The 57671-nt window shown below is 45.8% G+C and carries 53 protein-coding genes (1 of these 53 cut by a window edge); 29 read left to right on the top strand and 24 right to left on the bottom strand.

Annotated elements, in window-relative coordinates; translation table 11 throughout:
• The first annotated feature begins 142 nt into the window (after positions 1-142).
• Positions 143-361, top strand: a complete 219-nt coding sequence (locus KOD92_RS12655; protein WP_215233933.1) for a hypothetical protein — start codon at positions 143-145, stop codon at positions 359-361.
• An 11-nt stretch (positions 362-372) separates the two neighbouring features.
• Here the strand turns inward: KOD92_RS12655 and KOD92_RS12650 are convergent, their stop codons facing one another.
• The 4 genes from KOD92_RS12650 to KOD92_RS12635 form a co-directional block, all read right to left on the bottom strand.
• Positions 373-1815, bottom strand: a complete 1443-nt coding sequence (locus KOD92_RS12650) for an efflux transporter outer membrane subunit (protein ID WP_215233932.1) — start codon at positions 1813-1815, stop codon at positions 373-375.
• 61 nt (positions 1816-1876) lie between these two features.
• Entirely contained in the window at positions 1877-5032 is a 3156-nt protein-coding gene (locus KOD92_RS12645; RefSeq protein WP_215233931.1) for an efflux RND transporter permease subunit, read from the bottom strand.
• Between the two features lie 30 nt (positions 5033-5062).
• Positions 5063-6214 (bottom strand): efflux RND transporter periplasmic adaptor subunit, encoded by a 1152-nt coding sequence (locus KOD92_RS12640; protein ID WP_215233930.1) that lies wholly within the window; start codon positions 6212-6214, stop codon positions 5063-5065.
• Between the two features lie 173 nt (positions 6215-6387).
• A complete protein-coding gene (locus KOD92_RS12635) occupies positions 6388-6804 on the bottom strand; it encodes a hypothetical protein (protein WP_215233929.1) in 417 nt (138 codons plus the stop codon).
• Between the two features lie 287 nt (positions 6805-7091).
• Here KOD92_RS12635 and KOD92_RS12630 point away from each other — a divergent pair, with 287 nt between their 5' ends.
• Entirely contained in the window at positions 7092-7655 is a 564-nt protein-coding gene (locus KOD92_RS12630) for a GNAT family N-acetyltransferase (RefSeq protein ID WP_215233928.1), read from the top strand.
• 13 nt (positions 7656-7668) lie between these two features.
• On the opposite strand, the gene KOD92_RS12625 is transcribed toward KOD92_RS12630, so the two are convergent.
• The 7 genes from KOD92_RS12625 to KOD92_RS12595 form a co-directional block, all read right to left on the bottom strand.
• The gene (locus KOD92_RS12625; protein WP_229254654.1) at positions 7669-8241 is read right to left on the bottom strand and encodes an HmuY family protein; all 573 of its coding nucleotides are present in this window, start codon (positions 8239-8241) and stop codon (positions 7669-7671) included.
• 66 nt (positions 8242-8307) lie between these two features.
• Positions 8308-9702, bottom strand: coding sequence for an HmuY family protein (locus tag KOD92_RS12620; protein WP_215233927.1), 1395 nt, complete (start codon positions 9700-9702; stop codon positions 8308-8310).
• A gap of 31 nt (positions 9703-9733) precedes the next feature.
• Entirely contained in the window at positions 9734-11794 is a 2061-nt protein-coding gene (locus KOD92_RS12615; protein WP_229254653.1) for a TonB-dependent receptor plug domain-containing protein, read from the bottom strand.
• Positions 11795-11932: 138 nt separating this feature from the next.
• Positions 11933-12469, bottom strand: coding sequence for a YceI family protein (locus KOD92_RS12610; RefSeq protein WP_215233926.1), 537 nt, complete (start codon positions 12467-12469; stop codon positions 11933-11935).
• 24 nt (positions 12470-12493) lie between these two features.
• The gene (locus KOD92_RS12605) at positions 12494-12832 is read right to left on the bottom strand and encodes a n-acetylglutamate synthase (protein WP_215233925.1); all 339 of its coding nucleotides are present in this window, start codon (positions 12830-12832) and stop codon (positions 12494-12496) included.
• Between the two features lie 55 nt (positions 12833-12887).
• Positions 12888-13274 carry a VOC family protein gene (locus KOD92_RS12600; RefSeq protein ID WP_215233924.1) on the bottom strand — a complete coding sequence of 129 codons (387 nt, stop codon included), beginning with the start codon at positions 13272-13274 and terminating at the stop codon, positions 12888-12890.
• Positions 13275-13343: 69 nt separating this feature from the next.
• Entirely contained in the window at positions 13344-14153 is an 810-nt protein-coding gene (locus tag KOD92_RS12595; protein WP_215233923.1) for a helix-turn-helix domain-containing protein, read from the bottom strand.
• Positions 14154-14360: 207 nt separating this feature from the next.
• Here KOD92_RS12595 and KOD92_RS12590 point away from each other — a divergent pair, with 207 nt between their 5' ends.
• Both KOD92_RS12590 and uvrB read left to right on the top strand, forming a co-directional pair.
• The gene (locus tag KOD92_RS12590; RefSeq protein WP_215233922.1) at positions 14361-15215 is read left to right on the top strand and encodes a cupin-like domain-containing protein; all 855 of its coding nucleotides are present in this window, start codon (positions 14361-14363) and stop codon (positions 15213-15215) included.
• Between the two features lie 77 nt (positions 15216-15292).
• The gene (gene uvrB, locus KOD92_RS12585) at positions 15293-17311 is read left to right on the top strand and encodes an excinuclease ABC subunit UvrB (RefSeq protein ID WP_215233921.1); all 2019 of its coding nucleotides are present in this window, start codon (positions 15293-15295) and stop codon (positions 17309-17311) included.
• Position 17312: 1 nt separating this feature from the next.
• On the opposite strand, the gene KOD92_RS27715 is transcribed toward uvrB, so the two are convergent.
• The 3 genes from KOD92_RS27715 to KOD92_RS12570 all read right to left on the bottom strand — a co-directional run bounded on the left by KOD92_RS27715 (position 17313) and on the right by KOD92_RS12570 (position 18462).
• Complete coding sequence (locus KOD92_RS27715) at positions 17313-17624, bottom strand: type II toxin-antitoxin system RelE/ParE family toxin (RefSeq protein ID WP_215233920.1); 312 nt, start codon at positions 17622-17624, stop codon at positions 17313-17315.
• Positions 17611-17826 carry an addiction module protein gene (locus KOD92_RS12575; RefSeq protein ID WP_215233919.1) on the bottom strand — a complete coding sequence of 72 codons (216 nt, stop codon included), beginning with the start codon at positions 17824-17826 and terminating at the stop codon, positions 17611-17613. Before KOD92_RS12575 ends, KOD92_RS27715 begins: the two co-directional genes overlap by 14 nt.
• Positions 17827-17913: 87 nt before the next feature.
• The gene (locus tag KOD92_RS12570; protein ID WP_215233918.1) at positions 17914-18462 is read right to left on the bottom strand and encodes a 5' nucleotidase, NT5C type; all 549 of its coding nucleotides are present in this window, start codon (positions 18460-18462) and stop codon (positions 17914-17916) included.
• Between the two features lie 101 nt (positions 18463-18563).
• Between KOD92_RS12570 and KOD92_RS12565 the strand changes: the two genes are divergently transcribed.
• A complete protein-coding gene (locus KOD92_RS12565; RefSeq protein ID WP_215233917.1) occupies positions 18564-19313 on the top strand; it encodes a DeoR/GlpR family DNA-binding transcription regulator in 750 nt (249 codons plus the stop codon).
• Positions 19314-19322: 9 nt separating this feature from the next.
• On the opposite strand, the gene KOD92_RS12560 is transcribed toward KOD92_RS12565, so the two are convergent.
• From KOD92_RS12560 to ileS, 6 genes are all read right to left on the bottom strand, one after another.
• Positions 19323-19481 carry a hypothetical protein gene (locus KOD92_RS12560; RefSeq protein WP_215233916.1) on the bottom strand — a complete coding sequence of 53 codons (159 nt, stop codon included), beginning with the start codon at positions 19479-19481 and terminating at the stop codon, positions 19323-19325.
• 109 nt (positions 19482-19590) lie between these two features.
• Positions 19591-19983: a hypothetical protein gene (locus KOD92_RS12555; RefSeq protein ID WP_215233915.1), complete on the bottom strand. Its 393-nt coding sequence runs from the start codon at positions 19981-19983 to the stop codon at positions 19591-19593.
• Positions 19983-20762, bottom strand: a complete 780-nt coding sequence (locus KOD92_RS12550; protein WP_215233914.1) for a 3-hydroxyacyl-CoA dehydrogenase — start codon at positions 20760-20762, stop codon at positions 19983-19985. Before KOD92_RS12550 ends, KOD92_RS12555 begins: the two co-directional genes overlap by 1 nt.
• Before the next feature lie 4 nt (positions 20763-20766).
• Positions 20767-20931, bottom strand: a complete 165-nt coding sequence (locus KOD92_RS12545; RefSeq protein ID WP_215233913.1) for a hypothetical protein — start codon at positions 20929-20931, stop codon at positions 20767-20769.
• Positions 20932-20955: 24 nt separating this feature from the next.
• Positions 20956-21396, bottom strand: a complete 441-nt coding sequence (locus KOD92_RS12540; protein WP_215233912.1) for a DUF6934 family protein — start codon at positions 21394-21396, stop codon at positions 20956-20958.
• A complete protein-coding gene (ileS, locus tag KOD92_RS12535) occupies positions 21396-24833 on the bottom strand; it encodes an isoleucine--tRNA ligase (RefSeq protein ID WP_215233911.1) in 3438 nt (1145 codons plus the stop codon). The genes KOD92_RS12540 and ileS overlap by 1 nt, the downstream gene beginning before the upstream one ends.
• 351 nt (positions 24834-25184) lie before the next feature.
• On the opposite strand from ileS, the gene KOD92_RS12530 reads away from it, so the two are divergent.
• Positions 25185-26351 carry a PepSY-associated TM helix domain-containing protein gene (locus KOD92_RS12530; RefSeq protein ID WP_215233910.1) on the top strand — a complete coding sequence of 389 codons (1167 nt, stop codon included), beginning with the start codon at positions 25185-25187 and terminating at the stop codon, positions 26349-26351.
• A 5-nt stretch (positions 26352-26356) separates the two neighbouring features.
• On the opposite strand, the gene KOD92_RS12525 is transcribed toward KOD92_RS12530, so the two are convergent.
• A complete protein-coding gene (locus tag KOD92_RS12525; protein WP_215233909.1) occupies positions 26357-27172 on the bottom strand; it encodes a glycoside hydrolase family 16 protein in 816 nt (271 codons plus the stop codon).
• 147 nt (positions 27173-27319) lie between these two features.
• On the opposite strand from KOD92_RS12525, the gene KOD92_RS12520 reads away from it, so the two are divergent.
• From KOD92_RS12520 to KOD92_RS12485, 8 genes are all read left to right on the top strand, one after another.
• The gene (locus tag KOD92_RS12520; RefSeq protein WP_215233908.1) at positions 27320-28321 is read left to right on the top strand and encodes a bile acid:sodium symporter family protein; all 1002 of its coding nucleotides are present in this window, start codon (positions 27320-27322) and stop codon (positions 28319-28321) included.
• A 16-nt stretch (positions 28322-28337) separates the two neighbouring features.
• The gene (locus tag KOD92_RS12515; RefSeq protein ID WP_215233907.1) at positions 28338-28961 is read left to right on the top strand and encodes a DUF4230 domain-containing protein; all 624 of its coding nucleotides are present in this window, start codon (positions 28338-28340) and stop codon (positions 28959-28961) included.
• Positions 28962-28985: 24 nt separating this feature from the next.
• Positions 28986-30362: a glutamine synthetase family protein gene (locus tag KOD92_RS12510; RefSeq protein ID WP_215233906.1), complete on the top strand. Its 1377-nt coding sequence runs from the start codon at positions 28986-28988 to the stop codon at positions 30360-30362.
• A gap of 33 nt (positions 30363-30395) precedes the next feature.
• Positions 30396-30857, top strand: coding sequence for an IS200/IS605 family transposase (gene tnpA, locus KOD92_RS12505; RefSeq protein WP_215233905.1), 462 nt, complete (start codon positions 30396-30398; stop codon positions 30855-30857).
• A 907-nt stretch (positions 30858-31764) separates the two neighbouring features.
• A complete protein-coding gene (locus KOD92_RS12500; protein ID WP_215233904.1) occupies positions 31765-32538 on the top strand; it encodes a glucose 1-dehydrogenase in 774 nt (257 codons plus the stop codon).
• 137 nt (positions 32539-32675) lie between these two features.
• Positions 32676-34067, top strand: a complete 1392-nt coding sequence (locus KOD92_RS12495; RefSeq protein ID WP_215233903.1) for an aldehyde dehydrogenase family protein — start codon at positions 32676-32678, stop codon at positions 34065-34067.
• A gap of 6 nt (positions 34068-34073) precedes the next feature.
• Positions 34074-34775, top strand: a complete 702-nt coding sequence (locus tag KOD92_RS12490) for a glutamine amidotransferase-related protein (RefSeq protein ID WP_215233902.1) — start codon at positions 34074-34076, stop codon at positions 34773-34775.
• Between the two features lie 58 nt (positions 34776-34833).
• A complete protein-coding gene (locus tag KOD92_RS12485) occupies positions 34834-35349 on the top strand; it encodes a phosphoribosyltransferase family protein (RefSeq protein WP_215233901.1) in 516 nt (171 codons plus the stop codon).
• Positions 35350-35352: 3 nt separating this feature from the next.
• On the opposite strand, the gene KOD92_RS12480 is transcribed toward KOD92_RS12485, so the two are convergent.
• On the bottom strand, positions 35353-37299 hold the full coding sequence (locus KOD92_RS12480) for a KUP/HAK/KT family potassium transporter (RefSeq protein WP_215233900.1): 1947 nt from the start codon (positions 37297-37299) through the stop codon (positions 35353-35355).
• A 261-nt stretch (positions 37300-37560) separates the two neighbouring features.
• On the opposite strand from KOD92_RS12480, the gene KOD92_RS12475 reads away from it, so the two are divergent.
• A complete protein-coding gene (locus KOD92_RS12475; RefSeq protein ID WP_215233899.1) occupies positions 37561-38994 on the top strand; it encodes a hypothetical protein in 1434 nt (477 codons plus the stop codon).
• An 80-nt stretch (positions 38995-39074) separates the two neighbouring features.
• Positions 39075-40916 carry a sialate O-acetylesterase gene (locus tag KOD92_RS12470; protein WP_215233898.1) on the top strand — a complete coding sequence of 614 codons (1842 nt, stop codon included), beginning with the start codon at positions 39075-39077 and terminating at the stop codon, positions 40914-40916.
• Here the strand turns inward: KOD92_RS12470 and KOD92_RS12465 are convergent.
• The gene (locus KOD92_RS12465; protein WP_229254675.1) at positions 40909-42213 is read right to left on the bottom strand and encodes an Nramp family divalent metal transporter; all 1305 of its coding nucleotides are present in this window, start codon (positions 42211-42213) and stop codon (positions 40909-40911) included. The two genes, KOD92_RS12470 and KOD92_RS12465, sit on opposite strands and share 8 nt — an antisense overlap.
• Positions 42214-42406: 193 nt before the next feature.
• Between KOD92_RS12465 and KOD92_RS12460 the strand changes: the two genes are divergently transcribed.
• The 10 genes from KOD92_RS12460 (at position 42407) to KOD92_RS12415 (ending at position 53333) form a co-directional block, all read left to right on the top strand.
• Positions 42407-43069: a metal-dependent transcriptional regulator gene (locus tag KOD92_RS12460; protein ID WP_215233896.1), complete on the top strand. Its 663-nt coding sequence runs from the start codon at positions 42407-42409 to the stop codon at positions 43067-43069.
• A gap of 19 nt (positions 43070-43088) precedes the next feature.
• Positions 43089-44165: an LptF/LptG family permease gene (locus tag KOD92_RS12455; RefSeq protein ID WP_215234306.1), complete on the top strand. Its 1077-nt coding sequence runs from the start codon at positions 43089-43091 to the stop codon at positions 44163-44165.
• A 1-nt stretch (position 44166) separates the two neighbouring features.
• Complete coding sequence (locus KOD92_RS12450) at positions 44167-45096, top strand: DMT family transporter (protein ID WP_215233895.1); 930 nt, start codon at positions 44167-44169, stop codon at positions 45094-45096.
• Between the two features lie 78 nt (positions 45097-45174).
• Positions 45175-46125: a glycosyltransferase family 2 protein gene (locus KOD92_RS12445; RefSeq protein WP_215233894.1), complete on the top strand. Its 951-nt coding sequence runs from the start codon at positions 45175-45177 to the stop codon at positions 46123-46125.
• Positions 46118-47542, top strand: a complete 1425-nt coding sequence (locus tag KOD92_RS12440) for a DUF6056 family protein (RefSeq protein ID WP_215233893.1) — start codon at positions 46118-46120, stop codon at positions 47540-47542. The genes KOD92_RS12445 and KOD92_RS12440 overlap by 8 nt, the downstream gene beginning before the upstream one ends.
• Positions 47535-49232, top strand: a complete 1698-nt coding sequence (locus tag KOD92_RS12435; protein WP_215233892.1) for a hypothetical protein — start codon at positions 47535-47537, stop codon at positions 49230-49232. Before KOD92_RS12440 ends, KOD92_RS12435 begins: the two co-directional genes overlap by 8 nt.
• A gap of 81 nt (positions 49233-49313) precedes the next feature.
• Complete coding sequence (locus KOD92_RS12430; RefSeq protein ID WP_215233891.1) at positions 49314-50273, top strand: glycosyltransferase family 2 protein; 960 nt, start codon at positions 49314-49316, stop codon at positions 50271-50273.
• Complete coding sequence (locus KOD92_RS12425) at positions 50263-51723, top strand: MBOAT family O-acyltransferase (RefSeq protein WP_215233890.1); 1461 nt, start codon at positions 50263-50265, stop codon at positions 51721-51723. Before KOD92_RS12430 ends, KOD92_RS12425 begins: the two co-directional genes overlap by 11 nt.
• 92 nt (positions 51724-51815) lie before the next feature.
• Positions 51816-52196 carry a co-chaperone GroES gene (locus KOD92_RS12420; RefSeq protein WP_215234305.1) on the top strand — a complete coding sequence of 127 codons (381 nt, stop codon included), beginning with the start codon at positions 51816-51818 and terminating at the stop codon, positions 52194-52196.
• Between the two features lie 114 nt (positions 52197-52310).
• Complete coding sequence (locus tag KOD92_RS12415; protein ID WP_215233889.1) at positions 52311-53333, top strand: aldo/keto reductase; 1023 nt, start codon at positions 52311-52313, stop codon at positions 53331-53333.
• Positions 53334-53405: 72 nt separating this feature from the next.
• On the opposite strand, the gene KOD92_RS12410 is transcribed toward KOD92_RS12415, so the two are convergent.
• The gene (locus tag KOD92_RS12410) at positions 53406-53597 is read right to left on the bottom strand and encodes a cold-shock protein (protein ID WP_031526203.1); all 192 of its coding nucleotides are present in this window, start codon (positions 53595-53597) and stop codon (positions 53406-53408) included.
• 111 nt (positions 53598-53708) lie between these two features.
• Between KOD92_RS12410 and KOD92_RS12405 the strand changes: the two genes are divergently transcribed.
• The 3 genes from KOD92_RS12405 to KOD92_RS12395 all read left to right on the top strand — a co-directional run.
• Positions 53709-54680 (top strand): YheT family hydrolase, encoded by a 972-nt coding sequence (locus KOD92_RS12405; RefSeq protein WP_215233888.1) that lies wholly within the window; start codon positions 53709-53711, stop codon positions 54678-54680.
• 175 nt (positions 54681-54855) lie between these two features.
• Positions 54856-56763 (top strand): phosphoglycerate dehydrogenase, encoded by a 1908-nt coding sequence (serA, locus tag KOD92_RS12400; RefSeq protein ID WP_215233887.1) that lies wholly within the window; start codon positions 54856-54858, stop codon positions 56761-56763.
• Between the two features lie 29 nt (positions 56764-56792).
• Positions 56793-57671, top strand: the 5' portion of a protein-coding gene (locus KOD92_RS12395) for an aminotransferase class V-fold PLP-dependent enzyme (RefSeq protein ID WP_215233886.1). Its footprint extends 195 nt past the window's final position; the window shows 879 of its 1074 coding nt (coding positions 1-879); it begins with the start codon at positions 56793-56795; its stop codon lies off the right edge, out of view.

Below are 57671 nucleotides of genomic sequence, written 5' to 3'. Positions count from 1 at the left end.
TGTTGAAACCATATATTTTAATACAGAAAAGCGAGAAGCCTGGCAGAGCCAGGCTATCGGGAAGTTTTATGAACACTATTCCAACTCAGACAAGTCGAAGGAATATTATTAAGTAGCGGCCAGGAAGCCGGGAAATTACATCTTGAATTACTACCCCTCCGGCAAGTTGCTGACAGTTTGTGAAGATCCCGGCAGCGGTTGGAGTGGGCAATATACTAATGTCGACGAAGCAGCATTACAGAATTTGGCTCAGTTGAAAATCAGTCTGGACAGCATGCAGCTTTATGTAATTAAGGATAGCATTATCGGAAATAGCGCTTCTCCGTACGTTCAGGTGAAAAGTAATGTTTATCCTTACTGATTTCACTGAACTTACTCCCAGCCACCGCCAAGCGATCTGTACAGTTCAATTAGCCCTAAAAATTGCTGTTTCTGTACTTCAGTCAGATTAAGCTCGGCTTCGAGTACGCTTCGCTGGGCTGTGATAACTTCCAGGTAAGATGCGTAGCCGGTCAGGAAAAGGTCTTTTGAGGTCGCGACAGCTTGCTGTAAAACTTCCACTTCCTGCGTTTTGAAGTCATTGATCCTTTTTGTGTTCTCAATCTTTTTCAAACTTGTGCTAACTTCCTGAAAACCGTTAAGAACCGACTTGTTATAAGCATACAACGCTTCCAGACTGGCTGCCTCAGATCTTTTTTGTCCCGCCTTTAAAGCCTTGCGATTTACAAGCGGCCCGACCAAACCTCCCAGTGCATTGTAGGCGATCGAACCCGGAGAAAACAACAGATTGCTCTTAAAAGCATTGAAACCAAGAAACGCAGTGATATTAAGCGATGGCAAAAACGCCAGTTGAGCTGCCTGTTGCTCAGAATAGTTAGCGAGCAGATCGAGCTGTGCCTGCTGAATATCCGGCCTTCTTTTTAGCATATTGGCTGGAATACCCGTCACGACGGTTTGCGGGAAAGTTTGCTGCTGCGCGGTCCCGCGGGCTATTGGTTGGGGAAAACGTCCGAGCAGCAGGTTCAGGTTATTTTCCGTTTCAGTGATCTTTTGCTGGATCTCGAATTCAAGACTCTGCGTATTCAGCAGCTGTGCTGTCAGTTGTCGTACACCCAACTCGTTTGCCCGTCCGCCTTCCTTTTGAATCTTCACAGTTTCGACCGCGGATTGTTGCAAGATGATGTTTTTACGGATAATATTCAATTCAGCATCCAATGCTATCAACTCATAATAAGAAGACGCTATTTGCGCGATCAGCCCCGTCACAATTGCCTGGCGGGCTTTTTCAGATGCTAAAAACCGAGTGTATGCAGCTTTTTTCTGCGTTTTTAATTTTCCCCAGATATCGATCTCCCAGGAGCTTCTCAAACCCACAAAATAGTCGGGAAGGAACGGTGCCGGCAATCTTCTGTCTGCATCTATGTTATCGGAAAAATTAGTATCATAGTTACCAACTCCGTCCATTGTGTAATCTCCGAACTTCCTGCCTCCACCTGAAATCTCGCCGGTAACAGCGGGCAGCATTGCACCCTGCGCGATCAGAATGTTCGTTCTGGCTTGCTCAATCCTTTGAGCCGCCATTCTCAAATCCAGGTTTTGCTGTAAAGCAGTGTCTATCAGCGCTACCAGTTGCTGATCCTGGAAAAATGATCTCCACTGAATAGAGCCTATTCCTGTTGAATCGGATTGGTCTGCGAATGCAGGAGGTGTTTTTATCCCGGAAGCCTGCTCGACAGGCCGCATTAGTTTGCAACCTGAAAGAAAAAGCAGCGCGCCCACTACTAGCAGCGAATATCGCCTTTGATAAGTTTTCATTAAATAAGATTTTATGTAAGAAGGCAGCCGGAATATGTCCGACTGCCTGAAAGTCTGACCATTAACCCAGAATAGGTTCTTCGTGCTCGGCTTTTGCCTTTTTCGCAACCTTCGGACGGATCATACTGGCAAACAGCACATACAGACCCGGAATGATAATAATTCCGAACAATGTTCCGATGAGCATACCACCCGCAGCCGCTGTACCGATTGACCGGTTACCGATCGCACCTGCACCCGATGCCATTACCAGCGGGATCAGTCCGGCTACGAATGCGAGAGAGGTCATTAAGATTGGACGTAACCTTTCCGTAGCCCCTTCGAGCACGGCGTCGATCACGGACCTGCCCTCTTTCTGCCTGATAATCGCGTATTCCACGATCAGGATCGCATTTTTACCTAACAACCCAATCAGCATGACGAGCGAAACCTGTGCGTAAATGTTGTTTTCCAACCCCATTAATTTCAATGCAAGAAATGCACCGAAAACACCGGTTGGAAGAGACAAGATAACCGGAAGTGGGAGCAGGAAGCTCTCATATTGGGCCGCCAGCAGCAGGTACACAAATATCAGACAGACACCAAAAATGTAAATCGCCTGGTTTCCCGACAATATCTCCTCGCGCGTCATACCCGACCAATCGTAGGTAAATCCTTTCGGAAGGCTCGTAGCCGCAATTCGTTCCACGGCCTTAATAGCATCACCACTACTGTAACCCGGCGCGGCGTCACCATTGATCATCGCGGAAGTGTACATATTATATCGCGTCAATAGCTCGGGTCCGTACACTCTTTCGAGTCTGATGAATGTCGAGAATGGTACCATTTCGCCGCGGTTGTTTTTCACATAGAGTTTCAAAAGATCCTCCGGAGTGCGACGGTAGCTCGGGTCAGCCTGCACCATCACCTTATACATCTGACCAAAACGAATGAAATTGGAAGCATACAAACTACCTATCATCGTTTGCAGCGTACTCATAGCTGCGTCCACCGAAACGCCTTTTTTCGAAGCAATATCCGCATCAACATGGATCATATATTGCGGGAAACTTGCGTCAAAGCTGCTGAATGCGGATGCGATCTCCGGCGAAGCCATTAAATCCTTCACAAACTGGTTGGTTACTTCTGCCGTTTTTTGCAAATCCTCGCTTCCCGTACGGTCCTGAACCCGAAGCTCAAAACCACTTGAGTTACCAAAACCAGGCACGGTAGGAGGCGGGAAAAACTGAATATCGGCATCAGTAATATGCTTCGTTTTCTGCTCCATTTCTTTGATAATATCCTGAACAGAAGCAGTCCGCTGATCCCAGGGTTTCAGGTTGATCATCGCCATACCGTAGGAAGAGCCCGCAGATTCGGTGATCAAACTATATCCTGAAAGCGACGAAACGGATTCCACTGGTTCCAGCGACTGGGCTACTTTCTGGATTTCATCGAGTACAGCTTCCGTCCTTTCCACGGTAGCCGCCACGGGGGTAGTCACGTTTACGTTGATAACTCCCTGATCTTCTGTGGGAATAAAGCCCGTCGGGAGCACCGTATTAATGCCGTAAGTGCCAATGCAAAATGCCGCCAGCAAGCCGATAGTGACCATTCTTCTGCCTACTATCACGGAAAGCAGCTTTCTGTATTTATTGGAAATGCCATTATAACCATTGTTAAAACCTCTGAAAAAGCGATCGAGCAAGGTATTTTTCGAAGGCTGCCCGTGCGTGTTTTTCAGCATCAATGCGCAGAGTGCAGGTGTCAGCGTCAATGCGTTGATCCCTGATATTACGATGGAAATCGCCAGCGTGATAGAGAATTGCCGGTAGAAAATCCCTACCGGGCCGGACATAAATGCGACCGGAACGAATACCGCCGACATGACCAGCGTGATTGCAATGATCGCGCCGCTCATTTCTTTCATCGATTCAATCGTCGCTTCCCGGGCGTCGAGGTGCTTTTCCGCCATCTTGGCGTGCACGGCCTCGACGACGACAATCGCATTATCGACCACAATACCGATCGCAAGTACCAATGCAAACAAGGTTAGCAAGTTGATTGAAAACCCGAAAAGCTGCATGAAAGCAAATGTTCCGATCAAAGCGACAGGCACGGCGAGCGCCGGGATAACCGTAGAACGGAAATCCTGCAAAAAGAGGTAAACGATGATGATTACAAGGATAAATGCCTCGATCAGCGTACGCACAACCTCGTCAATAGACGCATCAAGGAAGCGGGAAACGTCATAGGAAACGAAATAGTCCATTCCCGGAGGAAAAGTAGTGCCTTTCAGCTCGGCAACTTTCGCCTTGATATTTTTGATTACTTCCTGCGCATTGGAGCCCGGCCGCTGCTTGATCATAATAGAAGCAGAAGGCTTTCCATTGGATTTCGAGGCCATATCATATTCCAGCGTACCGAATTCAATATCCGCTACGTCTTTCAGTTTCAGCATGGAACCGTCAGGATTCGATCTCAGGACAATATTTTCGTATTGAACCGGTTCGAAAAGCTTTCCTGTATATTTCAATACATACTGCAAAACCTGCGTTTCACGTCCCGACGCAACCCCCGTTTTTCCCGGAGCCGCAACCACGTTCTGGTCACGAATCGCCTGGACAACTTCGTCGGCGGACACATTATAGCTGTTCATTCGGTCGGGTTTCAGCCACACGCGCATCGAGTAATCCTTACTACCCATAATTTGCGCGCGACCTACGCCGTCGATCCTTTTGAGCTCTTTCAGGATATTAATATCCGCAAAATTGTACACGAAATCCTCAGCCACGGAGGTATCGGAACTCATGATATCGAGGTACATCAACATACTGTTTACCTCTTTTTCAGTGGTAACACCCGCTTTGATAACCTCTTCCGGCAATTCGTCAATCACCGTTTGCACACGGTTTTGAACGTTCACCGCCGCCAGATCCGGGTCTACGCCCACATTAAATGAAATCGTGATCGTAGTAACCCCGTCGTTTCCGGAGACCGACGTCATATAGGTCATTCCCGGCACCCCGTTGATCGCCTTTTCAAGCGGAACGGCCACCGCATCCACACACACTTCTGAGTTTGCGCCTGTATACGTGGCAGTTACGACAACTGAGGGCGGTACAATGTCAGGAAACTGCGAAACGGGCAGTCCTGTAAATGCCAAAATCCCGAGCAGGGTTATAAAGATTGAGATAACCAGTGACAGCACTGGCCGCTCTATAAATTTTTGAAACATGATTTTAAATTCAGGTGAGAAAAAAAGGTCTTATCGTGCGGTCAGCTCGATTTTGCTTCCCGGCACATTCAGACTGTCTTGTGAAACTGCTTTCGGGTTAATGGTCGCACCATCTTTCAAACCCTGCAATCCCTCACAAACAATCGTTTCCCCTGATTCTAATCCTGATTTTATTACATAATAACCTGATAATCTTGATCTTGGCACAAAACTGCGCGTTTTGATCTTATTATCTTTACCCAGCACGTACACAAAGTTTTTATCCTGAATTTCAAAAGCAGCTTTTTGCGGAATAAGGATCGCATTCTCAACTGTATTCGTCAGCCGGATCGTACCTGTCGAACCGTGTTTCAGCAACTTTTCGGGATTTGAAAAGCGCGCACGGAATGCGATCGAGCCGGTACCTTCGTCGAATGCGCCTTCCATGGTTTCAATAGTTCCCTTGTGTTTGAAGAAAGAACCGTCGGCAAGTTCCAGTTCTACGATCGCTTCCTCGTTCGAAGCTTTGCCTCTTGCCCGGATATATTCCAGGTATTCATTCTCAGATACATTGAAATATGCGAATACATTTTTGGTGTCGGAAAGCGTCGTGAGCAGCGTTCCTTCGTCGATCAGACTTCCCATTTTATGCGGAATACGGTCGATAACCCCGTCGAAAGGCGCTTTGATCTCGGTTCGGGCAAGCTGAATCGCTGCATTGGATTTTTCTGACCTGGCTTCTTCAATTTTTGCATTCGCTGCTGCAAGCTTGGCGTCGGCTACATCGATCTCAGTTTTGGAGATGACATTTTTATCGACGAGCATTTTGACCCTTTTCAGTTCAAGTTCAGCGCCTTTCGCTTCTGCTATTGCACTTTGAAGGTTAGCCTTCGCTTTGGCCAGCTGCGCCTCATATTCTTCGTTATTGATCCTGAAAAGTGTTTGTCCTTTACGCACTTCTTTACCCTCGTCCACATATACTTCTTCCAGGTAGCCTTTCACCCGGGCGTATATTTCTACGTTTCTGACGGCATGTATATCTCCCACATATTCGCGGTGGAGTTTGGTATTCTGAGGTTTCAGTTCGGTAACTGGTATGGTACGGATGCTGTCGGCAGCTCCGGAAGTGGTTTCACTCCTGGAAGCGCACCCGTAAGCAAAAACGCTTACCAGCAAAAGGAGAGACCATTTGAAATTTTTCATAATGAGTAGTTGAATGGATGATTATGGAGCTTCGGGGTGAAAAGGAATAGTCCTGCGGCCGGTTAGGGCACAGTATAAATGAATATCCTGGGCGCAATGTGCAGTTGTAAATGCACACTGATCCTGGTGGTCAATCAATTATAGAAAATGAATGAAGGAAAACAGCGATGCTGTTAGAATGGGCACAGACGGTGCAAAAAGCTGTAATAGCCGGGAAGCACGAAAGTACTTCTTGAAATAATAGGCAGAGTAACCGATTCCCGGACGGTTTTAGGGAATATGGTAATGTTGTATTCAGGAGAAGCCTGATCTACGATTGTGAGAAACCGGAAACTTGAATGCCGGTGACGAAGCAGGTCGTTCAGACTTTCCTGCCACTCAAATTCATCGGCACGAACGATCGTTAAGTTCTTCCGGATCGTATCGTCTTCAAGCACGATATCCTTCTCCTTGGTATCCTGATTCTCGTGTATCGAGAAGGTTCCGGCACCCGCTTCCAATTTGCACGACGATACCGTTCGTTCCGCAAAAACGGGAGAAACGAGAACGTGCACAAGGCAGAAAAACAATACAAAAGTTCTTTTTATCATGATGCTGATTGAGATCAGTACATTAAAAAATTCATACTTTTATAATGAATTCAAGAATGATTGGAACTATTAATGCGGAATGTTAATATCATTACCTGATAGTCCAAATGTAACAATTCAAATGTAGAATCCAAATTTAAAGTTCTGTTAACGAGTGTTAACAAATTCAGATTTAAAAGAAAATGAATGCCAAACTGGTTTTCTCCAAAAAAATCATCAACTTTTAATGATTTCACCATAGAAGTTATGGGTAGGAGAAAAAGGTGATAAAGTATAAAGTCCGTGCCATGAAAATAAAGCCGATCCGCATCGGGCGGTTTTTACTAACTAAAATGACAGCCTCCGACGGGGAAAAGTACCATCAGCTGAGCGATGACGAGGAAGTGATGAAGTACGTAACCGGCTACGCACTCAACCGCGAGGAGTCGGACAAAATGCTGAGCGTAATGCTGGCAGAGCATGGTGACGATACTTATCTGGGCAGGTATTTTATTGAGGAGGTCGTAACCGGCGAACTGATCGGAGCGGCGAAACTCGACCAGGTCGGTTCGGAAATTGAGATCGGGTACCGGATACAAAAAGCGCATTGGCACAAAGGTATCGCGACGGAGATTGCAGAAGGATTGATCAGGTTCTCGAGAGGAACTTTGAATGCAAAAACAGTGATCGCTTTTGTGAATATTGATAATGCGCCTTCTATCCGCGTGCTTGAAAAGGCGGGAATGAAAAATGTGCAGACCATTGAAGATATTGATGAGGTCAAATACAAATTTATTCATTCAACCCAACCACAATCTGCGATTGGAAAAGCGTTTCACGGCTTTTTCAGGTGGTTCAACTCTAAAAATTAGGTAGTTACTAATATTAATACTTCCCTTCAGCGTCTGCCATGGAATACCTGAAAGTGTAGTAGCTGGATTCTTCGGTCGGAACATCTTCCGGCGCTCCTTTGTAGTAGCTGATAATTTCAACCTTGACAAATTTACCTTCCGCTGTCTTCAACAAAATAGTTCTTCCCAGAATCGGCAGAATTGCATGCACGCTCATATCGTATTTGTACCACGAATTTCCGCTTCCGCCCTGAATAGCAAATCCTGCATCGCTGTCAGATTTATAACCATCTTTGGGTGCTTCTGTAACCGATGCGAAAGGTTTTTCAACAACGATTGCGCCAGCCTGGCCTGGGCCGCTGGTGCCGCTATTTATCGCAATAGTCGTTTTGCTGAATGCAATATCCCATTTTGTCGATTTAGCCTCACTTGCCGGTACCTCTTTGCCGGTAACAAAACTGAAATAGCTGTAAGGCGTCGCATTTGCATTGAGATCTTTTACTACTATAATTTCCGCAGCAGCATTATGATCAGGAGCATGCAGGTTTGAGTCGGGCATATACAAGGCAGAAGTGAGAAGTGAAATGGACAATATCAGAATCTTCATAGAAAACGATTTTTGAATTTATAAAAAAAGAGGGGCGCACGCAAAGTAACGCCCCTATTGAATGTTTTAAACGCCTTTTTTAATCAGCTTATATTCGAGTTTCGGCTTGCCGCGCTCGCCGCCGTCGCCTGGATGGAAGCTTACAAAACGCAGCTTATAAATGTTGCCCGCAGGATCTTTGATCAGGTAAAAACGATCCGTTTTCACACCCACAGTCCCACCCGAAGTTACCCGCCATTTCGAACCGATCGCATCCGCATCTTTTGAGAAAGTGATGCCAGTCAGATTGGTTTCTGCGAATGCATCATAAGTAGCAGTAGTAGTCAAAACTTCCGCAGTTTCTACATTAGCCTGTTTGTTGGTAAAAACCAGGTCGGAGAATCCGTAAGGAATCAGGCCGGTGCCGAAATTGGTGTAATACATACTATATCCCCATTGCAGGTCCCAGCGATCTTTGGCAGGCTCCACATCCACGGTAGCGCCTTTTTCAAGCGATACATATTCAAAATTCAAAGTTGCATCTTTCGTCACATCAAGCGTTTTGAATGTGGTTTCATTCAACTTCGCATATTGGACCGAGTACCCTGTTCCTCTACGTAAAACGCGGATTTTGTAAAGCTGATCAGCAGGCAAAACCGTAGCTGAACCTCCTTTGCGGTTCAATACATATACTTTATTGTCTGCGTCAGTTGCGGAAATTTCTTTAATAACCGTTTTGGTTAAATCGCCTTTTGCATCATCAACCAGTGCCAGCTTCCCCATTCCCTGGCCCACTGCAAGTGAGTCGGCGACCAGATCTTTGTCGGTAACTGTATTAATATCCGTTTTGTTGATCAGCAATGCAGAAGCGCCATTTGTTCCGTTGATCGTCACACGGAAATCGGCGCCGCTGTAAAATCCGAGGTCCCAGCTGTCGCGGAAAACGGCGGTTTGCACATTAGAACTCAGATCAAGAAAAACTGAATTGGCTGCACTGCTGCCGGGCTCTGCGCCCGCGATTCCATTCAATTGAATACTGGTACCTTCGGAAATGATCGCCTTAAAGCTCAGTTTCAGATCCGTAGCAGTCCCTACCGCTGCAGGCGCGCCCACCGAAGTGACTTTGAATGTAATGCTTTCGTCACCATCAAGCAATACACCCGCTTTCTTGGCCACTTTAAAAGATACAGAAGACTGGCCCGCCGGTACTGATAATGCAATCGCATTGTTGACCACAGCCGGCGTGGTGGTAAATTCGGTATTGTAAGTCAGTTGCGTAGGCGTCACCGAAACGGTAATAGGAGTAACCACATCCACGGCCCGCGAAAGGATAATTTTCACTTCCGTTTCTTCCCCTTCAAAACCTTTTTCGGCACTTTCAAACCCGGCTACGTTGTCAGGAAGCGGCGGTTCTTCATCGGTACACGCATTAAAACTTCCCAGAAATGCAATCAGCAACAACGATTTGGCTATTTTCTTCATCTTGATTTGATTTATGTAAAAAGGGTATTTGTTAATTTTTTGACCACTGGATATTTAACCCGAGAAACCACGACCGGCCGTAGGACATCGGTACTGCGCCGCCGGTACTGTGTGCCCCGCCGGTATCGGTTGAAGTATTATTAAGGGTAGTAACATTGAAGAGGTTTCGCGCGCCGGCGAGCAGGTTCACGTATTTACCGAAAGACTTATTAACCGTCAGATCTGCGGTGTGAAAGCCCTCTGTCTCAGCCAGGTTTACGTTGATCAGGTCCGCAGATTCGTAATTGGGCCGCTTGCCGGAATATTTGTAAAAAAGGTTAACCCCTGCACGGATTTTGGTGAAAGTATAAAGCAAGTATGCATTGATTTCCGGCGACCATTGAAATTGCGGCAGCTCGCCGTATAGCTCCGGATCGGCAGAAAACTGATTGTATCTTCCAATATAACTTCCCCCTAGACTTGCCTGAATGTGTTTGGTAAACAGCTTATTATCAATCGTGAAACCCGTGGTTTTGAATAAATGCACATTGAGGTAAGTTGTCCTGCTGGCATTTTGCGGGTCCAGCGCCAGGTCGATCAGGTCATTGAAAATGTTGTAAAAACCGCCGAGCGTAGAAGTAAGGCGGAAATGCGGCCGAGTAGCTGCCTGCCACGCGAGGAATGAATTAAAGCTATTCGAGTATTCCGCTTTGAGATTCGTATTACCGTGAATCGAATGGGATGCGTCCACAAAGTCGAAATACAGCTCACGCAATGCCGGCGAGCGAAAACCACGGGCATAGCCGAAACGGAAGTCCAGGGTTTTGGAAATTGTCAGTTTACCATTCAATGAAGGAATTGCCGGCGGCGCGTCGTAAACTGAATTTTTGAGAAAACGTAGTCCCGGAGTAAGTCGCAACACATCGCCCACCTTGATTTCGGGAGCTATAAACACAGCATATTCGGCAATTCCAGGAGTTCCGGAAATCCGCGCGCCCGAGCTTCCATTGTCTGAAAAATCGATCCCCGACATAATGGAAAATGCATTCGACACTTTATAAAAAGCAGTTCCCCTGAGAAAAGTGGTTGTAAAAATGGACTTATCCTGCGAGCCGGGTTCAAGCGACAAAGTGCGGCGGTCGTTTGCATCAACGTTCGTGCTGAGCGTTCTTCGCGAGTAGTCGGTGTAGGAAAGTACGCCATTCAGGTTCAGCTTTTCATTCACCTTCAACTCAGACTGTACCTGGTGAAACCATCGCTTGGAAGTGTAATCCTTATCGCCTGCGATCTGTGTATAAATATTCCTTTTGCCGAAGTACCGGATCGTTTCGTCGGCTCCATTGAAACGGTACCAGATATTCCATCTGCTGCCCTGGTAGCGCGCGCCGGCGGTATAAAGCATTTGTTCTTTGGGCATCCAGTCCTTTTCGCGCCCGACGGATTTCCCTTGCCAGCCGCCAAAATTATTTCTGGAAACATTCCCTGAAAATTGCAGACGCTGATTCTGCCAGGTTAAGGCGAGACTCTGATTATGAATACCTTTTTTGTCAAATGCATTGTATTCTTTTCCCGCAGTTTCTTCCTGCATCCGCGCACTCAGGATCAGATTAGATCCGGAATGCCCTTTTTTAGTAATAATATTGATTACCCCGGCCAGCGCGTCTGTACCGTACATCACCGACATGGGCCCTTCGACGATCTCTATACGTTCAATGCTATTGATATCGATCTGCCCCAAACTCTCCCGCGTACTGCCGCGATCTACCATCGGAATTCCGTCCAGCAGGATCTTGACATTTCGCCCGGACATGCCCATTAACTGAATATCGCTGGTACCTAATGTGAGGTCATTGGAAAAGCGGATGCCCAATTCGGTGTTCAAAACCGTTTGCAGATTAGTCGCGCCCCGCATCCGGATCCGCTCGCTGTCGATCGTGCGAACCTGATAAACGGAGTTTCTAAGTGATTGAGGTTCAGATTGCCCGGTAACCACCATTTCCATTAGCTGAATAGGGTTCTCGGCTGTTTTCTCTTCAATGACACCTTCTTCTGTTTGCGCGCAAACGCTTGCTGTACAGATCACCAGACATACCAAGGTAAAGATTGATCTCATTGAAAGATTATTTAGACTAATTATGAATACAAAGTAAATGTATTATTTAGACTAAATACAAATTAACATACAAGAAATAAATTCGGACCTTTAAAAGGTCTAAAATGACGGGTAGTGATTAGAAAATCGGGTAGAAGGTTATTTAATGGTAGCTTCGAGATTCACGGTCACGATATCTTTCAGTTTCCAGTCTTTCTCACCGATCTTGTAATCAAGCCGGTTGACCTCGAAAGTACTTGCGAGCAGGTAGCTGCCATCTGCATTCTTTTTTGCTTCAAAAGGCAGGGTAACGGTCTTGGAAACGTCGCGGATGGAAAGGGTGCCGGTAGCCTGGTATTTCGCTCCACGCTTCTCGACTTTGGAAGATTTGAAATGGATATTAGGATACTTTTCGACATAAAAATACTTGTCGCTTTTCATGTCCTTATCCCGCGTGTTGCTCTTGGTATCGAAGGTATTTGCCGCAATTTTAATATCGAATGAAGCATTCTCGGGGTTCTTTTCATTAAAAACGGCAGTCCCCGTCGGCGCGGCGAAAGTACCGTTACAGGTTCCCATGATAAACTTCACACTGAATTTCGTAGAGCCGGAAATGATTTTGGAAGTCTGTGCCGACACAAGACTGGAAACAAGAAAGAATGCAAGTAAGAAAAGTCCGTTTTTGAGCGAGCGCATGCAAGTGTTGTTGATGTTGTGCGACTATTTTTCTTCCAGCAAAGATTCTCCAAAAGACTGGTCTCCCGAAGTCCATTGCCATTTTTCATGCATACGTAATTTTCCATTCGGAAGTTGCTCGGGAGTAGATTTACAGATGCCCGTTGTGATCTCGCCTTTGTCGTTCACCTGGTGATAGCGCATATCCAGCTTTCCCTGTTCATCCACAATTGCAATCAAATGCCCGCTTTTGATCCGCCCGCCCGAATAGGTTGACGTCACAATATTTCCGGTTTGCTTATAAATGAAATGCATTTCCAGATCCACTTCCCCATTTTCAGAATTAGATAACGGGAAGAAAACCTTATTGTCGTAATTGATCATATTTCAAAAAATGGTCTTTATCATCCCTAATATAGCGATAAAGACCATTTTCAGATCATATAACCGCAGTAATCCACCACACATTTCCGCAAGGATCAGCTACGCCGCAGCTCCGGCCATAATCCTGGTCTGCCGGTTCCATTACACTTTCGCCGCCCGATTCGAGTGCTTTATTGTAGGTATCGTCCGCATTTTCAACGTACACAAACATATGTGCAGGTTTGGGAGCCCATTCCGCGCGGCTGTCACAAAACATAATCGTACTCTCGCCGATTGAAACTTCGGAATGCTTGATCAGGCTCGGATCGTCGTCCTGGAAATGGACTGAAGAAACCGTCGCGCCAAATACAGTTTCGGTGAAATCCTTGAACCTGGATGCCTTTTCCAGCATTAAATAAGGCATTACGGTCTGGTGGCCATTTGGAATTTTGATCGTGCTCATGCTATTTTTATGGTTAGTTTGAGACAAATGTAAAATGGCTGTTAAAGCTGAAATTGGAAAAACACGACATCATACATCACGATATTCAGTCGCCTCCGAATTGCCTGAAAAATACCTGTCCGGGTGCTCGCCGGAGAAGGTTTTGAAGTCGTGGATAAAATGCGATTGATCATAATAACCAGCTTCGTAGGCAATCTCGGTCAGCGACTTTTCTTTATCTCCGTACGCATTCATAGCGGCGTGAAACCTGATAATGCGGGAAAAAAGCTTGGGACTGAACCCTGAAAAAGCCTTAAATTTCCTTTCAAACTGCCTCGTAGACAATGCATTCCGCTGCGCAAGTTCGGTAACACTCGTCAGTCCGTTACTTTGGATAATCTGGCTGATCATAGCAAATGCGGCGGGCTCCGGCTGCGCGTTTCTGGTCAGGCACCCTCGCATAAACTGGCACATGATCGCAATCCTGACCTGATTATTTTCCGCCAGCATTATTTTTTCTTCCAGCTCTAAGCCCTTCTTTCCCAGCATACTATGCAGATCAGGCATTTCATTGACGGTTTCAATTGTTGGCATTCCAAATAACGCCGGCACTGCAAAAGGGTAGAGGTACACACCAAAAATGCCAAAATCCTCGCTGATACGAAACCGCCGGTAAAGCGAGGTTGGGCCAGTCAAGCCGGCAATGAAAGATAATTCTGCATTCCCGGCCCGGTCAATTTCGTCGAACCTGCCTTTGTAATGGAATACCAGCTCAGGAAATCCGTCAGCCAGTGTTTTGTGGAAATAGGGTTTTTCTGCGGATACCTCATGTTCCAGCACCCAGAAACACTTCACGAACGGAGCTAGGTCTGGCGGGGGCAAAATGGTGTAGTATTGCATGGGAGCTGCTGCAATTTTATGTTAATCTACTATTCCTATATATTTAAGAGAATATCATTATTAAATGATTTGAAATTTATATTTTTGAAATCTCTTTAATACATTTGATCAGTAATTTGCCACTTGGAAATGATCGGCAATGCCACTGAAAACGTTGAGTTTATCAGTATTATAGTCTAATTGATTACCTATATACTCAGTTTCTGTATGAAATTAGTGCCAATAGAAAAGCGTAGCGGTTTGACCCGTGAAGAGTTTATTGAAAATTATCTGAAACCAAGCCGGCCGGTCGTTTTTACCGATCTGGCGAAAGATTGGCCTGCGGTTCAGAAATGGACATTTGAGTGGTTGAGGGAAAATCACGGCGATCTGGATGTACCCCTGGTTGACAAGCACCTGCACGACGCCGATAAATATTTTCAGATTGCGAAAACCATGAAGTTCGGCGAGTATCTGTCGCTGATTGAGAAAGGCCCTACCGACCTGCGTATCTTTCTTTTTGATATTTTTAAGAAGATCCCTGAGCTTGCAAACGACATCCGTTTTCCGACGATTATGGATGGATTTTTGAAATCTTACAAGTTTGTATTCTTCGGAGGTCAGGATTCGATTACCAGCCTCCACTACGATATGGATTGCTCCAATGTGTTCCTGACGCAGTTTCAGACGCGCAAGCAGGTAATCCTGTTTTCTCCCGAAGAAAGCCGCAGGTTATATCATCACCCGTTTACGGTGATGAGCAAAGTGGATCCTTTGAACCCAGATTACGAACGTTTCCCTGCTTTGAAAGGCGCAACAGGACATGAAACCACGTTGCTTCACGGCGAGACGATCTTTATTCCTTCTCTGTGGTGGCACCATATCCGCTATGTCGACGGCGGTTTCAGCCTTGCTTTGAGAGCGAATAACTCGATTTTCACAGCGGTAAGAGGTGGAATGAACCTGGTTCGCCACGCCTTTGTAGACAGAAGCATGACCAAGTTGCTCGGTCTCGACTGGCAGCACTGGAAAGAGAAAAAAGCAGTTGAAAATGCGCAAAGTGTGCTGAGACAACAGGCATAAGGCAGTCCCGGACGCATTTCAAGGAAACTAATCTATCTTTGAAATGCGTTATTTCCGGTACGGCCTTATTTGTTGTTATGAATTTCGAACTCACTTCCGAATACCAACCTACGGGCGATCAGCCCGTTGCAATCGATCAACTTGTTCAGGGAATAGAAGCGGGCGAACCGGCCCAGACACTGCTCGGTGTGACCGGCTCGGGTAAAACCTTTACCATTGCCAACGTAGTCAACCGCGTTCACAAACCTACCCTGGTATTGAGCCACAACAAAACACTGGCTGCACAGCTTTACGGCGAATTCAAGCAATTTTTTCCAAGTAATGCGGTAGAGTATTTTATCAGCTACTACGATTACTACCAGCCGGAAGCATTCATTTCCACCACCAATACATATATTGAAAAGGACCTGATGATCAATCAGGAAATTGAAAAACTGCGACTGCATACCGTGTCTTCGCTCATGAGCGGGCGGCGGGACGTAATCGTGGTGGCTTCTGTTTCCTGTATTTACGGCGCAGGAAACCCGCACGAATACAAAAAAAGCATTGTCAGCGCCAAGCTAGGCGATATTGTAAGTCGAAACCAGTTCCTTTTTCGGTTGGTAGAAATATTGTATAGCCGCACCGAGCTTGAATTTAACCGCGGAACGTTCCGGGTGAAAGGTGATACCGTAGATGTGTATCCCGGTTACGCCGATTTCGCTTACCGGTTTATATTTTTTGGCGATGAAATTGAGGCAATCCAGCGCATAGAACCGGAATCCGGAAAGAAAATTTCATCTGAGAAAGCGGTTGCCATTTTCCCTGCTAACCTTTTCGTGACGGGCCGCGATGTACTTAACCAATCAATAAAAGAGATTCAGGATGACCTGGTGACGCAGATCAAGTATTTCACTGCGGAGGGGAGATTGGCCGAGGCCGAGCGTGTGAAGGAGCGGACGGAATTTGATATGGAAATGATGCGGGAACTGGGTTATTGCTCAGGGATCGAAAATTACTCCCGCTACTTCGATCGCCGCCTGCCGGGCCAGCGGCCTTTCTGTCTGCTGGATTATTTCCCGGACGATTTTTTAATGGTAGTGGATGAAAGTCACGTGACGATGCCGCAGATCCGCGCGATGTGGGGCGGTGACCGTTCGAGAAAAGAGTCGCTTGTTGAATATGGTTTCAGGCTTCCTTCTGCATTGGATAACCGGCCGCTTACTTTCCAGGAATTCGAAGATATGACGCCGCAAACGATTTTTGTGAGTGCGACGCCTGCTGAATATGAGTTGAGAAAATCGGAAGGTGTTGTTGTTGAGCAGATTATCCGACCAACCGGACTTTTGGACCCGGAGATTGAAGTAAGGCCAAGCCTCAACCAGATTGACGACCTTTTGGAAGAAACAAACAAAAGGATCGCGATGGGTGACCGTGTACTGATCACCACTTTGACCAAAAGAATGGCCGAAGAGCTAAGCAAATACCTTGACCGCGTCGGAGTCAAATGCCGCTACATTCACTCGGAAGTGAAGGCTTTGGACCGCGTGGAGATATTGCGGGAGCTTCGGTTGGGTGTATTTGATGTATTGGTAGGTGTGAACCTGCTGCGCGAGGGGCTCGATTTACCCGAAGTGTCGCTTGTGGCCATTATGGATGCTGATAAAGAAGGATTTTTGAGAGATACCCGCTCGATGATCCAGACAATAGGCCGCGCCGCGCGTAATGATCGTGGGAAAGTAATCATGTACGCCGATGTCATGACGGGCTCCATGCAGCTCGCGATCGACGAGACGAATCGTCGCCGCAGCATTCAAATGGAGTATAATATTGAAAACGGTATTGTGCCGAGAACGATCCTGAAATCGAAAGAAGCGATCATGGAACAAACTTCCGTCGCTGACTCGAAAGTGCGTAAAGTGTACGTGGAACCGAGTGAAATCCGAATCGCTGCCGATCCTGTTGTGCAGTATATGGGTAAAAACGACCTGCAAAAACTCATCGCCGAAACGCAACGGAAAATGGAATCCGCCGCGAAAGATATGGACTTCCTAGAAGCAGCGAGACTACGCGACGAGCTGCTGCAATTGAAGGATCGGGCGAAGCAGGAGGCGTAATTTAGAATCTTAAATCTTCAAATTTCTTCGGATTTCTGCTTGTGTGAAATATGGAAGCAACATAAATAGTGTTGTCTTCTGTATCTAGCCAGTAGGCAATAAGATAGGGAAAGATTTTGAGTGGGGCGAATCGGAAGGGATTCTTGTACTTCATTGCGTATTTAAATGGATTGTCTGCTATCGAGTCCAAATAGTGCGCAAGCTCTTTTACGAATCTTTGTCCCAGTCCACTCTGCTGGGCATCGTAATATTCAAATGTCTCTGACAATTCTATCTCGGCACTTTCTAGAAACTCAAGGTTATAAAGACCCATACTTGCCTTTGATATCGTTCCAGGAGCGGGAAGTTATCTTACCATCTTCATATGCTTTTTTACGGCGAAGCAATTCCTCGTTTGTTTGATCGGAGACATCGACTTCATTTTCAAGCGCACTTCGGACTTGTATCTTTTCAAGTTCATTAAGCGACTTGATGACTTCCAGCAGTTGATTTAATGAGATATTTAGCGAAACCATTATTTGTTTCTTTTTTTACATAGATTGATTTCTATTCTACTAATATACAAAGTTTCACTTTTTATGATGCCAAATTCGCATTAGATCTTAGGATGGAAATTTGACCATTTCTGTATAAAACAATTTCAGCACTTCTTCCCAATTATTAACCCTCCGATATTTCTCGATCCCTGCATTGTGACCGGCCGAGAATAGAATCGGCGTTCCCTGGCAGTAATCAAGGTTTTTCAGGTGGTCGTCGATCAGGTAGTCAGTGTTGATCACGCGTTTATCTCCGCAAAAAACGATGTTTTTCCAGTGGATTGAGGGGAAATGTTCGTTTAGCCAATCGTGTTTTTCCAGAAGCGAATTGGGGAATTCCATTGCGGCAGAAACGATGAAAATATCAAAATGCTCCTGCAACTTCAGGATCGCCTCCTGTGCGCCGGCTATCACCGGTGCGTCACGAAAAAAGCCGGGTTTATATAACAGGCTTCTGGCTGCATCAGGATCCGGAAATGCCTGATCCTCAGGTATTCCGAGCATTGCCTCGCGCGCTACTTTTACTCCGAATGCTTTTTCATAAGCATTGATCCAATTGACTTCAATGTCCACAATGACATTGTCCATATCCACCGCTATTGATTTTCTATTCATCTTAATTTGCGTTTTATTGCAACAAAAGTAGAATATTGATGCAATATTTTGCAATGTTTGTTTTAAATAAATATTAAGTTTGCAGAAAGTTCGATGATGCTATGTTAAAGGAAGAGCGATTTAAAGTTATTCTCGATCGTCTTGTCAATGATCAAAAGGTATATCTGGCCGGACTAAGTGCACTGTTGAATGTATCTGAGGATACTGTCCGGCGGGATATTAAAGAGCTGGCAGACCAGGGACTACTAAAATCTGTTCGGGGAGGTGCAGTACCGCATGCTCCGGGACCGCACCATTTTCGTGACCGGATTTCCCACGATAAGGACCAGAAGCAGATCATTGCAAACAAAGCATTATCGTTTCTAAAAGACGGGCAGGTTGTCATTTTTGATGGAGGGACTTCTGCTATGCTTATCGCACAAGCATTGCCTAAGGATTTGAGGATCACCGTTGTTACGAACAGTTTTCCAATCGCTTCCTTGTTAGAGGAACATGAATTTGTTGAAGTACTCTTTGCCGGTGGGCGACTTTTGAAAAACTCCTTTGTTACAATCGGAAGCGATACCATTCAATTTTTGAAAAAGTTCAGGGCTGATATTTGCTTGCTTGGAATTTGCAGTATTCACAAAGAGTTGGGAGTAACCGGGCCGGATTATGAAGAAAGTGAAGTGAAAAGGACGATGATCCAGTCTTCACGCGAGATAATTGCACTCGCTACCGCAGAAAAACTCGAAACGGCCGAAGCCTTTTATATTTGCCCGACTGAGCGGTTGTCTGTCATTATCACCGATCAGCCGGGCGGGCAGGAAGCATTTAAAACGTATTCTGAGCTTGGAATTCAAATGGTTTGACCAGCCAGTCTATTCTTCTTTATCCGGCAAAACCTGTTCCGTTTTAAAGAAAGTATCGTCTATCGTTTTGGTTTCCTGATAGATAACATTGGAAAAGCCCAGCATAAAAGCGATAACAAATCGTCGCAGCCACTTGATGAGGCTGCGGAATATTATACCAATATCCATTTCCTGATTTTTTAAAATGAATAATTGCGTTTCCTGAAACAGAAACAGCATAAAAGTTGACTACAAGCATTACGCTCGCAGTATTTTGGGACAAAGCAGTTGCCCCGAATCAGGAAAATGAAGAATCAGACTGGTAAGAAGAACTTGTGCCTCCTTGTAACCTATTCATTTTCAGTAACTCAAATGAATAGGAAGCGAATTGTCGCGAGGCTGTATTAAAACGGGTCTCATTGAGGTTTGCAAAGCTGCGCTGCCTCGCAAGATGGATCTCAGCAGATTCTTTGAAGTCTTCAATTGTGGCCTTACTGTTCGATGCAGGCTGCTTGAACGCGACAATTGTACCGGCATTTCTGCTTCGGTGAGAATTAAAAAACTGCTCTGTCTGGCAAGCCGCGGCCCGATTATATCCCTGAAAGAAGCCGGATCCGGTTGATAAAATAACCAGGAATAACCACCTTAAAATGGTTCTGTTTGCGGGCAATATGTTTGAATGTGAATGCATTATCTCGGTCCCATTCTGATTGCCCCGTCGAGGCGGATCACCTCACCGTTCAGCATTGGATTTTCTACAATGGATTTGGCCAGCAACGCATATTCGGAAGGTCTTCCAAGGCGGGAGGGGAATGGTATCTGCTGCCCTAGTGACACGCGCGCCTCTTCGGGTAATCCCATCATTAACGGCGTTTCAAACAAGCCGGGGGCTATTGCCATAACCCGAATGCCAGATTTGGCAAGATCACGGGCGACAGGCAAAGTCATGCTAACAATCCCACCCTTACTAGCCGCATAAGCGACCTGCCCCATTTGTCCATCGTAAGCAGCTACGGAGGCTGTATTAATAATCACGCCGCGCTCTCCTTCCTCATTTGGCGAATTTTGTTCCATTGCAAAAGCCGCCAGGCGCATGACGTTAAAAGTGCCGATCAGGTTTGTGCGGATGGTTTTTTCGAATAATTCAAAAGAATGCGGGCCGTAAATGCCCTCTGATTTACCGACTATTTTCCGGGCAGGTGCAACGCCAGCGCAGTTCACAACAATATCAATTTTCCCAAACTGAGCAATTGCAAAGTCGACGGCGGTTTTTACCTCAGTTTCACTGGAAACATCGGTTTTAATGAATTTGATTTTTCCATCAAACGATTCTTCCAATGCAGTGCCCGCCGCTTCATTCAGATCTAGGATCACCGCATTTGCGCCAGCCTCCACAAACAAACGGGCGGTAGCCTCTCCCAATCCGGAGGCTCCGCCCGTTATGAATGCAATAGCATTTTTTAATTGCATGATGTTATCTTTTCAAAATATGTTCTGGAATAGGATGTTCTTCCAGGAACTTGCGGGCGCGCGCTGCTTTCTCGACAGCCGCTTTGGGAAGAGGTAAGTTATCCAATGAAGGATCATATGTGATTTTCCCCCGAAATAAACCCTGCTTTTCTTTTTCACTCGTCCTCATAACATGACTTTTTATTTGTCGAATTTAAGCGTTTTTCCTAATTAAAAAACCGGTGTATCTGCCCGACCTTGTAAAAGGAAACCATTCATCATCTTGCCTTCCATAAATAACGAATTCTTTGCTGCCCATATCGAGGCAGTTATTAATCACAGCCTGATATAATCGCGTTTTCGCGGGAGTGTTTCCGGCAAAATAGATCGTTGCGACTGGATTCATTTCAAAAAATTCGTAGATCGCATTGATGACAGTCGCCATAACACGTTCCATATCTCCATTATCGGTAACTGGCAGATCGCTATAATCCGAAATATTCGGATCATAGTCGAGTAAAGCAAGGTTATATGATGTCCGTCCGATTGGCACAAATGCAATCTGTTTTTGAAAACATCCTCTTTTTCCAACACTCTCAAAATAAAAGCGCTTCGCATCAGCACTGACAATCAGATCATAACCGTCTTTATTCATCAGCTCACTACCTCGATCTTCACCTTCAACAAAAACTCATCCATTTCAATTTCACTCGCTTCTCCATTTAGATCACTGACCAAATTGAGATCCAGCGCCTGTACTTCCTGGCAGATGTATTCTTTGTTGGCAGTCACGGCGCTTGCGAGCAGGCTGTCGTTATTTTGTAAGGTAATGCGGATCTTGTCAGTAACCTCAAAGCCGCTGTCTTTTCGCAGATTCTGAACACGGTTGACAAAATCGCGCGCTATTCCTTCGAGACGAAGTTCGTCGGTGACGGTAATATCCAGCGCGACGGTCAAGCCGCCTTCGCTCGCTACAAGCCAGCCCGGAACGTCTTCGGCGATGATCTCGACGTCGGTCAACGCAATAGCGATCGGGCCGCTTGCTGCTTGCAGATTAATGGTCGAGTTTTTCTCAATATCCTTGATCTGAGCTTCATCCATAGCGGAAATAGCAGCTGCTACTTCCTTCATTTTTGGCCCAAACTTCGGTCCCAAAGTTTTGAAATTCGGTTTGATCTTCTTTTTCAGGATACCACTGTCATCGTGCACGAATTCAACGGTTTTCACATTGACTTCCGTCAGGATAATGCCAGTTACCTGCTCGATCTGGCGTTTTGTGTTGTCACTCAAAACAGGGATCAATATCTTGGAAAGCGGCTGACGAACTTTCAGCTTATGTCCCTTGCGGATCGAATGCACCAGCGAACTGATTGATTGTGCCAGTTCCATCGACTGTTCCAGATCGGTATCCACATATTCCGTCTCGATTTTCGGCCAGTAGGTCAGGTGCACCGATTCGTATTTGTAATCAGTACCGTGCTGAACAGCCAGCTCGCGGTCGCCATCGGTCAGGTTTTTATACAACCATTCCGCGAAAAACGGCGCGATAGGTGACATTAGCTGGGATACCGTAACCAAACAATGCTGCAAAGTTTCGTAAGCAGCTCTTTTATCGTCGGTTAAGCCGGTACCCTGGTCCTGCGAAGGATTCCAGAAACGACGACGGTTTAACCGGATATACCAGTTGGAAAGCTGATCAGTCACAAAATCCTGAACCAAACGGCCGGCTTTTGTCGGGTTATAATCGTCAAATTGCTCGCCTACTTCCTTGATCAGTGTATTCAGTTTGGACAAGATCCACCGGTCCAGCTCCGTACGTTTTTCAATAGGAACAGAGGTTGCTTCGTGGAATTCATAACCATCCAGATTCGCATAGAGCGCGAAGAAATTATAGGTATTGACCAGCGTTCCGAAAAATTTGCGCTGTACTTCACCAATACCATCAATATTGAACTTCAAATTATCCCACGGTTCCGCATTGGTGATCATGTACCAGCGTGTCGCGTCGGGGCCGTAGTGCGCCAGGGTCGAGAACGGATCCACCGCATTGCCCAGGCGTTTCGACATTTTATTGCCGTTTTTATCCAAAACCAAACCCGTCGAAACTACATTTTTGAATGCAACAGAATCGAACAGCATTCCGGCGATCGCGTGCAATGTAAAGAACCAGCCGCGCGTCTGATCCACACCTTCGGAAATGAAATCGGCCGGATAACTTTTGTCAAATATCTCCTGATTTTCAAAAGGATAGTGCCACTGCGCGTAAGGCATTGCGCCGGAATCAAACCACACATCGATCAGGTCCGGCTCACGGTGCATGACGTGACCTTTTTTGGAAACCAATACAATATCGTCTACATAAGGTCTGTGCAGATCGTATTCTCCGTGTTCCAGTTTTTGCAGATATTCAGAATTGTGAAACGCCTGCTCACGTGTCAGATGCCCTGAAATGATCGCCTCTTCGAGCAGGTCTTTCAACTCTTCAATCGAGCCTACGCAAACTTCGTCGCCATAATCATTGCGCCAGATCGGCAGCGGGGTACCCCAATAGCGCGAGCGCGACAGGTTCCAGTCAACCAGATTTTCGAGCCAGTTACCAAAGCGGCCTGTTCCCGTACTTTCCGGTTTCCAGTTAATAGTTTTGTTGAGTTCTACCAGCCTGTCTTTCATGGCAGTAGTTTTGATAAACCAGCTGTCGAGCGGGTAGTAAAGCACAGGTTTATCTGTCCGCCAGCAATGTGGGTACGGGTGTTCGTATTTCTCAACCTTAAATGCTTTGCCTTCTTCTTTGAGCCTGATCGCGATCAATACATCGGTAGCACGGAATTCAGGATCATTTTGCTCTTCTTCCGAATAATATTCAGGTTTGACAAAACGTCCCGCGTAATCTGTTATCTCTTTCACAAAACGGCCGCGACGATCCACGATCGGCACTTCTTTGCCATTCTCATCTTTCACCATGATCGCAGGGATACCGTTTGCCTGCGCTACCCGGAAATCGTCCGCACCGAAAGTAGGGGAGGTATGTACTACACCGGTACCATCTTCGGTCGTAACAAAATCGCCAAGGATAACCCGGAAAGCGGGTTTTTCCGACGGTCCAACGGTCGGCTGCACAAAGGGCATTAACTGTTCGTATTCAATACCTTCCAGCTCACGACCTTTAAATTCTTTCAAAATGCGCCACGGGAGCAGCTTTTTATCACTCGCCGCGTAGCCTTCGAAGTCGCCTTTCTGACCTTTTTCACTAAAATATTTACCCAACAGATCCTTGGCCAATATCACAGCAACCGGCTCGTGGGTGTAAGGATTGAAAGTTTCAACCAATGCATAGGTAATATTCGCACCGACCGTCAATGCCGAATTGGCCGGCAAAGTCCAGGGTGTTGTAGTCCAGGCCAGTATCCGGATATCCAGATCAGAGAAATCAGCCAAAACTTCCGAAGGCTTAGCCTTGAACATCGCCACGATCGTCGTGTCCTTCACATCCTTATAAGTCCCGGGCATATTCAGCTCGTGGGACGAAAGGCCGGTTCCGGCGGCCGGGGAGTATGGTTGGATCGTATAACCTTTGTAAAGCAAACCTTTGTCGTACAGCTTTTTAAGCAGGTTCCAGAGGCTTTCTATATATTCACTTTTATAAGTAATGTAAGGATCTTCCAGGTCGACCCAATAGCCCATTTTCTCGGTCAGGTCGTTCCATTGATCGGTAAATTTCATGACGGTCTGGCGGCATTTTTCGTTATATTCTGCCACCGAGATCGTCTTCCCGATATCTTCTTTTGTAATGCCTAGTTCTTTTTCAACCTGCAATTCAACGGGTAAACCGTGCGTATCCCAGCCTCCTTTGCGTTTTACCTGAAACCCCTGCAACGTTTTGTAGCGGCAAAAAATATCCTTGATCGAGCGCGCCATCACGTGGTGAATGCCCGGCGTACCGTTTGCAGAAGGCGGACCTTCGAAAAAAGTAAAACTCTTTGCGCCCTCGCGGGTTTCAACAGAAGCGTCGAATATCTTTTTGTCTTTCCAGAACTGCAATATATCGTCGCCGATCTTTGGATAACTCAGGTTCTTATATTCGTTGTATTTCATGATAGCAATTTGCTGTTAGCCTTTGGCTAGTAGCCAGTCGTGTAATAAGCGGTTTCCGTTCCCGCTTTTTGAATTTTTTGGAGTGCAAAATTACGGATTTTTTTCTGCTAAATTGGTCGCGGTACTTGTAATGAATGTGCTGACTATTATATTATTTTAGCGTCAACCTCACTGCAAAAAATCAAATGGAACTTCTGGTTGTGGGACATTACAAATGCGGTGATGCACATGCAGCCGGGAAGTGTGAGCCCGGGGATTAAGAAATATGAATTTGACCAATTTGTTTCCGGTGAAAAAAGTTAGCATTACTTTCGTATCTTGATTCAGTCTAATTAAGAAAGCGAGGGATTAATGAAAAAACTGATTGGCAAACTTCACCTCTACTTGGGGCTCATTTCCGGGGCGCTGGTTTTCGTAATAGCTATTACAGGCTGCATTCTCGCATTTGAGCAGGAAATCAAGGCAGTTACGCAGCCTTATATGTTTGTTGAAGGCCAGAAAGAGGGCAAATTGTTGCCGCCCTCTGTTTTAGCGGCCGAGGCTGAAAAGTTGCTTCCCGGTAAGAAAGCAAACGGGGTTCTCTACGATGTGCCGGGCAGAAATGCGCAGGTCGGTTTTTATAATATTGATCCCGAATACTATTATGTAGCGTACCTGAACCCATTCACGGGGAAAGTGGCGAAGGTTTGGGACGAGGATGGGGATTTCTTTCATTTTATACTCCACGGGCACTATTATCTCTGGTTACCCGAAAAGATTGGCCAGCCGGTGGTGGCTTCGGCGACGCTCATATTTTTTGTGATGATGATCAGCGGGCTGGTACTCTGGTGGCCTAAAAATAAAGCTGCATCCAAACAGCGTTTTTCGATCAAATGGAATGCAGCCTGGCGTCGGAAAAACTATGACCTGCACAATGTGCTGGGTTTTTATATTATGACAATCGGCGTAATTCTCTCGCTGACGGGCCTAGTCTGGGGATTTCAGTGGTTTTCTCAGGGTGTATACACAGCCACAGGAGGAGAGGGTTCCGACGTTTACTATAACCCAACTTCGGATACCACGCTGGTCAATGCAGTCGCCGGGCCGAAGCAGGCGACGGATCGCGCCTGGTATGCTTTGCAGCAGGAATATCCTAAATATGCGACACTGAATATCTCGTTCGCGAATCTGCCTTCCGAGTCAATTTTCTCTTATGTGAATTTCCGGGAAGGGACTTATTACAATGTGGATTACAATTATTTTGACCAATATACCCTTAAAAAGATCAAGGCGACCGGGCCTTACAGTGGCAAATACAGCGAGGCTAATCTGGCTCAAACCTTGCGCCGGATGAACTATGATATTCACGTTGGCGCTATATTGGGATTGCCGGGTAAAATATTAATGTTTCTGGCTAGTCTGGTCTGCGCTTCTTTGCCAGTAACCGGGTTTCTGATCTGGTGGGGACGCAGGAACAAAGCACCACGCCCGGTTCGCAAAAGTATGCGTCGCGCCAGACGCGATTTGGTAACGCGATAGTCGGATTATTTTTTCTGATAAATACGTACATAATCTACTTCAAACCTGGCAGGAAAATCAGTTCCCGACGGATCACCTCCATTATCTCCACCGACAGCCAGGTCCAGCAATACATAATGCGGCTGGTGAAATGGCTTGATATCCTTGTTTTTAGCATTCACGGCTTTGGAAAGATCCTGTGAAGTAAGGAGCAGATCGTCGACGTACAGCTTAATGGAATCTTCATCCCAATCCATTCTCCAAACGTGGAATTTATCCGCCCATTTCGGGTCTTCGAAGGTGTTTAAAGGCTTTTTAACCGAATTCCATATTGGCTTGTACTGTTCATTAGAACCCCAGGCAACATTGGCCAGCAGCATATCCCGGTAATATTCCATGATATCGATCTCTCCGTTATCCGGCCAGCGACCTTTTATTCCCAGTGTCCAGAAAGCAGGCCAGAGCCCGGCGCGGGTATCGATTTTAGCCCGGATCTCAAACCTTCCATATTGCCAGCTTTTGCTTTTTTTAGTAGTCAAACTCGCCGAAGTATATGCTGCGAATTCCCGATTTTCTTTCCAATTGTTGCTTCCTGCTTTATAATCCGGGTTTTTGACCTTTTCTTTTTTAGCCTCAATAATTAAAAGTCCGCCTTTGCAATACGCGTTTTCAGCCTGGTACCACTGCAATTCTTCATTTCTGACAAAACCCTTTTCCGGCTCCCAGATCTTTGGATCGGGTGCGCCTTCACTGTCAAATTCATCAGCCCAAACCAATTTCCATTGCGCAAAAGAAGGAACCGCAAATACTGTCAGCAGCGCGGCGAGTACGATATTTTTCATATTTGAAGTGATATTTGGAACCGTTTGCACGGGTGTACCTATTAACTAATAAGGCGAAAGCGGATTTTATTTAACCAACTTTCCCTTCTTTTGTTAGTAAGCAAAAAGTTGCTGATTCCTCAGATTGGCAGCGAAAAGTAGATTCAAATGAGTAAAATATTAGATACTGCCCGCAAAGCCGGATTGGATGGTTTCATGCTTGCGTTACTCAGCATGATATTGCTGGCCTGGCTCTGGCCGGAGCCCGGGATGAAAGAAAGTCCGGTCCCGCTTTCCGAGATTTCCACCTATGCGGTTTCTGTCATTTTCTTCTTTTACGGTTTGCGGTTGAGTCCGGATAAGCTGCGCGAAGGGCTGACGAACTGGCGGCTGCATGTGATGGTACATCTGTCTACGTTCTTGCTTTTTCCTCTTGTCGCGCTGGCTTTCAAGCCTTTGTTTCAAGGCGAAGAGAATCATACTTTGTGGTTAGGCATTTTCTTTCTGACAGTACTTCCTTCGACGGTTTCATCTTCTGTGGTGATGGTTTCCATTGCAAAAGGCAATATTCCGGCGGCTATATTCAACGCTAGCATATCGAGCCTGATCGGCGTTTTCCTGACGCCGCTTTGGATGGGAATGGTACTGGAAACCGGCGCGGGGCAATTTGACCTCCTTTCAGTGGTCGGAAAGCTGGCTTTGCAAGTACTACTTCCGGTATTTGCAGGTATACTGTTGAACAAGCGGTGGGGATATTTTGCCGAAAAAAACAAAAAGTATATCCGCTATTTCGACCAATCGTCTATTTTGCTGATCGTATACACTTCTTTTTGCGAGTCTTTTGGCGAAAACCTGTTTAGCTCGCTTGGATTGAAAGATATTGTATTTTTAGGAATGGGAATGCTGGCACTGTTTTTCGCCATTTATTTCCTGCTGACATTTATCAGTAATCTATTAAAATTCAGTCACGAAGATAAGGTAACAGCCGTTTTTTGTGGCTCGAAAAAGTCGCTGGTGCAGGGAGCGGTTATGTCAAAAGTGCTTTTCGCAGGCCCGCAGGCGGGTATAATGTTGCTGCCGATTATGATTTACCATGCATTACAACTGATCGCAGCCAGTATTATCGCCCAGCGACTGGCGCAGGAGGCGGAAACAGAGAGGAGTTTTTAACTTAATACCCTATTCAATGCGATTGATTTCCTGGTTTGTGCGCGTGCTTGTATTGATTCTGTTGATAGCGGGGTTAAATTCATTATGGTCTAATTTCAGGACCGGGAACTGGGCGCCCGACTGGTTTGGGATGGAGGATAAAACGCAGACTACCCATACTATTGTGTTGCAGGAGATCAGCGCGATGGGCAAGCTGGAACTGGTTAAATACAATTTCAAAGATGTGGTCGAGCGCGAAAAGGTCAAGATGTTTTTGCCCAATGCGAAAGCGGTATTGATCGTGCAGGGAGAAGCGATCGGTTGCATTGATCTGACACTGGTGGATATTGCGGATATTTCTTCGGAAGACGAATACCTGGTGGTCAATATGCCTGAGCCTGAGCTTTGTGTTTTTAAGATCGACCATAGCAAATCCAAGATATACAATACCGAATATGCATTCAATGAAGAGGGAAAGCTGGTGGAGGAAGCCTACAAGCAGGCCGAAAAACAGATTATGAAATCCGCCCAGGATATGGGGATTTTGGAACAAACCAAAGTGAATGCACGTAAAATTCTGACTCCTGTTCTTGAAAAAGCTTCGGGGAAAAAAGTGATATTGAAATTTCCAATGAATACAGAGATCGAAAAATTGCGCTAACTATTTCGCCACAAACCCTTTACAATGGACAGAAAAGGATTTCTTACAACAGAAGAACTCAGAAGTAAAACAGTGGAAGGGTTGATTGATACGATCGTCGTTGGTTTTACCGATCATTATGGCCGGTTAATGGGAAAGCGTGTCGATTCGGAATATTTTCTGGATTCGGTATTGGAAGACGGTACGCACGGCTGCAACTACCTGTTAACCACGGATATTGCGATGGAACCTGTGCCTGGTTACAAATATGCAAACTGGGAGTTGGGTTATGGCGATTTTCATCTGGTACCCGATCTGAAAACGCTCCGAATAGCAGATTGGCTTGAAAAAACGGCGCTTGTGATCTGTGATGTTCACAATGATAAATCGCACCAGCTCGAATCGATCGCGCCCAGATCTATTCTCAAAAAGCAGCTGGACAACTTGCAGTCAGACGGAATGGACTGTTTCGCCGCTTCGGAACTCGAATATTATCTTCTTGAAAATACCTATAAACAAGCTTTTGAACAAGGCTACCAAAATCTCTCGCCGGCTGGGTATTACCTTGAAGATTACCACATTATGCAGGGAACGCGGAATGAGAAATTCACTTCTGCGGCGAGGAAGCATTTGAAAAAGTCAGGCATTCCAATCGAAACTTCCAAAGGTGAGTGGGGAATGGGCCAGCATGAGCTGAATGTGAAATATGCCGACGTACTTTCGATGGCCGATAACCACGTTGTGTACAAGCAATGCATGAAAGAAGTGGCTGACGCAATGGGACTTTCGGTCACTTTTATGGCCAAGTTCGCCACTGATCAGGCGGGTTCCAGCAGTCATATTCACATGAGTTTGTGGAAAGATGGTGAAAATGCATTTGTAGGTAATCAGGCGATCGGCCCGGTACAAGGCTCTGATCTGTTTCGCTGGTTTCTTGGCGGCTGGATCAGGCATGTACCCGATGTAATGCCTTTTTACGCCCCGACTGTAAATTCTTACAAAAGGTTCGTCGACGGCTCCTGGGCACCCACTCGGCTGGCCTGGAGTTACGATAACCGCACTGCCGGCTTCCGGGTGGTAGGAAGTGGGAAAAGCCTGCGCATTGAATGCCGCATTCCCGGCGCCGATTGTAATCCGTACCTCGCCTTTGCCGCGTCGCTCGCTTCCGGGCTCAACGGTATCAAAAATAAGATCGAGCCGCCGGAATGTTTCGAAGGCGATATTTACGCAGCCGCCCATTTGCCACGGGTTCCATATACATTATCAGAGGCAGTCAACATATTTGAGCAAAACGAATTTGCCAAAAACACATTCGGCAAAGAAGTAGTAGAACATTACACCCACTTTTTCCGAAACGAACAAAAGGCGTACGATACGTCCGTAACGGACTGGGAGCGGAAACGGTATTTTGAGCAGATATAGAGGAAGCAATGATTACACACACTACAATAGATAATGGCAGATACATTTTCACAGATTTATCTTCAATTTGTTTTTAGCGTAAAAGGCAGACAGAGTTTGATACCCAAGGAAAACAAAGAGGAATTACACAAATATCTGACAGGGTTAGTCCAGAATCGCAAGGCAAAAATGTTGGCGGTGCATTGTATGCCCGATCATGTGCACATTTTTGTTGGTTTTAAACCAGTTATTTCGATTTCGGACTTTGTGAAGGAAATTAAGGTAGAAAGCAACGAATTCATTAATGCGAAAGGCTGGACAAGGTTTAAGTTTGCCTGGCAGGAGGGTTATGGAGTTTTTTCCTATTCGCATTCACACATTAATTCAGTGGTGAATTATATTTTAAACCAGGAAGAACACCATCGGAAAAAGTCATTTCAAGAGGAATACAAGGAGTTTTTAGAAAAATTTCAGATCCCGCATAAAAGTGAGTATCTATTCGAATTTTTAGAGTGATGTGGGATGAGGTTTGGTGCTGAAAGCATTAGGAGTGAAAACAGGGGGCTCCTCCGGAGCCAGGCTTGATTTGGAACGGGTTGTTCTAGAAACAGGGGGCTCCTCAGGAGCCGGCATGATCGGATGCGGGTTGTTCTAGAAACAGGGGGCTCCTCCGGAGCCGGCTTGATCGGATGCGGGTTGTTCTAGAAACAGGGGGCTCCTCAGGAGCCGGCATGATCGGATGCGGGTTATTCTAGAAACAGGGGGCTCCTCCGGAGCCTGGCTTGATTTGGTGTGGGGTTGTTCTAGAAACAGGGGGCTCCTCAGGAGCCGGCTTGATCGGATGCGGGTTGTTCTAGAAACAGGGGGCTCCTCCGGAGCCAGGCTTGATTTGGTGCGGGTTGTTCTAGAAACAGGAGGCTCCCCGGAGCCGGCATGATCGGATGCGGGTTGTTCTAGAAACAGGGGGCTCCTCCGGAGCCTGGCTTGATTTGGTGCGGGTTGTTCTAGAAACAGGGGCTCCTCCGGAGCCTGGCTTGATTTGGTGTGGGGTTGTTCTAGAAACAGGGGGTTCCTCCGGAGCCAGGTGTGACTTGGAGCGGGGCTATTCTAGAAACAGGGGGCTCCTCCGAAGCCACGGATCGCCCCGGAGGGGCTTCCTGTTTCTAGAAACGGCGATGATATTTTTTGTTTTCGGCCCCGGCGGGGCCTCCTGTTTCTAGAACCAGCCTAATGCATGTTGGTCGTTTTTGGCCCCAGCGGGGCCTCCTGTTCGCGAACATTATTGATTTGCATTGGCTCGGAATGTGATGTTAGAAAATTTGCCAAAAATAATTGCTCAAAAATCATTCATTGAATCAATTTCCGCGGGTCCATTTGATACTCAATTACCATAAATAATTTTCACCCTATTAAAACAAACACAATGCGGTTAGAAAATAAGGTCGCACTCATTACAGGCGGAAGCGGCGGGATCGGCCGCGAGACGGCTCTTTTATTTGCAAAAGAAGGAGCGAAGATTGTTGTCACAGATGTAAATGACGCTGCGGGTCAGGAAACGGCAGATGAAATCGTGCAAGCCGGAGGAGAGGCTTTTTTCTTACATTCCGACGTTTCAAAAGCTGCTGACTGTGAGGCTGCCGTCGCTTTTACGGAAGAGAAATTCGGTAAGCTGAATGTCATTTTCAACAACGCCGGGATTATGCACAGCGACGATGACAATGCCATGACGACCGAAGAATCTGTCTGGGACCTGACGATGAATATCAATGCAAAGGGTGTGTTTTTGGGGTGTAAATATGGTATTCCTGCATTGCAAAGAGCAGGCGGCGGTTCGATTATCAATACTGCTTCCTTCGTTGCGATATTGGGTGCAGCAACTCCGCAAATAGCTTATACAGCCAGTAAAGGCGCTGTTTTAGCATTAACCAGGGAACTCGCGATCATTCACGCCCGGGAGAATATTCGCGTAAATGCATTGTGCCCAGGACCGCTTCGGACAGAGCTTTTGATGAAATTTCTAAATACCGAAGAAAAGAAACAACGCCGCCTGGTACATATCCCGATGGGCCGCTTCGGCGAAGCCAAAGAAATGGCCTACGCCGCCCTGTTCCTCGCTTCCGACGAAGCATCCTTCGTAACCGGCACTGATTTTCTGGTCGACGGAGGAATTACTTCCGCCTACGTAACGCCGGTGTGAGGGAGGAGGAAAGGGAGGAAGGAGGAAGGATTTTCCTTTACTACCAATTTCTTTTCCTCCCTTTCATCCCCTTCCTCCCTTTCCTCCCCAATCCCTTCCTCCATCCTCCATTCCTCCATTTCTCCCTTTAAAAAATAATGACACTTCAAAAAACGATAAGTCCGATTGACGGCTCGGTATATGTGGAACGCATGTTAGCTGATGCTGTGGCTGTGGAAAATGCTTTAAATAAGGCTGTTGTGGCTCAGAAGGAATGGCGTAAAACTTCGCTGGCTGAGCGTGCGGCTGTTTGCCTGAAAGCGGTTGAGTACTTCCTCGATAATGCCGATGAGATCGGATTGGAGCTGACCTGGCAGATGGGGCGGCCGGTCCGGTATACTGCAAATGAGATCCGGAAAGGATTTCAGGAGCGCGCAAAATATATGATCTCCGTCGCTGAAACGGCGCTTTCGGATGTGGAAGTGGAAGAAATTCCGGGGTTCAAACGATTCATTCGCCGTGATCCGCTGGGCGTTGTGTTTGTGGTTGCTCCGTGGAATTATCCCTATCTGACCTCCGTCAATTCCGTCATTCCGGCGATTATGTCGGGTAACGCGGTGATTTTGAAACATGCGCAGCAAACACCCCTTTGCGCCGAGCGTTATGCGGCAGCATTTGAATATGCAGGCTTGCCGGAAGGTGTGTTTCAATATCTGCATTTAAGTCACGAGCAGGTGGCGCAGGTCATCGGCGATCAACGTGTTGATTATGTCGCGTTTACGGGTTCAGTCGAGGGTGGGCACGCGGTGCAGCAGGCGATTAACGCGCGATTTATTGTGGGAGGATTGGAGCTCGGCGGGAAAGATCCGGCTTATGTGCGGGCAGATGCAAATCTTGCGGATGCAGTCGAAAATCTGGTCGATGGATCGTTCTTTAATTCAGGTCAATCCTGCTGCGGTATTGAGCGTATTTATGTGCATAAGGATATATATAAAGAGTTTGTGGCTGAATTTGTAAAGTTGACCCAGACCTACAAACTGGGCGATCCGCTGGATCAGGAAACTACTTTGGGCCCAATGGTACGGACTGCCGCTGCCGATTTTGCCAAAAAACAAATTGACGAAGCGGTTGCGCAGGGAGCTACTGCATTGATCGATACGGATCTTTTCCCGTCGCATCAGGCCGGCACTCCTTATTTCGCGCCCCAGGTTTTGGTAAATGTCGACCATTCGATGGAGATCATGACCGAAGAAACCTTTGCGCCGGTTGTGGGAATTATGTCTGTGCGTGATGATAATGAGGCGATTAGATTGATGAATGATAGTCAATACGGGCTTACGGCTTCCATCTGGACCTCAGATATTGATACTGCCCTCGTGCTGGGTGAGCAGGTTGAAACCGGTACATTCTTCATGAACCGCTGCGATTATCTTGACCCTGCATTGGCTTGGACGGGCGTAAAAAATTCAGGACGTGGCTGCACGCTTTCGACGATTGGATATGAAGCCTTAACCCGCCCCAAATCCTTCCATTTAAAGATAAATAGCTGATATACAATGAAAGTAGGGCTGCTGGAGTGTGATCATGTGCGCGACGATCTGCTGCATATTGCGGGTGATTACCGGCAAATGTTCCCGGCATTGTTCACGCAGGTTGCGCCGGATTGGGAGTTTACTTTCTATGACGTTTGCAATGGAAATTTCCCGAAATCTGTGGCTGAATGCGACCTGTATATTTGTACGGGGTCAAAATATTCAGTTTACGATGAGGAGCCGTGGATTTTGCGGTTAAAGGATTTCCTAAAGGAGATTTACGATTCTGGAAAAAAGTACGCTGGAATCTGCTTTGGACATCAAATGCTGGCGGAGGCATTGGGTGGTAAAGTGGAAAAAGGAAGCCCGGGCTGGTGTGTCGGTGTGCATGAATTTTCGCTAATCGGGTCCGCAGATTGGATTGATCCACAAAAAAATAACTTTAACCTGCTGATGATGTGCCAGGATCAGGTAGTAACGATGCCGGAAGGAAGTGTATTACTGGCGCAAACTCCCGATTGTCCCGTTGGAATGTTCCAGGTGGGCGGCAATATGATTGGTATTCAAGCACATCCGGAATTTCCTAAGCGTTATAACCAGGCGTTAATGGAATTGCGGATCGAGAGAATAGGAGCGGGGAAAGTCCATTTGGGTATTGCCAGCCTTGCATTACATACCGACGAACTGCTGATTGCAGGCTGGATAAAGAATTTTGCTGCGCTATGAAGTAGTCGGATGTATGCTTATTTTTAACCCGACATTATTTCAAGAATCACTTTTCTCAATGACTGAAAGCACTGTTTCTCCCCGGCAAATACTTAGTTCGCATCAAACGAACCAGAAAATCAGAAGGATTGCCTTTCAGATATATGAAAATAATTTTGAAGAGCCGGGCGTAATTATCGCTGGAATTTCAGGAGAGGGTTATGCATTCGCGGCAATCCTCGCAAGGGAATTACGCGAGATTGCCCCTTTCCAGGTTGATTTGATCGAATTGCGCTTTGATAAGCACCTTCACCACCAGAGCCCGATCCTTTTTGACAAAGAAATACAAATCGAAAATCGAGTGATCATCATCGCCGACGATGTACTCAATACTGGCCGGACACTTGCTTTTGCATTGGAGCCTTTTCTGAAAGTACCGATGAAAAAATTGCAGGTGGCCGTGATTGTCAACCGCAGCCACCATTTATTTCCTATTCATGCCGACTATGTGGGCTATTCACTGAGCACTACATTAACTGAGCACGTAAAAGTAGTGCTCAGCAAAGAAGGCGAGGAAGGTGTATATCTGAAATAAATCTCAGGTATACACCCTTCTCAATTTGACATTTTCTACCGGACGGATAATCAGCGGTACTTTCTCAATTTTCACTGAGCTGCTGTCCAGACCAAACCATTTGTCTTCCGGCGTGGTGAAATCTTTCACAAAAAAGTAAGTTTTCATTACCAGCTGTTCAAAAAGCGGCAGGTCGTTTTCAAACGAAAGAAATCTTTCTAATACTACAAAACGGAAATCCCCCGTAATATTCTGCTTGCTCAAAGACTCGTAGCGACTGGTAATATCCACTTCCTTATTCATAACCATATCTTCCACAACCTTACGGAAAAACATATTGATCCGCTGATCGACCCTGAAACCGAGCCGGAAATTGATTTTGATAACATTATCGTTATTGTCGTCGTCGGACAATACTTTGTACTCCATTGTGTACGGATCATCGGTAATGTCGACGTGAATGAACCAATATACGTCGGCTCGTTTTGGTCTTTTCTGGAAAATAGAATAGATCACTTTCGTCTCAATTTCCGTCGCCCGCGAGGCATTTGTCATAAAGACCAAATGCGTGGTATATTTTGGGATACTGATATCGCGGCTGAGCTCATGGAGTGCAGGCAGATATTTTTCCAGTTTGGTATATTCGGTAAGTCTTAATTTAATGTAAAAAGCTCTTAACCAGACCGTCATCAAACCCGCTACAATTGTTCCCACCATAATCGTAAACCAGCCTCCGTGCAGGAATTTGGCAAGGTTAGCACCCAGGAACATTCCCTCAATGCACAGATAAAGCAGCATGAACGCAATGACAATCCAGAGGTTTACCCTTTTCAGATAGAGGTAATAGGAGAATAATATGGTTGTCATGATCATGGTCAGTGTAATCGCCAGACCATAAGCCGCTTCCATATTGGATGATTGCCGGAAATACAAAACAACGCCGCTGCAACCGAGCCATAGTAACCAGTTGATACTCGGAACATAAAGCTGGCCTTTCTGGTCACTTGGGTAATTAAGCCTAACTTTTGGCCAGAAATTCAGACGGATCGCTTCGGAAATCAATGTAAATGAGCCGGTTATAACAGCCTGGCTTGCGATAATCGCTGCTAATGTAGCGATCACCACACCTGGCAGCAGCCACCATTCAGGCATGATTTCATAAAACGGTTTTCTTGCTGCGAGCAGGTTTCCCATTTCTGTGATCAGCCACGCGCCCTGGCCGAAGTAGTTGAGCAGCAGGCATATTTTAACAAAAATCCAACTGATCCGGATATTCTCGCGACCACAATGTCCCAGATCCGAATACAGGGCCTCGGCACCTGTCGTGCACAGAAAAACGGCGCCTAATATCCAGAAACCCTCCGGGTGGCCGGTGATCAGATTGAATCCGTAGACAGGATTAAGCGCCTTTAATATTTCGGGATGAATCAAAATCTGGTTCAAACCCAGTACACCCAGCATCACAAACCAGGTCACCATCAGCGGCCCGAATGCGCGCCCGACAACCTTCGTACCAAATGCCTGGATCACGAAAATCAGCGTCAGGATACTAATTACGATAGGTATTGTCTGGATGTTGGGGTAAATAAGTTGTAGACCTTCAACTGCGGAGGAAACCGAAATAGGTGGCGTAATAATACCGTCGGCGAGCAGGGTACTACCGCCAATAATGGCCGGGACGGTGAGCCACTTCGCATGCTTTCGAACCAATGCATATAATGCAAAAATCCCGCCTTCACCTCTGTTATCGGCTCGCAGGATCAGGATTACGTATTTGATTGTGGTTTGGAGCGTGAGTGTCCAGAATATGCAGGATATCGCTCCGTAAATGATTTCCTCGGTAATGCGTTCATTCATGATGATCGCCTGCATTACGTAGAGCGGGGAGGTACCAATATCCCCGTAGATAATGCCGAATGCAACCAGCACCCCGGCTGCAGTAACCTTGTCAACTTTGTGCTTTGATTCCATCCATTTGTTAAAAAACAGCGAAAGTTAGGAAACGGCAATCAAAGAAAATGTGTGAATATAAATTTTAATTTCAAAAGCTTTGGCGCTGTCAGGAAGTTGGACACTATGGCGAATGCGACCGGATTCACCGGAGGATAATCAGGATGGTCACTTCGCTCAGTTTGTAGTCGCTCGAATTGTTTTCCACTTACATTGAGCAGTACATCCAAACGTTATAAAAATCTTCTTCACTTAAATTTTTCACATAACTAATTGAAGTTTATGAAGAAGTACTTTTTTACCTGCCTTGTCAGTCTCTTTTTCCTGGCTTTCAGCTGCGCTCAAAAAACAAGTCAAGAACCTGGTCCTATTCCCGGGATTCCCTCAACCGAAGAGGAAACTCCTGCCGAGACCAACCCGGAACGTCTTTTACCTTCCCAGCTTCCGACAATCGCTTACCCGATGTTTGTCACCGGAACAACCACCCACCATTCCAAACTGAAACCGGAAGCGTGGTTTGCCAGGCCAATAGAAAAGGCCGATCTCGGAAGTCTTGCAGGTTCAGGTAAAGTCCCGCATATGATCGCATTTGGCGGCGGTCTGACCGCGGGTGTAAGTAACGGCGGCTTGAACCGGGAAGCACAGCAATTTGCCTATCCCAACCTGGTGGCGCGGCAAATGGGCATCAGTGATTTCAAAACGCCTCTGCTGCCTGAGGACGAAGCCAATGGGACCGGGATCTTTCTCTATGAAGACCCAAAAGCGGAGTACCCGCGCTGGAAAGAAGTGACCAACAATCTCGCGAAACTGGAACCAGGACAGCCCGTCAAAATGACGCCGTACGAAGGATTGATACACAATTTTGCATTTGCAAATGGGGGCACCATTGGTGCAACTTATGAGTACTGCCCGACGTGCAAGACACAAGCCTACCCTTCCCGTTTTAGCTCCTACAATGTACCAGCTTATTCAAATCTACTACTTGCGGTCAGAGAGAAACATGATTACGATTTTGTCATCATGGAAGATTTTACCGATGCTTTTGTAAACTGGATTGTCCATCAAGGCCGAATGGATGAAAGTTTTTCACTGGTGGCTCCTTATAGCAGCCAAACCTATGCTATGGAAGAAATTGTAAGTTCCAATCAAAAGGGAGTTGTCTTTACAGTTCCTCATTTTCGGGACTTAGGGTTCATGAATTGGTATGATATCGAAAAGCTCAAGAAGAAGGCTTCATCAGTTTCCGTAGTTTACTGGGCAAGGAACCAAGCGTTCACATTAAATTCTTCACAAACATTTTATCTAAAACCTACTAAAAATGTGGAGGGAGCTTTTCTAACAGCTGAGGATAAAAAGCCGATCCAGGCGCAATTAAAGGATTTGGATGTTATTGATGAAGGTGAAAGCTGGACCGCAGATCCTGATAGAGTTATTAATCCGAGCATCAAAAAATTTGCAATTAAACACAACCTCGCAATTGTTGATTTGCGGGCCATTTACGAAAAAATCCATCGTGGAGAGTATATTACCAAGGATGGGCTACGAATCGATAGCTCTATTAATGGGAATTTCTTTTCATCCGATGGAATCTATCCTACTCCGTTGGGTCAGGCTGTTATTGCCAATGAGGTAATTAAGGCCATTAACGAGAAGTATGGATCTCATATCCCACTCATCGATGTAAGTAAATTCAGAGAGATAATTTCCTCCAACTAACATTCATCACTCCAGCATGTCGAATCTAACCCGAAAGTTTTCCGGGGAAAGATTCGTGTGCTTTAAACAATCAGTTTTGCATGAAAAATCTGACAATCATCAGTGTTATTGCCCTTTTTTGTTTCAGGATTGAAGCCGTTCACTCCCAATATTTAAGTTTGTCTTATCCAAAGCATTTGTCTGTGCTTCAACGAGATGGGACTAATAAAGCTACGGTGACCATCGCAGGGCAACTAGTTTGGGGAACGGGTGCGAACGGCGCCATCACTCCTGGTACGGCCATTACGTATAAGATTAAGACGTTACACGTAAGTCCCAACATTCAAGGACCGACAATTAACCTGCCAATGGCGGCTAATGGCACGTTTTATACCAGCACAACGCTAAGTAAAGGTTGGTATTTGGTCGAAGTAATGCTGAATGGGGCGATTTATGCTTCATCTAAGGTGGGTATCGGAGATGTTTTCATTGTTGCAGGTCAATCTAACGCACAAGGAATAGGCACTCTCAATGAACCGATGGGCGCCTGGAAATTACCAATAACAGCAGGATTCCCGGAGTGGATAGTTGGAATGAATTCAGATTATAACTGCACCAAAAATATACCCGAGACTTATGATAATATGTATTCCCTTTCAGATGTTGCGAATCATTACAAAAAGTTAGGTCCTACCGGAAATAACGTTTGGTGCTACGGAGTTTTAGGGAAAAAAATCTCTGATCTTAATGGTGGAATGCCGGTAGCTTTCTTCAATGCGGCTTCTGGCGGAAGCTCAGTTTCCCAATGGTATTTGGGAGCTCAGGGATTGGCTGCCCCTAATTTTTACAATGGTGGCAATCAATTTTGCTTTGGTTTTCCCGGAGGTTCGCAAAATCCAGCAGACTACTATGGGCAACCTTACACCCCGCTACGTTCTGCATTAAATTACTACGCTTCCCTGTACGGAGTTCGAGCGGTGCTGTGGCACCAGGGAGAAACCGACTCCAATATTAATATTGCGCCGGCCTACAAGGCCACAAGCGCGCAGGACTATCAGAACAAGTTACAGTTTGTGATAAACAAATCCCGGGCTGATTTTGGCGCCACAGTGAATCCTAATATTCTGACATGGATTGTGGCAAAAGCTACAATTAGTGAGTTTGGTCCATTAAACAATACAATCCGGGCCGGGCAAGGAAATGTGGTGGGATCAGGCGCAGGAAATGCGGGGCCGGATTCAGATTATGTAACAGGAAGTGCTGGAACCACAACAGTTGCCGGTTATAGAAGAGATTTAACCCATTTCGAAGAATCTAAAAGCAATGCCTTGAGCTGGCTTGCTGGTAAATGGTTTGATGCCATTGGCAATCTGGGAAATAAGATTTCGGCCGGCTTTGTACCTCAACTGACTTATTCTTCTAACGGCAACAAGCGCACGCTAACTGCGCCAGCCGGATATGCCGAGTACCGTTGGGGTTCAAGCATTAATAATCCGATAGCAGGAGCAAATGGAAATGTATTTACAACTGAAAGTTGCTGGCCGGATGTCAAATGTTTTATCAGGGATAGTAAAGGCAATTGGCATGTATCGGCGGCTACCTGGATACATTGTTACGCTTCAAACCGCATTGCGGCGGAAGAAAAAGGTGCTGATGAACCCGAATTTATACCAGAATTCAAAACTTACCCGAATCCGTATCAGAAGGAGATAACCATTGAATTCTACGTCAGGGACGATAACAGCCACGTGCAGCTGGAAATCGTGGATTTGTCAGGAGGGGTTATTAAGACTATCGTTGATAATCCTCATGCGAAGGGAAAGTGGACATATCAGAGTGGCGAAATTAATTCGGTTACGGGGAAAATGCTTTTTTGTCGCCTGAAAGTCAATGATACTTATATGCTGAAGAGAATTCTAAAAGCAGGAAATGAAACTAAATGAATGTGTTCCAAAGCAGGTATCCGTTCAGCGCGATAATGATCAATGTAATGATCCAGCTTATAACATTGAGCGTTCCAGAATTGGCAAATCGACCCATAATCGAGCTTTTTGATGTAAAAAACACAAGTGGCACCACGGCAAAGCTCAATTGAAGGGACAGGATAACCTGACTGAAAACGAGCAGTTCGGCTGTACCTCTTTCTCCATACATAATAGAAACGATCAGGGCAGGGATTATAGCGATCCCGCGCGTGATCAGTCTGCGCAGCCAGGGTTTTAATCTGATATTTAAAAAACCTTCCATTACGATCTGCCCCGCGAGTGTTCCGGTTAAAGTAGAACTCTGACCAGAAGCTAGCAATGCAAGTGCAAAAAAGATACTGGCCAAACCTACGCCAAGTACCGGATCCAGCAAATGGTAAGCATCAGTAATATCGGCGATCTCGAAGTGACCATTGGCATGAAAAGCGGTGGCGGCCAGGATGAGAATGGATGCATTAATAAAGAATGCAAGGCCCAGAGATAAGGTAGAATCGATCGTGGCGAATTTGATAGCCGAACGTTTTCCTTCATCGTCACGCCGGAAAGCGCGCGTTTGTACAATACTGGAATGCAGGTAAAGATTATGCGGCATGACAGTCGCGCCAAGGATCCCGATTGCGATATAAAGCATGCCCGGGTTTGTGATGATCTCTGTTTTTGGTAGTAAACCATCCGCTATGCCCGCCATCGACGGCTGGGAAACGATCATTTCATAAATAAAACTAAGCAGGATCACGCCCATTAATCCAGCCACAATACTCTCGATAATACGAAAGCCTTTTTGCTGAAAATAAAGAACAAGCAACACATCAAATGCAGTGAAAACCACGCCGACAGGCAGCGGCAGGCCGAAAAGCAGATTCAGCGCGATTGCAGAACCGATTACTTCGGCAAGGTCGGTAGCTGCGATAGCGATCTCTGACAAAACCCACAAAACAAATGAAACGGGGCGGGAGTAGTAATCGCGGCAAGCCTGGGCAAGGTCCATTCCCGAAGCGATACCAAGTTTGAGCGAAAGGTGCTGCAAAAGCATGGCAAACAGATTGGAGATCAGGATCACTGAAAGCAATGCATATCCGAATCTCGACCCGCCTTCAATATCGGTAGCCCAGTTTCCCGGATCAATGTAGCCCACTGCGACCATTAGCCCCGGCCCGGTGAATGCCATCAGTTTTTTCCAGAAGCCGGCACCCTCGGGAACTGCAATACTCGAATGAACCTCTGATAAAGAAGCGAGCCGCCCTTCATTATCCATCGCTCCTTTGCGCAAAAACGCCTTCACCTTTGAGCCGTCAATCATTTGGTTTACCTGCGGAATATTAGTTAAAATACCGAAAACAAATATAAGAAAAATCTTAAAAAAAATTTAGCCTAGTCTAAATTTTTTAATCACGCGCTCAGAATTGTACTTTTGCTTATATTAAGATCAAAATCCCGGTTTGCCTGAAATGCAGAATTCGTTCACAGAAGAAAACTATTTGAAGATCATTCATGCTCTTTCGGGCAGGGACGGGGGCGAGGTGAGTACGAATGCATTGGCTGAAAGTACGGCTACCCGCGCCGCTTCGGTGACAGATATGCTTCGGAAACTGGCCGAAAAAGGGTTAATTAATTATAAAAAATACCAGGGCGTCACACTCACTGAGCAGGGCGAAAAAGTTGCAATTAAGGTAATCCGCAAACACAGACTTTGGGAAGTGTTTTTGGTCGAAAAATTGGGTTTTGGCTGGGACGAAGTGCATGATATCGCCGAAGAGCTGGAACATATCCCCTCCGAAGTGCTGGTTGAAAAGCTGGACACATTTCTCGGACATCCCAAATTCGACCCGCACGGAGATCCTATTCCCGACGCGAAAGGCAATCTGACAGAGCCGGATTATAAAGTACTTACCGATGTCCAAATAGGGGAAAAAGTGAGAATGATGGGCGTACTCGATCATGCACCTTCCTTTTTACAGCATCTGGACCGGTCTGGTATCAAACTGGGATCGATTATTCAGGTGAAGGAAATTAATGAATATGATAAATCTGCGTCTGTACAAATAGACGGGGGCGAGTCGTTGTTTATCAGTCTTGAGGTGTCCAAAAATTTACTGGTTCAGCGCCGATGAGACTTAACCAGCCATGAGATTGAAAATACTGGATCGCTACCTGATCAAAAACTTCCTGATTACCTACGTTTTCGTCGCATTCGTGATCGTGCTGATCATTTGCATGATTGACTATACCGAGAAAGTGGACGATTTTCTAGAAAAGAAAGCGCCGCTCCGGGAAATCCTGGTCGACTATTACCTCAACCTGATACCTTACTGGATCAATTACATCAGTCCGCTGATGGTATTTATCGCAACGGTATTTTTCACTTCCCGCATTGCCGCGCGGACTGAAATTATCGCTATTCTGAGCAGCGGGATCAGTTTTGGGCGATTATTGCTGCCTTACATGATCGGCGCGACGATATTGGGTATATTGACTTTTGTGCAGGTAGGCTGGATATTGCCGAAGGCGAACAAGATCAGGAACAACTTCGAAAAGACCTACGTCAAAGACCAGTTCTATTTCAGCGGGCACAATGTGCATATTACCATCGCCGACGATGTTTACGCCTATCTTGAAAGCTACAATAGCTCAACCAATACCGGCAATAAATTCACGATGGAGACGATCAAGGGTAACCAGCTGATCCAGAAATTTTATGCTGATAAAATAGTCTGGCAGGAAAAAAAGCAGAAGTGGACCCTTCAAAATTATCAGGTCAGAACGTTGGACAGTCTGGGTGAAAAGCTGAGCAGCGGCATGGAGATCGATACTTCCATTAACCTTTATCCGAAAGATTTCCAGAGTGACTATAACCTCTTCGAAACCTTCACATTACCGGAGCTGAACGGACATATTCGCCTTCTTAAAAGTCGCGGTTCGGATGGATTGGAAGTTTATTTGATCGAAAAATACATCCGGTTTACACAACCATTTGCTATTCTGATACTTACCGCGATCGGAGTGATTGTTTCTGCACGTAAAAGCAGGCGCGGAGTCGGCTGGCAGATTGCTTTGGGATTTATGCTGGCGTTTATTTACATCCTCTTTTTTCTTTTGTCAAAAGGCGTTGCCGAGGCGGGGACGATCAATACACTTTTCGCGGTTTGGCTTCCTAATATCGTGTTTTCGTGCATAGGGTTGGTTTTATATAAAACGCTGCCCAGGTAATATGTTCTCATCGACGACATTGCGCTCCTATTTACACCTGCATTTTCTGGTATTGATCTGGGGTTTTACGGCAATAGTAGGCTTGTTGGTCACTATTTCACCAATTTCACTTGTCTTATACCGAACTCTCTTTGCAGCGATAGGGCTGGGCGCAGTTATTTTTTTTAAGCAAAAATCCTTTAAAACGAATGCAACCGATCTGCGGCGAATGCTGGCGGTAGGCTTCATATTATCGGCGCATTGGATGCTTTTCTTTGCTTCGGCGAGGGTTTCCACAGCTTCCGTGTGCCTGGCAGGAATGGCGACCACTTCACTTTGGACGAGCATTATCGAGCCACTTGTCAACAAAAAAAGCATCCGGCCGCTGGAAGTAGCGTTGGGCATTCTTGCATTCGCAGGATTGTATGTGGTCTTTCGGTTTGAATTCGATCACGCGCTCGGGCTGCTGCTTGCATTGGCTTCCGCATTATTGGCGGCGATGTTTACAGTAGCAAACAGCAGGCTCGTGCAGCGAATTGACGCTTATACCATTACATTTTATGAAATGATCGGCGCGACGGTGTTTTCATTGATCGCATTGGTTATTGCTGAAACTTTCGGCTGGACCGGCAATGCACCTTACCTGCCCGAAACGGGGGATTGGGTCTGGATACTTTTCCTCGCCTGGATCTGCACGGTCTATGCAAGTACGATGGCGACCCAGTTGATGAAACAGTTTTCAGCCTACCTGATCAACCTGACTATCAATCTCGAACCTGTTTATGGAATCGCGCTGGCTTTCCTGTTTTTCGGGGAAAAAGAGCGGATGACGACGGCATTTTACTGGGGTACCACGCTGATTCTCCTTGCAGTACTGCTTTATCCGATGCTTTCGGGTAGTATTTTTGATAGGGGTAACCGCAAGGTAAGCGACGCCCGGAAAGGAACCTGAATAGGGCCGGCCGGGAAGTCAAAGGAAGCATATTAACTTATTACTGCTATTTTTGTCGATTCAATCGAACAGCATTATATGAACCCAGCAAGACTACTCCTGGTAATACCATGTTACAACGAGGAAGCCATTCTGAACCTGACCTACTCCAAGTTGAGCATGTATTACAACGGGATCAAGCAGCAGGGACTGATCGCTGAGAACAGCCGGATTTGCTTTGTGAACGACGGAAGCAGGGACAGAACGTGGAATATCATCGAAGAACTTTGCCGGACCGATTCCAATATTATCGGCGTAGGACTTTCCCGCAACTTTGGTCACCAGAGCGCGATCATGGCAGGTTTGGAGAAGCATGTGGACGATTTTGACTGCTTCATAACCATCGACGCCGACTTGCAGGACGATATCAATGCGATTACCGGAATGATCGAAAAACACCGCGAAGGAGCGATGGTGGTGTACGGGGTAAGGAGCGACAGGAGTTCGGATAGCTGGTTCAAGCGGGTTACTGCCGAGCAATTTTATGTTTTAATGCAAAAAATGGGCGTACCGGTCGTATTCAACCACGCCGACTTCCGTTTAATGGACCGGCGGGTATTGCAGGAGCTTGGAAATTTCAAAGAGATCAACCTATTCCTGCGCGGCATTGTGCCTTTGGTTGGGTTCAGAAATGAAAAGGTCTTTTACAGCCGCCTCGAACGCCAGGCGGGAGAAACCAAATATCCTTTGAACAAAATGCTGCTTTTCGCCTGGAACGGGATCACTTCGTTTTCTACTTTTCCAATGCGGCTGGTACTTTACTTTGGCTTGTTCAATTTCATAGTGGCGATGCTCATCGTCGTATATATTCTTTTCTCATTTTTAATAGGCCATACCGTCCCTGGCTGGACTTCCACCATGCTGCCGCTCACATTTTTTAGTGGGTTTAATATGATGGCGCTGGGATTAATAGGGGAGTACATCGGAAAGATTTACGAAGAAGTAAAAGGCCGCCCCCGATACATTATTGAAAAAATTGTCAATGAATAGATTTTATAGAAAGTACCGGACTGTTGGCAACTGGATCAACATTGGATTAATGATCGCCGTGCTGGTGCCTTTGCTCGCGCTCGCTTACTACAATCACCCCTCTGCCGCTGATGATTATTGCTATATCGATACCGTCTTCAAAATAGGCTGGTTTGAGGCAATGAAATTATATTACACCACCTGGACAGGCAGGTATTCAGGAATTTTCCTGAATCACAGTAACCCGCTGCTATTTCATTCTATTACAGGGTTTAAAGTGCTGCCTGTCGTTCTGATCGCGGCTACTATTTTCGCGCTTTATAGTCTTTTCCGGCACCTTACGCCTACCTTATCGCGTGTCGCGCATCTGGGTTTTGCGGGTGTTGTTTTCTTTCTTTTTGTATTGAAAATGGCGAGTCTGGCGGAAGCTTTCTACTGGATGGCGGCATTTGTGACGTACTCGGTTCCCAATATGCTCACCCTGTTCTGGATTGTGATGGTATTGCGCTGGTACCGGCAGGACACGCAGTCGGCGAAATTTTTGGTGGGCTTTCTGGCCGGGTTTCTGGTTTTTGCGGTAATCGGCGCCAGCGAGCAGAATATGCTGACAATGGTATTGCTGGTAGGAGCCTGGTGGGTTTACCGCCTTATTTACTACCGAAAAGTGGACGCATTTATGGTTTCCATGCTGGTGATAACCGGAATATCATGTTATCTGCTCTTAGGTTCTCCTGGTAATCAGGCAAGAATGGGTGGAAATCCGCTGGGTGGAAATATCCCTTTTTCCACCATTTCAACTTTGAAAAAACTGGCAGTACTCGGTTTTGACTGGGTTTTCAGGACGCCGCTTATATTCTTTACCGCAGTTTGGCTGGTAGTGATGTCGAGATTGTCGGACGGTGCGCGAAATTATTTTTCAATACCTGTCTGGTATGCGGTATTGCTGTTTATCGGCGTGCTTTCAGCGCAGCTTTTTCCATCCTATTATGGGGTTGGCATCGAGCCTACGCACCGGGTTGTTAATAGTGCCTATTTCTTTTTCCTGATCGGGTGGTTCTATATCTGGGGAGTTATTTTTCATTATTTTAAACAAAAAAGGTTCGGGTTTTTCCAGTTTACAGTGGCAAGATTTGTGGGACTATATATTATTCTGCTCGCGTCTGTAGCGCTCTCATTTTACAGAAGTCCAAATGTTAGACTGGTTTATACCGACTGGCTGAAAGGCAAAGCAGCAGCTTACGACAAGGAAATGTACCAGCGTTATGCGTTGATGAAAAACAGTACCGAGGAAGTCACTTATCTGCCTCCGATCTACTCAAAAGCATTCTCCATTTACGTAGAGGACGATATTACTGCTAATCAGGAGCATTGGTGGAATAAATGCATGGCGGGATATTACGGTAAGAAGGCGATCATAATGTCGGAAAAGAATGAATAGTTTGACCAAAAAGCAGGAGACGTATTTTCAGTATGCAGCCGGTATCCTGACCGTCTTAGTGATCGGTACTTTTTACTATATCATTGTTCAAAACAGTATCAATATCCCCTGGTTCGATGATATCGAGAACATTCCCTATTTCCTGGTCAACTGGCTCGAAGCGCCTGATTTTGCTGGAAAGTGGGAAGCATTTATCCGACCGAATAATGAGCACCGGGTTTTCACGGCGCGCCTGATCGTTTTAGCACAATACTACCTGACCAGCAAGCTTAATTTCAAAGACCTTCTTTTCTGCGGTAACCTGAGTGTGCTCGTGTTGTTCCTGTTTATCGTGCGCGGCTACCTCCGTCAGGGTGGGAAATGGTACTTTATTCTGCCTGTCGCATTCTTCATTTTCAACTTCCAGGCCTACGCCGGTACTTTCATGACGATCATGTCCATGCAGTATCAAATGGTGATTATGCTTTCGGTAGCGAGTTTTTATTTATTGGTAAAACAAAGCGTTCCTGCATTCATATTCGCGATTGCAATTGCCTGTCTGGACACATTCAGTATGGGTAACGGAATGGTAGTGTGGCCGTCGGGTTTGGCTATTCTGCTGCTGCAAATGCGCTGGAAATCGTCTTTTATCTGGCTTGCCGCAGGTGCAGCTTCGATCTATCTGTATTTTCAGGGGCCTGATTTTGTGCAGGGAAATGACAAAGCGTTCTCCTACGTACTCGAACATCCGATGCGCACATTCGTCGCTTTCTTCACGATGCTGGGTGGAGATTTTGATGTGATGGCCAATGCCGAATTTAATAAGAGAATGGTGATTCCTACCATTTTAGGCTTCATTCTGTTCGCGGTTTTCATCACGTGGACGGTAGCTGTCCTTTCTGTTTCCCCTTTCTGGGGCAAGTGTGTTCCCGAAAGATGGGGGCGGACTCTGGCGCGTATTTACAATGTGCGCGAAGCAGATATTCGGTGGAATGCATTCTGGCTGGCTATACTCGCCTATGTTTTGATCGGAATGTTAATGGTGGTTTTCTTTCGGACCCGCTTTGATCCGCACATTATACTTTGGAGTACCTACAAAATGTACCCCGCTGTGATGACCTCGGTCATATTCATTATCGTATTGCAGGCGCTCAATATCAGATCGCGTTACCGGTTTTTCGGGACAATGTGCCTCGTCTCTGCCGGGCTCTGGTGGTCGACGATACATAATTATTTACCTATCGTAAAAAACACCAGCAATGCCAGAACTGCATTTGCTTTTAACCAAAAACACAACGGGGTAGGTCTCGGGGCGACCAAGAACAGCGCATTTGAAACGATGCTTGCAACCACACTCAGGAAGGTCGACAGTCTGGGCATTTATTCACTCCCAAGTCCGCTTATTCATGCGGAAGGAGATCAGGTCAGATTAACCGGGAATACTTCGCAGCTGAATGCAAAAGCGGATATTGAGCTCGCAGGCGACATTTTGAAGATAAATTTAGTTTCTGGCCCTCCTGCCGATCATCGCAGATATGCATTCCTGGAATCAGAGAATAACCGTTACCTGTTCCTATTTCCGATCGACGGCACCGAAACTTTGTGTCCGGTTGGAACGATACGGGCCGGTGCGTACAAACTGGGTATCTGGGATATTTCTTCCGGCAATTTGTCGGTTTGGCTTACTGAGCAACTGGTTACGATTCCATAAAACGCCTGGTAATTGCGCTTTCTATGTTAGCCTGAAACGTGTATTTTTGCGACCACTGCCAAATTTGAAATCCAGAAAAGATTGAAAGTTCCACAGATATCTATTGTTGCGCCACTTTACAACGAATCAGAAACGTTTCCTCTGCTCGTTCAGCGTATCAATGCAGTAATGGATTCCAGTGAGCTCACTATTGAAGTTGTATTGATTGACGATGGGAGCAGGGACGATACAGCTTTGAAGATCAGGCAACTGGCACTTACAGACGAGCGTTACCACGGCGTATTCCTCTCCCGGAATCACGGTCACCAGCTGGCGCTCACGGCGGGTATCTCGACTGCTAAAGGTACCGAGGCAATTTTCGTGATCGACGGTGATTTGCAGGATCCACCGGAGCTCCTTCCCGAGTTTTACAGGCTTTTAAAGGAAGGTAACGATGTGGTATACGCAGTACGAAAAAAGAGGAAAGAAAGTTTTATTAAAAAGACAGGTTATCATCTGTTTTACAGGATATTAAGATCGATTTCCTACGTAGATATTCCGCTCGATAGCGGTGATTTTGCATTGGTCAGCAGGAGGGTAGTGGACGTGATGAAAAAAATGCCGGAAGAAAGTCGCTATCTGCGTGGAATGCGGTCCTGGATTGGGTTTCAGCAAACCGGTTTCCAGTATGAGCGGGATGCGCGGGCCGCAGGTGAGTCCAAATATTCTTTCAAACAGCTCTTCCGTCTGGCTTACAACGGGATATTTAATTTTAGTGAGTTTCCTGTCAAGTTTATGAGCCGGGTTGGCGTTTTGGCGATCCTGATCTCTTTGCTTTACTTCATTATAGTTGTTGTCAAGAAACTGTTTTTCGCCCAGGTCATAGAAGGTTTTACTTCCCTGCTTTTTGTGATTATTTTGTTCAGCGGAGTGCAGTTGCTTGCGCTCGGCATAATCGGGGAATATGTGCTGCGCATCTTTTTTCAATCTAAAAACCGCCCCTTATTTATTATTAAGGAGGAAATAGTCAACCGAGAGTACACTTCGCCCGATGCTGTTTAACACAATCCAGTTTATTATATTTTTTATTGTAATTACGCTGGCGTATTTCAGCCTGTCGTGGCGCGGCCGCTGGATCCTGCTGCTCGTTGCGAGCTGTTATTTCTACATGGTTTTCAAGCCGATATTTATCCTTATTCTGTTTGGAACTATTGTAATTGATTACTATGCAGGGATTTGGATTGAAAAAGCAAAAGACCAGAAGCAGCGCAAACTGTTGCTGATCATCAGTCTTATTTCCAATATCGGGATTCTTGCATTCTTTAAATACTACGATTTTTTGCAGGATTCGGTAAATGGCTTATTGGCAGGTCTGGATCTGCGACCCCTCGTGCCGCCTTTAACAAGGTTAATGCCTACGCAGGTTGTGGAGTGGATTACAACTGGTTCAGGGAAAATCCTGCTTCCGATCGGTTTGTCATTTCATACCTTCCAGGCGATGAGCTACACGATTGAAGTGTACCGCGGAAACCAAAAAGCGGAGCGGCATTTCGGGATTTACGCATTGTACGTGATGTTTTACCCGCAGCTGGTAGCCGGCCCGATCGAGCGGCCGCAGAATATGCTTTTCCAGTTCCATTCGTATTTCAAATATGATTTCGAGCAGGTTAAGTCGGGTTTAATGCAAATGGCATTCGGGCTATTCAAAAAAATCGTGATCGCCGACAGGCTTTCTTTATTTGTAGATCACGCTTATAACCCAGGATCCGATCACAACGGACTTACATTGCTCTTAGCGACAGTATTCTATTCATTTCAGATCTATTGCGACTTTTCAGGATATTCCGATATGGCGATCGGAGCGGCCAGGGTAATGGGTTTTACGTTGATGGACAATTTCCGCTCGCCTTATGAAGCCAGGTCCATTCCCGAGTTTTGGGGAAGGTGGCATATTTCGCTATCTACCTGGTTCAGAGACTATTTGTACATTCCTTTGGGGGGAAATAGAAAAGGTGAATTCTTTAAATACCGCAATCAGCTCATCGTATTTTTAGTGAGCGGCTTGTGGCACGGTACCAGCTGGAGTTTTGTAGTTTGGGGCGGGCTGCACGGGTTTTATCAAATTTCAGCCTCCCTGCGTGACAAATGGATGAAGAAAGCGAATATCAGCGTTCCTGATAATTTATTTACAAGAATAATCAATATACTGACCACATTTGCGCTGGTCACACTTACCTGGGTTTTCTTCCGGAATTCGATCAGCCGCTCTTTGGAAATATTGAAAGAGATAGGTAACCTCTCGTTTTCAGACCAGATCTTAACGCCACTGAACCCGACAGAAATGTGGTTTTGCGCCTTTCTGATTGTTTTTCTACTCGTGAAGGAACATTACTACGAGAAAATACCGACCAGAAATACGGTTCTGTTTTTCGTCTTGTTTCCCCTGCTCTCATTTTTGACCTATCTGCTCGGCGTGGTCACGGAGAAGCAATTTATATACTTCCAATTCTGAAAAGGAACGTATAACCGCAAACAAATGCTTTTGAATATTTGTTAGCCAGTTCAGAGGACGAGTTCCGTCCGGATAAGATTAAAGTTTTTAAAATGTACGAAGTGACTTCTGATAACCGGTTGAAAAGTTTAATAGTTGTGGGTGACCGCGTTTTGATACGTCCCAAAAGTCCAAATGACCGGACAAATAGTGGCTTGTATTTACCTCCGACCATTACCGAAAAGGAGCAGGTACAGTCGGGTTATGTGATAAAAGTTGGCCCCGGCTACCCAATTCCGGCCGCTACCGAGGACGAACCCTGGAAAGAAACGGAGGAGAAAGTGAAATATATGCCGCTTCAATCGAAGGAGGGCGACCTGGCGATCTATTTACAGCGCAATGCAATTGACCTGGAATACGACGGCCAAAAATACGTCATCGTGCCGCAGTCGTCGATATTAATGCTGGAACGCTCGGAAGATCTGTTTGAATAAAGTTTATGAGTTTATTAGTCTATGAGTTCATGAGTGAATTTTTGGCTTGAGACTTTAAACTCATAGACTCTAAACTCATAAACTTTAAACTCCAAACTCATAAACTCAAAAAAAATGAAGTACAAATTCATAGGAAATACCGGCGTACTGGTTTCTGAGCTTTGTTTCGGAACTATGACTTTTGGCGGCGAAGGATATTGGGAGGCGATCGGTCGGTTGCAGCAGGAGGAGGGGAGTGCGTTGGTAAAAACGGCGCTCGATAGCGGGATCAACTTTTTTGACACTGCTAATGTCTATTCCTACGGAAAATCGGAAACGATATTAGGGCAGGCGCTAAAAGACCTGGGCGTAAAAAGGAGCGACGTAGTAATCGCGACCAAAGCCCGAGGCAGAATGGCGCCCGGTGCAAACCAGATCGGTTTATCGCGGCTGCATATCATGGATTCGGTCAATGAAAGCCTGCAAAGGCTGGGTACTGACCATATTGATCTTTTTTACGTGCATGGAGTCGATGCTGAAACTTCGCTGGAGGAAACAATGCGCGGGCTGGAAGATATTGTGCGGTCGGGCAAAGTGCGATATCTCGGCGTAAGCAACCACGCAGCCTGGCAAATTATGAAAGCCAATGGAATTGCTGAAAAGAATGGCTGGACAAAATTCGTGGCTTGTCAGCATTATTACACCATTGCAGGCAGAGATTTGGAGCGAGAGCTGGTCCCGATGATGAAAGATCAAAACCTGGCATTAATGCCTTGGAGCCCGCTGGCAGGTGGTTTTTTGTCTGGTAAATACTCGCGTAACAATGAATCAACTGGTGAAAATCGTCGTGATAACTTCGACTTCCCGCCGATAGATAAAGAAAAAGCGTATGATATTATTGACGTGATCGAGCCGATCGCTCAGGCACATTCGGTTTCGGTGGCGCAGATCGCATTGTCGTGGCTCCTGCATCAGCAAAGTGTTACCAGTGTGATTATCGGGGCAAAGAAACCGGAGCAGCTGAAAGAAAATATCGCTGCCACTTCGATTACGTTAACGCCGGAAGATCTCGAAAAGCTGAATGCAATCAGTGCTTTGAAAACTGAATATCCGCAGTGGATGTTTGAGCGACAGGGCAGAGACAGAATCCCGGGCTGAAAACGAAAGCGGCTAAAAACAAAAAAAGCATGCAGTGATGCATGCTTTCGAAATGTCTTATTATGACTAAACTTAGATAACGCGAACGTTAACTGCGTTTAGACCTTTTCTTCCATTTTCCACGTCGTAAGACACTTTGTCGTTTTCACGGATATCGTCTTGAAGACCTGAAACGTGAACGAAAATGTCTTTTTCACCTGATGCTGGTTGGATGAATCCAAATCCTTTGGAGTCATTGAAAAACTTAACTGTGCCTTCTGCCATTAGAATTGATCTTATATTTTTAAAAATCAAATGTATATAGAAAAAATATATAAACAAGAATAAAATGGAAAATTTGCTTAGAATTGTTCTTAATAATTTACCAGAAGACACATGCCCTTAATAGAGACTGATAGTCTGATTTCCCCGTATTGGCTGCCTAATGGGCATTTTCAGAGCATTTACCCCGCTCTTTTCAGGAAGGTAAATGGCGTGAAATATTTCCGTGAAAAAATTGTAACTCCTGATGAAGATTTCTTGAATCTGGACTGGTCTTACTCGAAAAATACTTCATCAAAGCATCTTGCGATCCTGACCCACGGGCTGGAAGGGGACAGTAACCGGCAATATATGCTGGGTATGGTAAAGGTTTTGAACCAGCTCGGTTATGATTGTCTTGCCTGGAATTTTCGGAGCTGCGGAGGCGAGATGAACAATGCCGCAAGATTTTACCACAGCGGCGCAACCGAAGATCTGGAACTGGTGATTCAATATGCAGCAGATCGGGGCTATGACAATATTAATTTGATAGGATTTAGTCTTGGCGGAAATCTCACATTGAAATACCTGGGTGAAAACCGGCCTGAGCTTAACCAGCGTGTCAAAAAAGCGTTGGTTTTTAGTGTTCCTATGGACCTTAAAGCTTGCAGCCTTGCGATTATCAAGCGTGAAAACCGCGTCTATATGCATCGATTTTTAAATACACTGAACCCGAAAGTAGCTGCCAAAGCCGCACTTTACCCGGAAAGAATATCAGTGTCCGATAAAAAGCTTGTAAAGACACTTTACGACTTCGACCATATTTACACTGCTCCACTACACGGTTTCAGCGGCGCCGACGATTATTATGAGCAATGCAGCTCCATGCATTTTGTGAAAGATATTACAGTGCCGACAATGATTATCAATGCAAAAAACGACCCGATTGTACCGTTTTCAAGCCTGCCGCTCGAAACCCTGAAAAATCACAAGTCAGTAACATTAGTAGCATCCGGAGAGGGCGGTCACTGCGGATTCCGTCCTTCGAAACTGACGGACGAATTTTACTGGTCAGAAAAAAGGGCAGCGGAGTTTCTGAAATTTTAGTTTTCGGGGCACAAACATCCTCCAAATCCTGCTCTCCGAATTTTAAACTGATACGAAGTATATTTTGTTGAGGTCATATCTAAACAGATTCGTAATTTTGCGCCACGAAAGAAATCCTGACCCTGCCAGACGTTATTTCATTTGACCCGATTATTATTCAGTTATTTCCTGCTTCATGTCCACATTAACACTCAATCCGTTACCGTACATTATCATTGATTTTGACAGCACTTTTACCAAAGTAGAAGGACTGGACGAACTTGCAGCGATCGCTTTGAAAGGGCACCCTGAACAAGATCAGGTTGTTCAAAAAATTGCTGATCTGACCAATAAGGGAATGAATGGCGAAATGTCATTTGCCGATGGACTGCGTCAGCGGATCGCGCTTTTGAAAGCAAACCGTTCGCATATCAGCGAGCTGGTGACCTTTTTAAAGACAAAAGTATCGGATTCTTTCAAGCGGAATATTCAGTTTCTCACTGAGAATTCGGATCAGATATACATCGTTTCGAGCGGATTTAAGGAGTTTATCGTGCCGGTAGCGACAGAATTTGGCATTCGCGCCGACCATGTTTATGCCAATGAATTTTTATTTGACGAAGAGGATAATATAGTAGGGATTGATGAGGACAACGCACTTTCCATGGATGGCGGCAAGATCAAAGTACTTGCTTCCCTGAACCTGGCGGGCGATATTTTTGCAATTGGAGATGGTTATACGGATTATGAATTGAAATCATCCGGCCTCGCAAGTCGCTTTTATGCATTCACTGAAAATGTCGACAGACCGAGGGTAACTGCGGTTGCAGACCATATTGCTACTTCTTTTGACGATTTTTTATACGATAATAAATTAAGCAGAAGTCAGAGTTATCCAAAAAGCCGCATTAAGGTATTGCTTTTGGAAAACGTGCATCCGGCTGCATTAAGAGCCTTTGAATCAGAAGGTTTTAATGTTGAGTTTGTGAAAGGCGCATTGGATGAAGATGAACTTTGCGAGCGCATTAAAGATGTATCTATCATAGGTATACGTTCAAAAACGAATATCACGAAACGCGTTCTTGAAAATGCAAACCGGCTGATGGCGATCGGTGCATTTTGTATCGGTACCAACCAGATCGATCTTGAAGAAGCTGCGAAAAAAGGTATTGCGGTTTTTAATGCACCATATAGTAACACACGTTCGGTTGTGGAGCTGGCTGTGGGCGAGATGATTTTGCTGATCCGGAATATTGTTGGTAAGAGTAACCAGCTACATCAGGGTATTTGGGATAAATCTGCGAGCGGAAGTTTTGAGATTCGGGGAAAGAAGCTTGGAATGGTGGGTTATGGAAGCATTGGAACACAGCTTTCTGTTGTGGCTGAGGCTTTGGGAATGGAGGTTTATTTTTATGATGAGGTTGAAAAACTTTCAATCGGAAATGCTAAAAAACTCAATTCGCTAGAAGAATTGCTTTCGATCGCAGATGTGATCAGTATGCACGTCGATGGTCGTAAGGAAAACACGAATTTGATTGGTAAACGTGAGTTTGACCTGATGAAAAGAGGGGTAATATTCCTGAATTTGTCGCGCGGTCACGTGGTAGATATCCAGGCTTTGGCAGATGCTGTGAAAAGCGGTCAGGTTGCCGGCGCAGGTGTGGACGTTTTCCCAAAAGAGCCAAAAACGAATGACGAATTGTTTAAAAGCGAGCTTTTAGGTTTGCCAAATGTGATATTGACCCCACATATTGGTGGAAGTACTGAGGAAGCACAGGAGAATATCGGACATTTCGTGCCTGCGAAATTGCTTGAATTCATGAATAACGGCAGCTCTTACGGAAGTGTAAATTTTCCGGAAGTACAGTTACCGAAATTGAAAGATTCGCATCGCTTGCTTCATATTCACGCTAATGTACCGGGCGTTCTGGCGAAGTTGAACCATATTTTTGGCAAAAATAATATCAATATCACCGGTCAGTACCTGAAAACCAACGAGCATATCGGTTATGTGATCGTGGATATTGAAAAGGGTTATACTGAGGAGTTTATACAGGAAGTGAAAGAGCTGGAAGGTACGATCCGTTTCAGAATGCTTTATTAGGATTCAAGCCAGTTCATTTATTAGCGAATATGCCACTTACGTTTTTTACACCGGGCCCGGCCCAGCTTTACCCAACATTTGAAAAGCATTTGCAGACTTTCGTGACCGATCAGCTTGGAGCAATCAGTCATAGAAGTCAGCAATACCGGAATCTACACAAATTCACCGTCGACCAGCTGCGTACGTTGCTGAACGTACCAGAAACACACGCGATTTTTTTTCTCGGATCGGCTTCGGAAGCATGGGAGCGCATTCTTTTCAGCTGCGTGGAACTGGAAAGCTTTCATTTGGTAAATGGATCGTTTTCGAAGAAGTTTTACGACTATTCCAATGCGCTGAATAAGTACGCGCACAAGTTGGAAAAACCAATGGGGCAGGGATTTTCTGCTTCGGAAATCGACGTTCCTGAATATGCCGAACTGATCGCTGTCACGCACAACGAAACGAGTTCTGGTGTTCAAATGCCTGTTAGTGAAATACATAAGCTCAAACAGAAAAATCCTGATAAGCTGATCGCTGTCGATATGGTATCCGCAGCGCCTTATCCTGATCTGGATTACAGTCTTATTGACACTGCATTTTTTTCGGTTCAAAAAGCGTTTGGCCTGCCAGCTGGCCTGGGAGTCTGGATTGTGAGTGAAAAATGCCTTGCGAAAGCGCAGACAATCAAGAAACAGTATTCAATAGGCGCACATAACGATTTGCCGACGCTTTGGAAAAACGCTTTGAACAACGAAACGCCTGCTACCCCGAATGTCATGGGGATTTATCTGTTGGGAAAAATCGCGGAAGATTTCAATGCAATCGGGGTGCAAACTATCCGTAAGCAAACGGAGCAAAAAGCGGCAGCTATTTACAAGTTCATTGACAGAACAGCAGGATTTACCCCGTTTGTAAAAGAAAAAGCT

It is taken from the genome of Dyadobacter linearis, assembly GCF_907165045.1.
Lineage (GTDB): Bacteria > Bacteroidota > Bacteroidia > Cytophagales > Spirosomataceae > Dyadobacter > Dyadobacter linearis.
Note: the sequence above shows the minus strand (reverse complement) of the source record. Positions and strands in the feature narration are given on the sequence as shown.

Bases quoted from the DNA above. Each gene is read 5' to 3' on its own strand.
- KOD92_RS12510 (WP_215233906.1), top strand. From the start codon at position 28,986: ATGGACAGAAAAGGATTTCTTACAACAGAAGAACTCAGAAGTAAAACA.
- KOD92_RS12425 (WP_215233890.1), top strand. From the start codon at position 50,263: ATGCTGTTTAACACAATCCAGTTTATTATATTTTTTATTGTAATTACG.
- tnpA (WP_215233905.1), top strand. From the start codon at position 30,396: ATGGCAGATACATTTTCACAGATTTATCTTCAATTTGTTTTTAGCGTA.
- KOD92_RS12410 (WP_031526203.1), bottom strand. From the start codon at position 53,597: ATGGCAGAAGGCACAGTTAAGTTTTTCAATGACTCCAAAGGATTTGGA.
- KOD92_RS12525 (WP_215233909.1), bottom strand. From the start codon at position 27,172: ATGAAAAATATCGTACTCGCCGCGCTGCTGACAGTATTTGCGGTTCCT.
- KOD92_RS12640 (WP_215233930.1), bottom strand. From the start codon at position 6,214: ATGAAAAATTTCAAATGGTCTCTCCTTTTGCTGGTAAGCGTTTTTGCT.
- serA (WP_215233887.1), top strand. From the start codon at position 54,856: ATGTCCACATTAACACTCAATCCGTTACCGTACATTATCATTGATTTT.
- KOD92_RS12470 (WP_215233898.1), top strand. From the start codon at position 39,075: ATGAAAAATCTGACAATCATCAGTGTTATTGCCCTTTTTTGTTTCAGG.
- KOD92_RS12460 (WP_215233896.1), top strand. From the start codon at position 42,407: ATGCAGAATTCGTTCACAGAAGAAAACTATTTGAAGATCATTCATGCT.
- KOD92_RS27715 (WP_215233920.1), bottom strand. From the start codon at position 17,624: ATGGGTCTTTATAACCTTGAGTTTCTAGAAAGTGCCGAGATAGAATTG.
- KOD92_RS12440 (WP_215233893.1), top strand. From the start codon at position 46,118: ATGAATAGATTTTATAGAAAGTACCGGACTGTTGGCAACTGGATCAAC.
- KOD92_RS12555 (WP_215233915.1), bottom strand. From the start codon at position 19,983: ATGCATTCACATTCAAACATATTGCCCGCAAACAGAACCATTTTAAGG.
- KOD92_RS12530 (WP_215233910.1), top strand. From the start codon at position 25,185: ATGAAAAAACTGATTGGCAAACTTCACCTCTACTTGGGGCTCATTTCC.
- KOD92_RS12605 (WP_215233925.1), bottom strand. From the start codon at position 12,832: ATGATCAATTACGACAATAAGGTTTTCTTCCCGTTATCTAATTCTGAA.
- KOD92_RS12570 (WP_215233918.1), bottom strand. From the start codon at position 18,462: ATGAATAGAAAATCAATAGCGGTGGATATGGACAATGTCATTGTGGAC.
- KOD92_RS12515 (WP_215233907.1), top strand. From the start codon at position 28,338: ATGCGATTGATTTCCTGGTTTGTGCGCGTGCTTGTATTGATTCTGTTG.
- KOD92_RS12595 (WP_215233923.1), bottom strand. From the start codon at position 14,153: ATGCAATACTACACCATTTTGCCCCCGCCAGACCTAGCTCCGTTCGTG.
- KOD92_RS12565 (WP_215233917.1), top strand. From the start codon at position 18,564: ATGTTAAAGGAAGAGCGATTTAAAGTTATTCTCGATCGTCTTGTCAAT.
- KOD92_RS12620 (WP_215233927.1), bottom strand. From the start codon at position 9,702: ATGAAGAAAATAGCCAAATCGTTGTTGCTGATTGCATTTCTGGGAAGT.
- KOD92_RS12445 (WP_215233894.1), top strand. From the start codon at position 45,175: ATGAACCCAGCAAGACTACTCCTGGTAATACCATGTTACAACGAGGAA.
- KOD92_RS12625 (WP_229254654.1), bottom strand. From the start codon at position 8,241: ATGAAGATTCTGATATTGTCCATTTCACTTCTCACTTCTGCCTTGTAT.
- KOD92_RS12500 (WP_215233904.1), top strand. From the start codon at position 31,765: ATGCGGTTAGAAAATAAGGTCGCACTCATTACAGGCGGAAGCGGCGGG.
- uvrB (WP_215233921.1), top strand. From the start codon at position 15,293: ATGAATTTCGAACTCACTTCCGAATACCAACCTACGGGCGATCAGCCC.
- KOD92_RS12635 (WP_215233929.1), bottom strand. From the start codon at position 6,804: ATGATAAAAAGAACTTTTGTATTGTTTTTCTGCCTTGTGCACGTTCTC.
- KOD92_RS12545 (WP_215233913.1), bottom strand. From the start codon at position 20,931: ATGAGGACGAGTGAAAAAGAAAAGCAGGGTTTATTTCGGGGGAAAATC.
- KOD92_RS12590 (WP_215233922.1), top strand. From the start codon at position 14,361: ATGAAATTAGTGCCAATAGAAAAGCGTAGCGGTTTGACCCGTGAAGAG.
- KOD92_RS12490 (WP_215233902.1), top strand. From the start codon at position 34,074: ATGAAAGTAGGGCTGCTGGAGTGTGATCATGTGCGCGACGATCTGCTG.
- KOD92_RS12645 (WP_215233931.1), bottom strand. From the start codon at position 5,032: ATGTTTCAAAAATTTATAGAGCGGCCAGTGCTGTCACTGGTTATCTCA.
- KOD92_RS12485 (WP_215233901.1), top strand. From the start codon at position 34,834: ATGACTGAAAGCACTGTTTCTCCCCGGCAAATACTTAGTTCGCATCAA.
- KOD92_RS12405 (WP_215233888.1), top strand. From the start codon at position 53,709: ATGCCCTTAATAGAGACTGATAGTCTGATTTCCCCGTATTGGCTGCCT.
- KOD92_RS12650 (WP_215233932.1), bottom strand. From the start codon at position 1,815: ATGAAAACTTATCAAAGGCGATATTCGCTGCTAGTAGTGGGCGCGCTG.
- KOD92_RS12495 (WP_215233903.1), top strand. From the start codon at position 32,676: ATGACACTTCAAAAAACGATAAGTCCGATTGACGGCTCGGTATATGTG.
- KOD92_RS12575 (WP_215233919.1), bottom strand. From the start codon at position 17,826: ATGGTTTCGCTAAATATCTCATTAAATCAACTGCTGGAAGTCATCAAG.
- KOD92_RS12615 (WP_229254653.1), bottom strand. From the start codon at position 11,794: ATGAGATCAATCTTTACCTTGGTATGTCTGGTGATCTGTACAGCAAGC.
- KOD92_RS12420 (WP_215234305.1), top strand. From the start codon at position 51,816: ATGTACGAAGTGACTTCTGATAACCGGTTGAAAAGTTTAATAGTTGTG.
- KOD92_RS12540 (WP_215233912.1), bottom strand. From the start codon at position 21,396: ATGAATAAAGACGGTTATGATCTGATTGTCAGTGCTGATGCGAAGCGC.
- KOD92_RS12435 (WP_215233892.1), top strand. From the start codon at position 47,535: ATGAATAGTTTGACCAAAAAGCAGGAGACGTATTTTCAGTATGCAGCC.
- KOD92_RS12600 (WP_215233924.1), bottom strand. From the start codon at position 13,274: ATGAGCACGATCAAAATTCCAAATGGCCACCAGACCGTAATGCCTTAT.
- KOD92_RS12415 (WP_215233889.1), top strand. From the start codon at position 52,311: ATGAAGTACAAATTCATAGGAAATACCGGCGTACTGGTTTCTGAGCTT.
- KOD92_RS12480 (WP_215233900.1), bottom strand. From the start codon at position 37,299: ATGGAATCAAAGCACAAAGTTGACAAGGTTACTGCAGCCGGGGTGCTG.
- KOD92_RS12560 (WP_215233916.1), bottom strand. From the start codon at position 19,481: ATGGATATTGGTATAATATTCCGCAGCCTCATCAAGTGGCTGCGACGA.
- KOD92_RS12610 (WP_215233926.1), bottom strand. From the start codon at position 12,469: ATGCGCTCGCTCAAAAACGGACTTTTCTTACTTGCATTCTTTCTTGTT.
- KOD92_RS12450 (WP_215233895.1), top strand. From the start codon at position 44,167: ATGTTCTCATCGACGACATTGCGCTCCTATTTACACCTGCATTTTCTG.
- ileS (WP_215233911.1), bottom strand. From the start codon at position 24,833: ATGAAATACAACGAATATAAGAACCTGAGTTATCCAAAGATCGGCGAC.
- KOD92_RS12475 (WP_215233899.1), top strand. From the start codon at position 37,561: ATGAAGAAGTACTTTTTTACCTGCCTTGTCAGTCTCTTTTTCCTGGCT.
- KOD92_RS12550 (WP_215233914.1), bottom strand. From the start codon at position 20,762: ATGCAATTAAAAAATGCTATTGCATTCATAACGGGCGGAGCCTCCGGA.
- KOD92_RS12465 (WP_229254675.1), bottom strand. From the start codon at position 42,213: ATGGATAATGAAGGGCGGCTCGCTTCTTTATCAGAGGTTCATTCGAGT.
- KOD92_RS12520 (WP_215233908.1), top strand. From the start codon at position 27,320: ATGAGTAAAATATTAGATACTGCCCGCAAAGCCGGATTGGATGGTTTC.
- KOD92_RS12630 (WP_215233928.1), top strand. From the start codon at position 7,092: ATGAAAATAAAGCCGATCCGCATCGGGCGGTTTTTACTAACTAAAATG.